We start from the raw sequence: 57,182 nt of genomic DNA on the forward strand, positions 1-57,182 counted from the left end.
CGCGGACTACAGCTCGATTCTCGTCGGCATTCAGGTGCCGGAAGCCGATAACGCGGAGTTCGACCGCTTTCTGACGACGCTCGGCTATCCGTATTGGGAAGAGACGCAGAATCCGGTTTATCGCTTATTCCTCGCCTGAATTTCTGACCCTACGCTGATGGCTCTTTCGCTTGTCGACAAACTGGTGGTGGCAATTTCGTCGCGCGCGCTCTTCGATTTCGAGGAAGAGAACCGCGTGTACGAGGAAGGCGACCTTCAGACCTACGAAGCATTGCAGCGCGAGCGGCTGAATGTGCCCGCCAAACCGGGCGTGGCGTTTCCGCTGATTCGCAAGCTGCTGGCGTTGAACGCGGGCGGCCATTGCGTGGAAGTGGTGATTCTGTCGCGCAGCGATCCGATCAGCGGCTTGCGCGCGTTTCATTCGTGCCGGGAACACGGACTCGCGATCGAGCGCGGCGTGTTCACGCGCGGGCGCGCGCCCTTTGGCTATCTGAAGCCGCTGAACGCGTCGCTGTTTCTGTCGGCGAATCAGGACGACGTGCGCGACGCGCTCGCCGCCGGCTTTCCGGCCGCGCGCGTTTTGCCCGAATCGGCGAAAATGGCGAGCAAATATCCGGATGAAATCCGCATTGCTTTCGACGGCGACGCCGTGCTGTTTTCGGACGAAGCCGAGCGCGTGTTTCAGAAAGACGGCTTGCGCGCGTTCGTCGGACACGAGACGCACAACAAGCATTTGCCGCTCGCCGACGGACCGCTGAAGCCATTGCTCGAAGCGCTTCATCGGCTGCAAAAACTCGCGGATCGAGCCGCACCCATGCATATTCGTACGGCATTGGTGACGGCGCGTTCGGCGCCCGCGCACGAGCGCGCCATCCGGACCCTGATGGCCTGGAACATTGAAATCGACGAAGCGATGTTCCTCGGCGGCCTCGACAAGAGCGCGTTTCTGCGCGAGTTCGAGCCGGACTTTTTCTTCGACGATCAAATTGGCCATTGCGAATCGGCCCGCGTCGTGACGGCGACCGGGCACGTGCTGAGTGGCATCGTGAATGCATCATGACACCCGAACAATCTCCGCTAGGTAAGGCCTCCACTTACACCGAACAGTACGACGCCTCGCTGCTGTTTCCGATTGCGCGCAGCAATGCGCGCGAGGCCATCGGAATCGCCGCGCAGTTGCCGTTTTTCGGCACGGACATCTGGAACGCGTATGAATTGTCGTGGCTGAATCAGCGCGGCAAGCCGCAGATCGCCGTGGCGACTTTCTTAGTGCCGGCCGATTCGCCGAATATCGTCGAGTCCAAGTCGTTCAAGCTTTATCTCGGCTCATTCGCGCAGACGGCGTTCGAGTCGATCGAAGCCGTGCGCGACACGATCAGGCGCGACGTGTCGGCCTCGTGTGGCGCGACGGTGTCGGTTTATCTGACCGCACCGCACGACTTCGGCAAATTGCAGATGGACGAATTCGAAGGCACGTCGCTCGACCGGCTGGATCTGGATACGGATGTCTATCAGCCCGACGCGTCGCTGCTGTCGGCGGCGCTGGATGAAGCGCCCGTCGAGGAAACTGTGTTCTCCAACCTGTTGAAGTCGAACTGTCCGGTGACCGGGCAGCCTGATTGGGGCAGCGTGCAGATTCACTATGTCGGGCCGCAGATCGATCACGCGGGCTTGCTGCGCTACATCATTTCCTATCGCAATCACACCGGGTTTCATGAACAGTGTGTCGAGAAGATTTTTATCGATGTGCTGAAGGCATGCCGCCCGGTGAAGCTCGCGGTTTACGCGCGTTATACGCGGCGCGGCGGGCTCGACATCAACCCGTTCCGCACCAACTACAATTTGCCGATGCCGGACAACATGCGCCTGGCGCGGCAGTAAGCAAGCAACGCAAATAGGCGCTTATCGCCGCGGCGCGTTCAGTCACGCCCGCGGCGAATGCTCAGGCGCTCAGGCCGTCGGCTTCTTATAAGCCACGCAATCCACCTCGACCTTGCAATCGATCACCATCGACGAAACGACACAGGCGCGCGCCGGCGGATTGTCGCCGAAATACTCGCGGAACACCTTGTTGAACGACGCGAAGTCGCGCGGATCGTCGAGCCACACGCCGCAACGCACCACGTGTTCCGCGCCGTAACCCGCTTCCTTCAGAATCGCGAACACGTTCTGAATCGCCTTGTGCGATTGCTCGACGATGCCGCCGTTGATCACTTCGCCGTTTTCCATCGGCGTCTGGCCCGATACGAAGAGCCAGCCGTCCGCTTCGACCGCGCGTGCGAACGGCATATGCTGACCGCCCGTTCCCTTTCCGCCTTCCACGCCATATCGCTTCATCATCGCACTCCTTAAAGGTTCGACGCGCGTGGCCGGAGCGCCACGCGCGGCTTGATGGATCGTTCGATCAGTTAATCAATCAGAATGCGCCCTGCGCGTCGCCTTTCGACGCCGCGCCGCGCGCCACGAAGTGCCCGGCGCGCTCGCCCGTCACCTCGCCGTTGCGGTATGTCAGCACGCCGTTCACCCACACTGCGTCGATGCCGTCGGCGGCCTGCTGCGGCTTGTCGAACGTGGCCGCGTCGCGCACTCTGGCGGGGTCGAACAGCACGAGGTCGGCGTGATAGCCGATGTGCACCTCGCCGCGCTGCGCGAGACCGAAGCGCCGCGCCGACAGGCTCGTCATCTTGCGCACCGCTTCTTCGAGCGGCAACAGACCGGCGTCGCGCGCGTAGTGGCCGAGCACGCGCGGAAACGCGCCCCACAGACGCGGATGCGGCAGCGGATCGTTCGGCAAGCCGTCCGAGCCGACCATGGTGGCGGGATGCGACAGGATGCGCCGTACGTCCTCTTCGGACATGTTGTGATACACCGCGCCCGCCGGCTGCAAGCGCTTGCCCGCTTCCTGCTGCGTGACGCCCCACTCGGCGGCAATCTCCTTCACGAGCTTGCCCGCCATTTCCGGATGCGGCTCCGACCACGTAATCGTAATGTCGATGTCGCCCGTCACCTGCTTCAGGTCGAGCGTCGACGAACTGCGGTTGTACGGATAACAATCGCAACCGACAGGCTGCAAACGCCGCGCGCCTTCGATCGACTTCAGCACTTCTTCGCTGCGGCCCCAGTTCGACGGACCCGCGCACTTCAGATGCGAAATCACCACCGGCACGCGTGCGTGGCGGCCGACGCGAAACGCCTCGTCCATCGCGTCGAGAATCGCGTCGAATTCCGTGCGCATGTGCGTGGTGTACAACGCGCCCGCGACGGCGAGCGGCTCGGCGAGCGCCATCACTTCTTCGGTCGGCGCGGCGAATGCGGAACCGTACGCAAGCCCCGAACTCAGGCCAAGCGCGCCGTTGGCGAGCGCCTCTTCGAGTTGCGCGCGCATGCCTTCGATTTCTCGCGGCGTCGCCGCGCGGTCGAGCCGGTCCATCTGATTGTTGCGCAACGCCGTGTGGCCGATCAGCGCGCCGACGTTCACGGCCGGACGCGCCGCGTTCACCGCTTTCACGTAGTCCGCGAAGCTCGGGTACTGGAATACGTCGCGCTCGCCGAGCAGATTCATCGGGTCCGGCGGATCGCCTTTGAGCGACACCGGCGACGCGCTAATCCCGCAATTGCCGACGATCACCGTCGTCACGCCTTGCGTGATTTTCGGCAGCATTTGCGGCGAGCGGATCACATGCGTGTCGTCGTGCGTGTGAACATCGATGAAACCGGGCGCGAGCGCGCGGCCTTCGGCCTCGATCACTTCTTCGGCGAGCCAGTTCGACAGATTGCCGATTGCGACGATGCGCCCGTCGCGGATCGCGACATCGCGCTCGACAGGCGGCGCGCCCGTGCCGTCATACAGTTGCGCGCCGACGATCAGCGTATCGGCGGCTTCGGGATGCGAGTGCATGGATCAGTCTCCTAACGGTTGTCGATCGCCGCCGCCGCGGTGCGTGTCCAACGCGTGCTTCATGCGGCGCAGCAATTCGCGGCTCTCGTCACCCTGGCTGACGGCGAGTTCGGTGACGAGCACATCGAGCGCCATCATCATCGCGTAACGCGACGACGACGGCTTGTAAATGAAGTCGGTCTCAAAAGCGACAATCGGGATCACCCAGTCGGCCAGTTTGGCGAGCGGCGACGCCGGCGCGGTCAGCGCGATCACGGTCGCGCCGTAGCTGCGCGCGATCTTGCAGTTTTCCACCATCTCCGGCACGCGCCCCGTGGTGGACAGCGCGATCACCACACTCTCGCGCGATACCGTGCTCGCGACCATGCGCTGCAACAGGGCGTCCTGATACGTGGCCACGGGCCGCCCGAGGCGCACGAGCCGGAAGCGCATTTCGTCGGCGAGCGCGGTCGAGCCGCCGCCCATGCCGAACACGTAAATCATGCGCGCAGCGCGCAGCGCGACGGCGGCATCGGCTAACGGCGCCTGGCGCAGCAGTTGATGGTTGTGCGCGAGCGCCGTCTGCAATTCGTCGAATATGCGGGTCGCGATGGGCTCGGGCGCATCGCTTGCGGCGCCCGTCTGCAAAAAGCGCTGACCGACCGCCGCGGCCTGCGCGAGGCGCAGCTTCAATTCGCGGACGTCGCGGCAACCCACGGCTTTCGCAAAGCGCGTGACGGTCGCGACGCTCACCTGTGCCTGCTGCGCGAGCGCGCCGATGCTCGCGCGCGACGCGCCCGTCAGATCGTCGAGGATCAGCGCGGCGACCTTGCGTTCGGCCGAGCGCAACTCCGGCGCGGATTCGGCGATGCGCGCGACGATGTCGAATGCCAGCGGTTCGGCGGTTGAGTTCATTGCAGCTCGTGGAATGCCGCGCCAGGACGCGAAGCGGCTGCTAACGGCTGACAGCGCGCCTCCGGCCCAAGCTTGGTACTAAATAACATTTCTGTGCCCATCGTACTTTCTGTAACATGATAAAGTCAACTTCGATTCAATTTAACCGGACGATGGAGCAGGCGACATGAAAGTTACAAACTATCAAGGCGCGACGATTGATCCTTATAGCAAGGGCTTGGGCATAGTTCCGGGCACGAGCATCCAGCTCACGGATGCGGGGCGTCTCGAGTGGAATCTGCTGAACGAAGACGTGAGCCTGCCCGCCGCGGTGCTCTATGCAGACCGCGTCGAGCACAATCTGAAATGGATGCAGGCGTTCGTCGCCGAATATGGCGTGAAGCTCGCGCCGCACGGCAAGACGACCATGGCGCCGCAACTGTTCCGCCGCCAGCTGGAAACCGGCGCGTGGGGCATTACGCTCGCCACCGCGCATCAGGTTCGCGCGGCTTATCACGGCGGCGTCTCGCGCGTGTTGATGGCGAATCAGCTGGTCGGCCGCCGCAACATGATGATGATCGCCGAGTTGCTGAGCGATCCGGACTTCGAGTTTTTCTGTCTCGTCGATTCAGTCGAAGGCGTCGAGCAATTGGGGCAGTTCTTTTCGTCGGTGAAGAAGTCGTTGCAGGTGCTGCTCGAACTCGGCGTGCCGGGCGGCCGCACTGGCGCGCGCGACGAAGCGCAGCGCAACGCGGTGCTCGCGGCGATCGCCCGCTATCCCGGCGTGCTGAAGCTCGCGGGCGTCGAGTTGTATGAAGGCGTGCTGAAGGAAGAGCACGAAGTGCGCGAGTTTCTGCAAAGCGCGGTCGCGGTCACGCGCGCGCTCGTCGACGAAGGGCGCTTTGAGCGCACGCCGGCGGTGCTGTCGGGCGCGGGTTCGGCATGGTACGACGTGGTCGCCGAGGAATTCGCGAAGGCGTCGCAAACCGGCAAGGTCGAGGTCGTGCTGCGCCCCGGCTGCTATTTGACGCATGACGTGGGCATTTATCGTAAGGCGCAGACGGATATTTTCGCGCGCAATCCGGTCGCGAAAAAAATGGGCGAAGGGCTGCTGCCCGCGTTGCAGTTGTGGGCGTACGTGCAGTCGATTCCCGAGCCGGATCGCGCGATCATCGGGCTCGGCAAACGCGACTCCGCATTCGACGCGGGCCTGCCCGAACCGGCGCGCCACTATCGGCCGGGCAATGAGGCGCCGCGCGATATCGCCGCGAGCGAAGGCTGGGAGATCTTCGGCTTGATGGATCAGCACGCGTATCTGCGGATTCCCGCAGGCGCCGATCTGAAGGTGGGCGACATGATCGCGTTCGACATTTCGCACCCGTGTCTCACGTTCGACAAATGGCGTCAGGTGCTGGTGCTCGATCCGGCTTATCGGATCACGGAAGTGATCGAAACGTTCTTCTGATTGTTTTGTTTGTGTAGACGGCACGCGGACCGCGCGCCGCCGTTCAGCGCTGCGCTGCGCCGGCCGCCGGCGCATCGGCGGCGGCGATGACCTCGGCGGTTGCATCGGCGGTTGCATCGGCGAGCGTGGCCGAGGCCGCCACTTCGCCGATTCTGGCTTCGAGCATTTTCAGCGCGCCCGACAATGCGTTCAGTGCGTCGTCCGGCAGCGCCGCCAGCGTGTCCTGCAAGAAGGCGGCGCGGCGCGGCATGCTGGCTTCGGTCGCGGACATGCCGGCTTCCGTCAGGCGCACGTTGGTCACGCGGTTATCGCGCGTGTCCATGCTGCGCGCGATCCAGCCCAATCCTTCCAGCGCCTTCAATTGACGCGTCAACGCGCCGGGGTCCACACGCAACTGCTCGACGAGCCGCTTCTGCGACAGTTCGCCCGCCTGTTCGCGCAGCGCCAGCATAATGCGCCAGCGCGGCAACGGGTGACCCACTTGCGCCTCGAAGGCCGACATGAACGCCCGATATGTGCGGCCGAATTGCTGCATGACGGCGACGCGGTCCTGTTCTTCCATGATGGTTCAGTAAAACGTGAGTCGAAAATCAGTCGGCGTGAATCACCGGTTCGAGCTTGCGCTGAAGCTTGATCGGCGGAACACGGCGGCTTTGCCATACCGACACCACGGCGATGACGGCGGCCATCGCCAGGCCGAAGTGAATCGCCGCCACGAGCGTTTGGCGTGCCGTTTCGAGCAGCATGGCGCCGTTGTGTCCCGCGTGCGCGAGCTGGCCGAGCAAGCTCGCCTGCGCTTCGTGGTTGATCAGAATCTGCGGGTCGCCGAGATCGGCGAACCATTGCGACGCGTGATCGCTTTCCAGCGCGCGGCGCACGCCGCTCGCGTACATGTGGCTGATCAGCGTTCCAGTGAGCGCCGTGCCGATCATGCCACCTATCATCCGCAGCGATTGCAGCAGCGCGGTGGCGATGCCGAGATGCTCGCGGCCGGCCGTCTGCTGCGCGAAGATCGTGAGGTTCGGCATGACGAAGCCAAGCCCGAGACCGCCGAGCACCATGAACGACATGAGCAGCCATTGCGGCATGGAACGCGTGGCGATAACCACGCCGAGGCACGCCAGCGCGAGAAGCGCGAAGCCGACGTACAGCATCAGATTCGGATTGCGCACGCGCGACACGACGCGGCCGTTCGCGATACTGCCGATCGTAATGAACACGACGAGCGGCGTGATCACCAGGCCGGCTTCTTTCGGTGACATCCCGAAACCGCCCTGGAACAGGAGCGGCGCATAGAAAAGCAGCGAAAACATTGAGAACCCGCCGAGCACCGCCAGCGTGAACAGCGCGGAAAGACTCTTGTTGCGGAACATGTCGACGGGAAGAATCGCCGCCGGACAGCGCTTTTCCCATTGCCACAGCGCATACGCCGACACGACGCTCAACACGAGCAAACCGCACGCGCTGAAGGTGAGCCCGTGCTTCGGCAGCAACTCGACGAACAATTGCAGCGAACCGAGCGCCACCGCGATCAGCACAGCGCCGGGCCAATCGAGCCGCATTTTGCCTTCGTGCTCGACATGCCGCAGATGCGGCAGAAACCGCCACACGAAAAACAGCGACAACAGACCGACCGGCAGATTCACATAGAACACCGAGCGCCAGCCGTAGTATTGCGTGAGGAAGCCGCCAAGCGACGGCCCGACCGCATTGGCGATGCCGAAGGCGGAACTCATCAGCACCTGCCAGCGCAGGCGCACGACGGAATCGGGAAAGAGATCGGGAATGCAGGCAAACGCGGTGCCGACCAGCATGCCGCCGCCGATGCCCTGGAGGCCGCGCGCGAGCACGAGAAACAACATGTTGTTCGCGACGCCGCACAGCACGGACGCGCCGGTGAACACGACAATCGACGCGATCACGAAAGGCTTGCGCCCGTAATAGTCGCCGAGCCTGCCGAAAATCGGCACGGTGATCACCGAGGTCAGCAGATACGAGGTCGCGACCCACGCGTACAGTTCGAAGCCCTTGAGTTCGGCGACGATGGTGGGCAGCGCGGTGCCGACCACCGTCTGGTCCAGAGCGACCAGCATGGTGACGAAGGAGATGCCGAGCATCGCGAGAAGCGATTCACGGAAGGGTAAGACTTGCCCACTCGAATGGTGGGCCGCGGTATGGACAGCCATTTTTGATAGAGCAACAGTTGACTCGTCAAATGATTACGAAATCATACCACGGCGTTATGCTCTAAGCAGGCGCTATGCTGGACGTCGCAGGCGCCCCGCCGCGCTTTGAATCGACTGAAGAATGTCCATCACCTGACGCCTGGGAGGCACATGGAGCCGAGTTCGCTCGCAGCACAATCGTTGTCGGAAGAAGATCTCAGCGCGCTGCGGCGCGCGAAACACGAACTGGAAAGGCCCGCGCTGGCAATGAAACTCGCGAGCATCGTCGGCGCACCGTTGGAAAAGCTGATCTCGCGCATGCCCGCATTTGCCAACGAAAAAGTCACGGAGGCAACCGAACTGGCGCTGCGCAAGTGTCTTTCTATTGCGCTGCGCACGCTGGGGCGGCGCGGCGGCGCGTCGCCGTTGCTGGCGCCCGAGAAGCCGAGCAATCTGCTGCACAAGTTCGCGGTCGCCACGACCGGCGCTGCCGGCGGCGCCTTCGGCCTGTTCGCATTGCCGGTCGAGTTGCCGGTCACGACCACACTTATGTTCCGCTCGATCTGCGACATTGCGCGCAGCGAAGGCGAAGACCTGACGTCGATCGACACGCAACTCCAATGTCTGACGGTGCTCGGCATGGGCGGCGTCTCCACCGCCGATGACGACGCCGACTTCGGCTACTTCATCATGCGCGGCGCGCTGGCGCAGGCGGTGTCGAAAGCGTCGTCGGAAATCGCGGCTAAGGGATTCAGCTCGCACGGATCGGCGGCCTTGTTGCGCCTGCTCAATACGATCGCGGCGCGCTTTTCCGTGCAGGTGAGCGAGCAGATCGCCGCGAAGTCGATTCCAGCGATCGGCGCGGTGCTCGGCGCAATGGTCAACACGGTGTTCATCGACCACTTCCAGCAGGCCGCGCACGGCCACTTCACCGTGCGGCGGCTCGAGCGGCAATACGGCGAGGAAACGGTGAAGGTCGCGTATCAGGCTATCGACGTCACGCTGGACGCCTGAGCCGCGTTGGCGGCGCGGCTCGTCACGCGCCGAACGAAGGTGGCCGCGCCGTCGAGCGCGCGGTTCGCCTCGGGAATGAACGGCGCGAAGATCGGCCAGACGTGCGGCATCTTCTCCCACACTTCCAGCTCGCAATCGACGCCGGCCGCGCGCGCGTTCGCGGCCACGCGTCGCGAATCGTCGAGCAGGACTTCGGTGCTGCCTGCCATCATGAAAAGCGGCGGCAAGCCGCGCAGATCGGCATACAACGGCGATGCGTACGGATGCGTCGCGGACGTCTCGCCAAGGTAAACCTTCGCAGCCCTTGCAATCGCGGGGCCACTGAACATGGGGTCGGCGCCGTCGTTATCGACGATGCTCGCGCCCGTCGCCGCCAGATCGGTCCACGGCGAAAACAGCAGGCCGCCGGCGGGCAGCGGGTCGCCCGCGTCGCGCAGCGCGACCAGCGTTGCGAGCGCGAGGCCGCCGCCGGCTGAATCGCCGGCAATCACAATCGACTCGGGCGCGGTGCCGCTGCTGAGCAACTGACGATAGGCGGCGATTGCATCGTCGAGCGCGGCTGGGAAACGATGTTCGGGAGCGAGGCGGTAGTCGAGTGAAAAGATCGACGCGTCCGCCCGCGTCGCGAGGCCGAACACAATCGAGCGATGCGAGCGCGGCGAGCAGAAGTAATAGCCGCCTCCGTGACAATACAGCACGGTGGATTGCGCGCCGGCGGCGGGCTCCAGCCATTCGCCACGCAGCGCCTCACCGTGGGCGCCGTCCAGTTCTCGCAGATGCCAGCCGCGCGGCACGTCCGGCGTCCAGGCGCGCTTCGCGGTCGTCGCCCGCGCCCTCGCGACATCGACATGCGGCTTCAGGGTGTGTGGGCGAAATTGCCGACGCAAGAACCAGCACGCGAGCGCGCTTTGCCAACTCATCGGGACATGCTCCTTCGAAGATGTCCTTGCATCGTACGCGCGTTTCTCACGGCGCCGGTGGATGGCGGCTTCTAATCTTGAAAAAGCGCCGCTGCGTTCGTGAGAGCGGTCAAGGCGGCGGTTTGTTATCGCTTAATTGGCGGGCAGGACTTGTCCGCGAATTTCGCCCATCGGATTTTGCGCGGTGTGAATGTTGAAGTACCACTGGCCGGCCATCAGATCGGTCACCTGCTGTTCGCTGAGCGCCGCCGAGCCTTTGATCGGACTCGCGAGCGCGCCCTTCTCGACCGGCACCTGCACCTTCGCGTTTTGTCCCACCGGCGCCGGGCCGTGGAAATGCGCGGCGGTGGCAGGACCGCTCAGACCTTCGTAAGTCACCGTCCATTGCAGCGATTTCGTCGAGGTATCGAACGTTGCGTTCAACGCGCCGTGTCCGTGACTCACGCGAGGCGGCACTTCGCTCGAAGGTTCGAGGTCCGCTTTCAATGCCACCGTGTCGGCGAACGCGACGCCCGCCGTCACCGCCCACAACGCCACAGCCAGATTCAGTTTTCTTAGCATAATCATGGTCCTCTTCGCACTGGATGCGCCGCCGCGACGACTCTCGGTCGCGCGGAGCCATCACATACTAGTGCAAATCGTTCGATGACGTTGGCGGCGGAAAAACGCTTCTGCTGACGTCCGGACTCGCGCTATATCGATTCTTCAAACAATTATTTGCAGATTCTGTAATGAATTATTTGCGCTATCCCCGGTATGCTTCGGCCTGCGAGAAGTGACTCCTTCATCGAGGGATGTCTCCAAATCTTTAACGCGGCTTCGGCCGCGTTTTTTTTCGCCTGGATTTCGCTTGGGTTCGCGGGGGCCTCGGCCTCGCCTTGCCCTGATGCCGCGCGGACAGGGCAACGTCTTTAGGCCAGCAACGCGGCTTGTTGCTCGATGCCGTCGAGCATCGCATTGCACTTGTCGATCAACGTGAGTCCGCCATGGCGCATGCGCTCGGGTGCATCGGCGATGATATTGCGGCGATATTCGTCGAGCACGTTGATGAGAGGCGGGTATTGCAGCACGCTCGCCGCGCCTGTCACCCGATGAAGCCACTCGCGCAGACGAGCCATGTCGGCGCTCTCCAGCAATGGCGACAATGACTGAACATCTTCGCGCACGGAAGACACGAACGAATCGAGCAACGCCTTGACCGTCGATTCGCTGCCCCACAGTTGCGTCATGTGACCCAGGTCCACGGGAACGAAAGGCTCGGCACCCGCTGCGACGGACCCTGCAAGCGCCGGCACGTCGACGGTGTCGGCGGGCGCGGCCTGCCATGCGCTGTCAATGCCGAACCAGCGCGTCAGATACTCGCGCAGCGTGGCGAGGCGCGTTGGCTTGACGAGACTGTCGTCCATGCCGGCCTCGCGACACATGCGCAGGTCTTCGGGCGCGGTGTTCGCGGTAATGCCCAGAATCGGCAGACGATACGACCCGCCCTGCTCCCGCTCGCGCGCCCGGATGCTCCGCGTCAGTTCATAGCCCGACAGGTTGGGCATATGACAGTCTGTGATCAGACATCCGTAACTGGTGTTTTCGAGCGCGGCTAGCGCTTCGGCGCCGTCGTTCGCGACGTCGCAAGCAAAACCGAGCAACGCGAGTTGATGGCGAATCAACTCCTGATTCACCGGATGATCTTCCGCCACGAGAATGAGGCGGCCGCTCGCGATGGCCCGCTCGCGATCCGGCGGCGCAGTGATGCCTTCGGCCGTGCGCGGCACGCCGACCGACGGCACCGGCGCCGACTGAAGCCCAGTCATTGCCGCGGCGCACACCGCGCTAAACCCGCGCCACGAAATCGGATTGATACTGAGGCGCACGTTGTCGTCGAGAATGCGGTAACCCGTTGGCTTCGGCTTTTCCGTCAGGGAAATCACGCGCAGCTTGCCTCTGACGTCAGCGGGCAGCGGCATATCCTCGCTCGCGAAAAGCAGATCGATGTCCTTCAGCACGGCGCTACAGCGCAATTCCGGCGCGTTAGCCGGCATGCGCCGCAACTCCAGTCCCAGCGCTTTCCCGAAGTGGACCAACGCCTGACCGACGCGCGCGTCGTTGGTCGCCACGAGGCAGCGCTTGCCGCGTAAGCCGTTCACCGAATAACTCGGCGTTTCGACCGGCATGCTGAGCCGCACCGTCATGCGGGTGCCCGAGCCGGGCTCGCTGACGAGCGTGAGCGAACCGTTCATCAGTTCGATCAGCTTGCGGCAAATGGTCAGGCCGAGGCCCGTGCCGCCGAAGCGGCGCGTGGTGGATGACTCCGCCTGCACGAACGGCTCGAACAGCTTCGCCTGGACGTCCGGCGCGATGCCGATGCCGGTATCCTCGACGATCATTTCGAGTGTCTGAAGCTCGTCCGATTGCGCGACGACCGCCACGCTCACATCCACGTGCCCCTCGGGCGTGAACTTGATTGCATTGCCGAGCAGGTTGAAAAGGACTTGCCGGAACCTCACGCTGTCGCCCTTGAGCGTGGCCGCGACATCCGACGCGATGTCCACCCGGACTTTCAGACCTTTCTCGTGCGCGCGGCCAGCAAGCAAACCCACGGCGTTATCGACCAGTTCGCGCAGATCGATCGGCTCGGCTTCGATCGTCAAACGTCCGGCTTCGATCTTCGAGTAGTCGAGCAGGTCGTCGAGTATTTGCAGCAGCGCGCCCGCCGACTCGTGGATCATGCCGAGCATTTCGCCCTGATCCGCGTTGAGCGGTGTGCGCTCCAGCACTTCGACGAGCCCGAGCACGCCATTCATCGGCGTGCGGATTTCGTGGCTCATCATCGCGAAAAAGTCGTCTTTGGCTCGCGACGCCGCCTCCGCGAGGTCGCGCGCGCGGGCGAGCTCCTCGGCGCGCGCATGTTCGATGCTCGCGTCGACCCAGTAACCGTTCCATGCGACGCTGTCATCCGCCTCCCGGCGCGGCACGAGTTCGGCGCGCGTCCATTTGAAATTGTGCTCGGGCCCCAACCGAAACTCGATGAGCACCGGCTCTTCCAGACGAGCCGACCGCTCGAGTTCGGCCATCACGGACGCCCGGTCTTGCTCGTAAATGCGCTCGAAGTCCGCACTGTCGCGGCGGCCCTGCCTTATTTCGCCGTGGCCCAGCAAAAGTTTCGGCGCGCCGCCAACGTATGGAAACGAATACACGCCGTCTGGCGTGCGGCGCATCTGGAACACGACCGCGGGCAATGTACGCGTGACATCGAAAAGGCGCCGCTCGGTATCGCGTGCGCGCATTTCCGCGCGCCGGATATCGGTGATATCGACCATGGTTCCGAGTACGCAGACTGGTTGACCGTCGTTGCCACGGCAAATGCTGGTCCAGAACAGGCCATGCCGCAGTTCTCCGGGGCCGCGCTCGAACTGCAGTTCGACCTGAGCCATGTCGCCGCCTTGCAGCAGATCGCGCCTCATTTCGTCGAGCACGCGGCTGTTTGCCTCACCCCATGTCTGAACCTCCATCGTGCTGCGCCCGATAACCGCCTCACGACTCAGTCCGCACGACTGCTCATAGGCTCCGTTGACCGCGATATAGCGGCCCTGCAAATCCTGCGCGACGAGCGGATAGGGCACCATCTTCATCATGGTTTCCTGGAAATTCAGTTGCAGCGCCAGTTCGCGCTCAGTCTCCTTGCGGCGCCTGACTTCGCGCTGCAGCAGCAGATAAGCGCGCAACGTGACGAGCAAGGCAACGCCGATGCCGATCAGCACAGGCAACAGGCGCACCGCCGAAACACTCCACGTGCCCGCCCCCGGCGCGTTGCCGGTGACCCACTTGCGCCGGATGCGCTGCTTTTCCGCGGGCGGCATGGCGAGCAGCGCGCGGTCGATCAAGCCGGCAAGCGGGCTCAGATCTGGGCGCACGGTGAAGTCGAGCGCGTCGGATTCGCCCACGGTGCCAAGAATCTTCAGGATGCCGGCATATTGCTGTTTCAACAGAATGTCGACGGCGGCCACGTTTTCCACCACGACGTCCGCTTCGCCCGACGCGACCATGCGCAACGCTTCCTCCAGGCTGGGTGCGACCTCGACCCGGTCCTTCGGAATGTGCTGGAAAACAAGCGGATCGACACCCGCGACATGCGACGACACCACAATGCGCCGCGAAGCGAAATCGTTGAGCGAACGTGCGGCCGGCTCGTCGTCGCGGCCTACCATGACCAGTGGATAACTTTCGTACGCGCGGGTGTGACGCGCCTTCTGCAGACGCGGATCGTTGCTCGTCCCGGTAGTGAGAATCGCCAGATCGCCGCGCTGGAATGCCTCGATCGTGCTGGGCCAATCGGGCTCCCGCGCCCGGTTGAACACGATGCCCAGCGTGCGGCTCAGGTACGCGAGATAGTCGGCGGTGACGCCGGCGGGCCGCCCGGAAACGTCGACATAACTGAAAGGCGCCCAGTTACTGTCGAAGCCCACCCGCAGCGGCGGCAACGAGCGCAGCCAGGCCTGTTCCTGCTGTGTCAGTTCCAGCCGCGACGGTGCGGGATCGGGCTTGGCGTCGAAATTGCCGGAGAGCCAGTGCACGCGAATTGCCGCGGCGTCCGCCTGGTTCATGGATAGCAACGCATGGTCGAGCCGGTCGCGCAATGCAACCTGGCTGCGCGGCAGACCAAAGCGCAACTCCGCGGTTTTGGAGGTTTCCTCGAATGCAATGCGCAGGTTGCGGAACTCGTCGGTCGCGAGCGTATATTGGACGGCCGGTGTGAAACCCATGTACACGTCCGCCTCACCGCGGGCAACGGCGGCGAGCGCCGCGTGCGTGGAGGTGAACGCGCTGATCCGGGCCCGCGGGAACCGCTCGCGCAACGACCGTTCGAGCGCAAAACCCTTTTCTATCGCGATGGCTGCGCCTACGAGCCGAGCCGGCCCTTCGTACATGTCGCCGCCCCGGCGCACCACGGCCGATGTCGAAGCCCGGAAATACGGCGCCGTGAAACTTACGCAACGTTCGCGCTCAGCGGTGCGGGCGAGGCTCATCAACAGATCGACGTTGCCCGCGCACGCGGCGGCCAGCAGTTGCGGCATGTCAGGAAACGCTTTTGCCTCGATCACGACGCGCGGCCCTACCAGCGCGCGCAAATAGTCGACGCTCATTCCAGTGAGCTGGCCGTCTTGCAGTGCGTCGAACGGGAGCCAGTCGTCCGCGAGCACGCCGACGGTCAGTTTCTGCGGAAAGGCACCCTCCGTCGTGGAGGAGGCCGGAACCCCGAACGGCTGCGCAGCAGTGGCCCACTGAGTTGCGACAAACAGCGAGATCACCAGCACGCACATCGACGCCCGTCGGAGCACGCGCGTGATTGCCGCCCTTTCCAGCATGGCCGTGAAGAAAACGAAAAGCACGGCGCGACTCACGCGACCTCGCTCTGCCCGTCGGCAAGCGTAGCCGCGGCCTGATCAGATTTGTCACCGAGGAACGAGAACAGAAAGCCGGCAACGACGCCGCCCGACATGGGCGCAGCCCAGAAAAGCCACAGTTGATCCAGCGCCCAATCGCCGACGAAAAGCGCCTGCGCGGTGGAGCGAGCCGGATTGACTGAGCCGTTGGTGACCGGCATCGACACGAGATAGGCGAGCGCCAGACAGCCGCCGACGACCACCGGCGCGGCCGCCGCCCTCTTGTACCGCGTGGCCACCACGAGGCTGGCCATCACGAACGCAAACGACAGCACGAACTCAATGACCAGCGCCGAGTGCAATTGATAGTCGGAAGGAGAATGGTCGCCAAAGCCGTTGGCCGCGAACTCGCTCGCGCTCATGTCGAACCCGGGACGGCCGCTCGCGACGTAAACGAGCAGCGCCGCAGCCGCCACGGCGCCGAGAATCTGCGCGGCGATGTAGGGCAACAGGTCTTTGACAGGAAACCGCTGTGCGGCCGTAAAGGCGACCGTGACGGCGGGATTGAAGTGGGCGCCCGACGTTTCGCCGAACCAGTAGCTCGCCGTGGCCTGCGCAAGACCGAACGCGAGCGAGACCTCGAGCACGCCGTAGCCCTGCTGCACGGCACCTGCATTCAATACGATGCTGCCGCAGCCGATGAACACCAGCCACGCCGTACCCACGCCCTCGACCAACAAACGCTTACCTAGCACCGCCATGCCGCCTCCTTGTCGCTATGCGAAGCAGACGGCACCGCGCAATCGCCGCAAGACATCTGCCCGAATTTTCCGGCTCCGAATCGCTCAGCCTCGAAAACAACTGCTCGATAAGGCGAACGTCTATAGAAGCCAAAGTCAATTCACAACTATGAAGCGGCAAGCCCTCTCAACCAATCAGAAGACTCCTAATTCCGGGACTGCAAACCAAGGGTATAGGGGAGTAGCGTGTCTCCTAGATCAGACCGATCTGACGTGCGTAGTCGATAAGATCGGATTCGGTCTCAAGACCCAGCTTGCGCATGGCGGTACGTTTCTGCGTGCTAATGGTTTTGCCGCTGCGCCGCAAACGCTTCGCGATTTGGTGCACGGCGAAGCCTTGCACATACAGCTGGAAAATCTCCCATTCGCGAGCACTCAGATCGCTCGCTCGCAACTGCGGCGGCGTGTCCGTCGTTTCCATCTCAATGCGCACGTGTTCTGACAGATAGACGTCTCCCGCCAAGGCTGTCTCGATCGCATCGAGCAACGCAGCGGTCGTGTCACGCTTATCGACAATCGCGCTGACGCCGAGATGCAGCAGCCCCGAAAGCATGTGTGCGCGACAAATCATGGTCAACACGACGACCGCTGGGTGCGTGCGCCCTCTCAATACGCGGCGCAAGAGCGACACCACGTTACTTCCGCCGTCGAGCCCGGGCATGCTGATGTCGGTGACGACTATGTCGCACTCGCGCGTGTCGAGTAGTTCGGCGAGAGTATGCGCGTCGCGGCCCTCGCCGACGATTTCAATGTGCGGCACGGCCTGCAGCAGCCGCTTGACGCCGGCACGCACGCACTCGTGGTCGTCGGCCACGATGATGCGAATCTTGTCTGTCATTTTTATCTTGTGTTATCGACTGACACGCCGAGTACAGGATGTACGTCCCCCGGACAATGCCAATACATTGTTGTGTAGTGTCACGCCAGCCCGGCGCGACGTTTCGTTGTCTGTCAGCGTATTTCCACGCGCGCCTCGGACACCACGCCATGCTCGACCGCGAAGCGGAATAATTCAGCGTCGCTATGCAGTGCGAGCTTGCGCATTGCCGTGCATTTCTGCGCGCTGATCGTCTTCACGCTGCGCCCGAGGCGCCCCGCGATTTCAGTGACACCGAGCCCCGACGCGTAGTGGGTAAAGACCTCGAGTTCGCGCCGCGACAACACTGAACGGACGAAATCGAGCCGCTGCAATGCTGTTGCCTCCGCGATGAGCGCGCGTACGGCGGGGCCGAGATAGGACTCGCCTGCCAGCGCCGTGATGATCGCCACGTGAATCAGATCGATGCGATCGCGCTTGCTGACGAGCGCACGCACGCCGAGCGAAATGACGCTTTGCAGCGCGCTCGCCTCGGTCTCCATGGTGAGGACGACCAGCGCCACGTGGGGAAAGCGGCTTCTGAACTGGCGCACGGCCTCGATTCCGCTGCCGTCCGCGCCGCCCGGCATATAAAGATCCATGAGCACCAGATCGCAGCCAGTGCGGTCGACTTCCGCGAACAGTTCGGTCGCATCCGCCGCGCGGCCGACGACCTCCACGTTCGGATAACTTCCCATCAGATTTTCGATCGCCAACAGGACGAGCGGATGATCGTCCGCGATGATCGCCCGGACCGGTGTGCCTATTTCAGCGGTGTCGCCCATCGTCTAACTCTCCCTCATCTCCTGACGCCCTTCACGGTATCTTGCGCATCCAGCTCTGCCACGATCTTGAGGCATTCCAAAAAGACAAAACATAAGATCGCTCCGAAACGGATTCATTTCGCGCGAATTTAATTGCTTAGATATCCGATTAAAACTTAAGAATTTCACCGGCCACGACACACGAGAATAAACCATGATCGTTAGTAACGCCAAGTTTTACCATTGCTTACGTTTTTGCCGAGTAACAGTGCGTCGATGACAACCAGGCGCAGCAGCAACTTCCGAAATCGACCGACCCTTCGACGAACATCCTGACGCCCATCGTCTGCATTCCTGACAGAGTAAACGCCAGCAGCCACGACCAACGGCGCGCTCCTGCGCGCTTGAGTCAGACGGCGCGGTGAGTCTGCTCGGCAAGACCGAGTCGATGCACGAGCTGCGGCGCGCGCATTCAGGCAGCGGCGCGGAAGGCGAGTCCAACCTTATCCGGCGAATCCGCGGCGAGTGACCGAGAATGTGCATCGTCGTTCACGTCGACCACGGAATCGAAAGATCCGTGATCAGCACGTCATGTCATACGACGCAGCAGTTTGACCAATGCGGCGGAACAAACGGCGTGGCCGACGACGGCGACGCCGGCATGCGCTTCGAGCATAGTCTTCGCACCAAGCAGAACAAACGGATGAACATCCATCGGACAGAATGACTCGAAGATTCACCAGGATTTCTCTCGCTTCCTGTAGGAATATTTATTAGATATGCGTAGCAAATTAAAAGCGCTTTACGCACATCTCGATAGACAGCGACTTTGAATACAACAGGCAAGGAGGCAACCATAAAATCATCGCCGCGAGCGAGGAGAAAATCGGAGCGCTCCGAATCCTTTGGTGAAACAAACTGTCAATTACTGCATGAAGGCAATAAAAGATTCAAATACTCAAAATGAATAATCAGCGCATTTCCGCGCTATGGGATTAGCGCGGCGCCTGCTTTGTCATTACGCAGCGCGCGCGGAAAAATCGGCAACGCGATTAGCGCACAAAGGCTCGCGATGGCCCACACCATCGGCCATGAGCCGAGCGACAGCAGCAGTGGAATCGCAAGCGGCGTCAGGAAGAGCGTGAGGAACACGCAGGTATTGCCGATCGCCAATGCGGTGCCCGCGCGGCTCGTGCCGGCGAGCGTCGCGAGTTCGGTGAACGCGACGCCGTGCCACGCCGAGGCGCTCACTCCGCCGAGCACGATCATCGGCGCGAAGATCGGGGCTGCGAACGCCGTGACCGCGTGATGCGTGCCGGTGATGCCCGTCGCGAACGCGAGCGCCGCGAACAACAGCGCGCTCAGCGCACTGCAACCGCGCATGTACGCGCGACGATTGCCACGCCGGTCCGTCCACCTGCCGCTCCAGACTCGCGCGACAGCGGCGCCCGCCTGCACCGCGGCCATCGCGAGGCTGATCGTCACTACGCCGGCGCGGCCGAAGTCATGCAGAAACACCGTTCCGAACGTAATAACCGCGAGCTGCGGCACGCACAGCGCGCCCGCGCCGAGCGCCACTCGCCAGATGCCGGGTTCAAAAAGCGGCGAACGGCGCTTTGTGGCCGTGGCGTCCGGCGCGACGCGATGCGGCGCATGCGCGGCGCGACAATCGAGATGCGGCGGTTCATGCAGCCAGCGCCACGCGAACGCCGACGTCGCCGCGCCAGCAAGTGCCAGCGCGCCATACACGCTCACGAAGCCGAACTTCGACGCGAGCGCCGGCAGCAACAGCGCGCCGAGGCCGCCGCCCACGGGCACCGCGGTTTGCCGGATGCTCATCGCGAGGCCGCGCTCGCCCTCGCGAAACCACGCCATGACCGCGCGGCCGCTCGATCCGTTGACGCTGCCGCCGAGCAAACCGACGAGCAGCAAGCCGAGCGCCAACGTCATCACGCCAGGCACATGCGAGCCGGAAGGCGACGCAAAGAGCGCGAGTCCAGCCAGCGCGGCGGCAGTCGAAAGCAGTCCGAGCAGCAGCACGCGACGGTCGCCCCATCGGTCGGTCAGGAGTCCCCACGGCAACTCGCTGACCGCGATGCCCAAGCCGAGCGTGCCGAGCACGAGACCCAGGCCGTCGTTGCCGAGGTGATAGGCAGAGCGCAAATAAACCGCCGTGGTCGGAATGCCAGAAAACGCCGCCGAAAAGCTCGCGTTCGCGGCGAACCCGACGCCGAGCACTTTCCATTTGTGACTCGCCGCGCGGCCCCGCGCTAGTGGGCCGTGGTCCGTCAATCCGTATGCCATGACTTCCTCCGTTGTGTCCGTGCCGAATCCGGAGGCATGCTACGGCGACGCCTTCCATCGGAAAATCCGGAATTTCAGATGCCATCCATCGGATTTAACGAATCATGAGCCAGCGCGGATTTGACCTCACGCAATTGCGGACTTTCGTGGCCGTCGCCGAATCGGGCAGCGTTTCGGCGGGCGCCGAACGCGTATTCCTGTCGCAATCGTCGGTGAGCGAGCAGTTGAAGAAACTCGAAGAGCGCGCTGGCCAGCCGCTCTTCGTGCGCAGCAAGCAAGGCGTGAGCGCGACGCCCGCCGGCAGCCGCCTGCTCGATCACGCGCGGCGCATCATCGCAATGAGCGAAGCGGCGTTCGAAGACCTGCAAGGCCGCTCGCTCGACGGCGAACTGCGCATCGCCATTACCGATTACTACCGTCCGCACGACATCGCGCGCATTCTCAAGACGTTCTCCGAACAGCATCCGCGTCTGAGGCTGCATGTGACCGTGTCGCCGAGCGCCGTGATCGACAGCGCCGCCGGCGACGACGCCTCGTTCGACATAGGCCTCTCGTTGCGGCTCGTGACCGGCAACCCGCGCGCGTCCAGCCGGCGCGGCGACGCGAGGAGCACCGTCGTGCGCCGCGAGAAACTGCTATGGGTCAGCGCCGCCGATGCCGCAGCGCGATCCGCCGCGCCCTACCGACTCGTGCTGCTGCCGTCGAACTGTCAGTTGCAGCGTTTCGTCGTGAAGCTGCTCGACGAAAACAAGGTGTCTTATGTGATATCGCATTCGGCATCCGGCGTCGCCGGGTTGCAACTCGCGTTGAAGGCCGGGCTCGGCATCTCGTGTCTGAATGAATCGTCGATTGGGGAAGGCGTGGTCGCTTGTCCGACAAGCATTGGCTTGCCCGCATTGCCGGCGGTCGAGTTTCACCTATTGCCCGGACGAATCGGCGAAAGTGAACGAGTGAGCAGTGCGCGTACCGCACTTATTCGACTTTTCACTTGATCCATATCAAACGATCACGTTGAAGCTTTAGCGCCCGCTTCGGAGAAGCGACAAGTATTGAAAGCGCATAGATCGCCACCTATGATGATGAGAAGCACTCCGTCTCATCTCATCAGTTTCACCTGCCATCGTGCTATTGACGCTTGCAACGAAATCCTGCACCCTGCTACGCACCGTCAGACAACTAACGCATCAATCGGGCAACCTGAAGCCATTGCCCTGCGGCCTGCTCAGGCCGGCCATAGTTTTAGGGAAGCAACTGCGCTGGAAGCAAACATGAATGTTTCGCTCTCCAGAATAAGCGCGCTTTTCATTTGCTGTTTGCCAACTGCTTATTAAAGAAGAGTAGTAGACCCGCTGTGCGTGGCTTATCGAAATGACAAGCGAGTCGTCATAAGCCGCGCGCGAAGTAAATCGACAAAATAACGTTCCCCAGCGAGGCCCGACGTGCACCGTAGAGCGATGGGATTTCTGTTTGTGCTTTACGTCTTATGGAGCGGCGCCGCGCTCGCCGCCGCCAGTGTGCCTGGCGCGATGCCCTCCGCCATGGACGAACGCGTGCGCGCCTGCACCTCGTGTCATGGCGTGCAAGGTCAAGGTCTGAACAACGATTACTTCCCGCGCATCGCCGGCAAACCGGCCGAGTATCTGTTCAATCAGCTCACCGCATTTCGCGACGGCGGCCGCACCTATCCGCCGATGGGTTATCTGCTCGCGTTTCTGCCTGACGACTATCTGCGCAAGATCAGTCAATACTTCGCCGACTTGCAGCCGCCCTATCCGAATGCCGACCAGTCCGAGGTCTCGCCCGCTGTGCTCGCCGCCGGTCAGCGGCTCGTCACACAAGGCGATCCGGCGCGCAAGATTCCGGCGTGCATCGCGTGTCATGGAGCACGCATGACGGGCAGGCAGCCGGGCATTCCTGGCCTGCTCGGTTTGCACGCGAGCTATATCGCCGGGCAAATGGGCACGTGGCGTTCGGGCACGCGGCACGCGCTCGCGCCGGACTGCATGCATTCCATCGCCGTGAAGCTGACCGACAAGGACATCACCGCGGTATCGAGCTGGCTCGCGCGCCAGCCGCGCCCCGCCGATCCGCGGCCCGCGCCGGCATCCGCGGAGCGCCTGCCTCTCGCATGCGGGAGCCAACCGCAATGAAAACGACATTTCGACCGCTTCGCGTGCTGTTCTCCGTACTCGCCGCCACAGTGCTCGTCGCACTATTCGCGGCCGGCAGCGCGACGTTCACGCGGGCGCCGCTGACCTCGCTGATCGGTGAAGCACGCGCCGCCGACTCCGCAACGGCATCGGCATCGGCATCGGCCACGAAAGCCAACACCGCCGCCGACACCCGCCCGGACATCGTGAAACGCGGCGAATACCTCGCACGCGCGGGCGATTGCGTGGCGTGCCACACCGCCCCGCGCGGCAAGCTGTTCGCGGGCGGCCTCGCCATGGAAACGCCGTTCGGCACGCTGTACTCGCCGAACATCACACCCGACGCGCAGTACGGCATCGGCACATGGAGCCAGGAAGCCTTCTTCCACATGATGCGCACGGGCATCACGCCGGAAGGCGCGCTCCTCTATCCCGCCATGCCGATCGCGCAATACACCAAAGTCACGCGCGAGGATTCGGACGCGATCTTCGCTTATCTGAAGTCGGTCACGCCGGTGCGCGAGCCGAATCACAAGCACACGCTGCGCTTCCCGTTCAATCAGCGCAAGTTGCTGTACGGCTGGCGCACGCTCTATTTCCGCGAAGGCGAGTTCCAGCCCGATCCGACTCGCTCCGTCGAATGGAATCGCGGCGCGTATCTGGTCGAAGGGCTCGGCCACTGCACGATGTGCCACACAAAGATCAACATGCTCGGCGGCTCGTCGCAAAGCGAGCAGTTCGCCGGCGGCCTGATTCCCGTGCAGAACTGGTATGCGCCCTCGCTGACGTCCGACAAGGACGGCGGCCTCGGCGACTGGAGCATCAAAGACATTGTCGATCTGTTGCAAGCGGGCATTTCGGACCGCGGCGCGGTGTACGGCCCGATGGCGGAAGTCACGTACCACAGCCTGCAATACATGACCGACGAAGACGTCAAGGCAATGGCCGTGTATCTGAAGACGCTGCCTGATAATCGCGGCCGCAAGTCCGGCCCGACGGCGCCCACCGGCACCAACGTATTCGCGCTCGGCGAAAAAATCTACGCGGACAAGTGCGCGCTGTGCCACGGCGCCAAAGGCGAAGGACAACTTCAGCACTATCCGCCGCTCGCCGGCAATCAGTCGATCGAAATGGACTCTGCGGTCAACCCGATCCGGATCGTGCTGAACGGCGGCTTCCCGCCCGGCACGATGCGCAATCTGGAGCCGTACGGCATGCCGCCTTTCGGGCAGGAACTGAATGACACCGAGGCCGCCGCCGTCGTCACGTATATCCGCACTGCCTGGGGCAATCATGGCAAGCCCGTGACCGCCCGCGAGATCAACGACTTGCGCAAGGCGCCGCTGCACTAGGCGTCCTGAACGCCGCACTCGCCGCCGCACCGAAACGCCGCACCGGAAACTGGAGGACCTCTAGATGGAACCGAACGATACCCGCAGCGCGCGCCCGCCCACTGACGAAGAAGTGGAACGCGTGGTCGTCGCCGGTCCGCATGGTGCGATCGCCGTGGCGGGCGTGGCCACGCTGATCGTGATGGCGATCTGGTTCGGCTTCTACTTCCTCGTGTTCCTGCCGCGCGGCGTCGTGCACTGATCATGTCCACCGATTCCCAACACCCACCTGGCGGCGGCCACGCAGTCGCGGTACGCGCCGAGCGTCGCTGGGCGATTTTCGCCGGCGCGCTGATCGTGCTGATGCTCGCCGTGATCGTGTATTCCGGACTGCATTGGGCAATGATGCCGCCCTCGCGCGTCGAAACGATCGACCCGTCGCGCCTGCAACTCTCGGGCGAATTCGTCGAAGACAACCTCGGCAGCGCGGTCGAGCCGGACGGCTCCGTGGTCGTGCGTTTCATTGCGCAGCAGTATTCGTTCACGCCGCAATGTCTGCTCGTGCCCGCCGACACACCGATCACGATTCGCGCGACCAGCGCCGACGTTGTGCACGGCCTGCTCATCACCGACACCAATGTCAACACGATGGTCGTGCCCGGCTACGTCGCCACACTGAATACGCGTTTTGACGCGCCCGCCGATCACAACATGCCGTGTCACGAGTTCTGCGGCTTCGGCCATCAGGCCATGTGGGCGCATGTGAAAGTGATCGACAAAGCCGCCTTTTTCGAACAGGCCCGACAATCACGGAGGCTGAGCTGTGTTTCACGCTAAGCGACTCGTTCTCGCGCATTTCTGGCTCGCCTTTATCGCGTTCATCATCGCGCTGTTGCTCGGCGCCTGGCAGATGCTGGTGCGCAGCCCCTTCGCGCCGTGGATCGGCGACCCGGAACTCTACTATCGCTCCGTGACCGCGCACGGCTCGGTGATGGCCTATGTGATGCCAACGCTGGTCGCAATGGGTTTCGGCTACGCGATCGTCGAGCTGGCGCTCGGGCAGCGCCTCGCCGGCCTCAAATGGGCATGGGCGGCGTTCATCATGCTGGCAATCGGCGCGGTGATGGCCATGGTGCCCGTCGCGCTCGGCAAGGCCTCGGTGCTCTACACCTTCTACCCGCCGATGGTCGGCAGTCCGTTCTATTACCTCGGCGTCGTGCTGGTCGTAGTCGGCTCGTGGATCTGGGTCGCGCTGATGCACGTGAATCTGCGTATCTGGAAGCGCGCCAACCCAGGCAAGGCCGTGCCGCTCGCCATGTTCGCCAATGTCGCCGGCGCGTACTTGTGGGCGTGGACCGCCGTCGGCGCGGCGCTCGAAATCCTGTTCCAGATTCTGCCGGTCGCGTTCGGCCTGAAGGACACGATCGACGCCGGCCTCTCGCGCGTCCTGTTTTCGTGGACGCTGCACGCCATCGTCTATTTCTGGCTGATTCCGTCCTACATCGCGTATTACACGCTGGTGCCGCGCGCGATCGGCGGGCGGCTCTACAGCGATTCCATGGCGCGCGTGTCGTTCATCCTGTTCCTCGTGTTCGCGATGCCGATCGGCATCCACCATCTGTTCGCCGATCCGCAGGTCGGCTCCGGCTTCAAGTTCCTGCACGCGGTATTCACGGGCATGGTGTCCGTGCCGACGCTGCTGACGGTGTTCACGATCTGCGCGTCGGTGGAAATCGCCGGCAGGCTGCGTGGCGGCAAGGGCGCATTCGGCTGGGTCGCGGCATTGCCGTGGCAAAACCCGATGATGCTCGTCCTCGCGTTCTCGTTCGTAATGCTCGGCTTCGGCGGTGCCGGCGGTCTGATCAACATGAGCTATCAGCTGAACACGACCGTGCACAACACGCAGTGGGTGACGGGTCACTTCCATCTGATCTTCGGCGGCGCGATCGTCATCATGTACTTCGCGATTGCCTACGAACTGTGGCCGCAGCTCACGGGCCGCGCGATCGGCTCGCTCAGGCTCGTGCGCGCGCAACTGTGGCTGTGGTTCATCGGCATGATGGTCGTGACGCTGCCGTGGCATTACGTGGGTCTGCTCGGTGCGCCGCGCCGCATGGCCTACTACGACTACTCCATGCCCGGCCTCCAGTCGCAGGCGTTCTGGGTCGGCATGTCGGCGGTGGGCGGGTTGATTCTCGTGGTGTCGGGCGTGCTCTTCATCTACATTCTCGCGAAGTCGCAATTCGGACCGGTGGTTCAGCAGCAAAGCTTCCGGTTCTCCAGCGCGGTGCATCCGGTCGAGCGCGTGCCCGCCGCGTTGAACAGCTTCGGCTTGTGGGTCGCGTTGATGATCGGCCTCACGGTCGTCAACTACAGCGTGCCGATCGTCCAATTGCTCAGACTGCCGCAGACTTCGGTGCCGGCGGTCGTCGTCGGAGCGCAGCGATGAACGAGGAACGCATCTTCAGTTTGCGCAACCCGTGGTTCACGATCAGCGTGGCGGGCACGCTGGCGATTGCCGTCGTGGCGGCGTTGATCGGCTTCATCTGGCTGCCTTCGGCGAACAGCGCGTTTGCGAACCGCAGCTTATGGGCGACGATTTGCGGCGCAGCCGGCGTGCCGTCGAGCTGGTATGGCGGCGCGAATATCGCCGGCCCGGCGCCGAGCGACGTGGTGGTTCTGCCGCCGTTGCGGCGCGTGCGAGCCGACGTCGATTCGATCGGCCGCGGCGCGACGCTTGCCACGCAGAAATGCTCGATGTGTCACGGCGTGCTCGGCACGGTGCAAGTCACGGCGCCGGGGCTGGCTGGCCAATACGCGGACGTCGTCTACAAGGAATTGCGCGATTACCAGCAAGGCGTGCGGCAAAACTCGATCATGCAGCCGATCGTCGCGGCGCGCAGCGATCAGGATCTGCACGATCTCGCGGCCTACTATGCGTCGCTGCCGCGCGGTCCCGCCGCCGAAGTGCCGCCCACCGGCAGCGAGCCGGATGCAAACGCCGTGCGTCTCGCGATGCAGGGCGATCCGCAGCGCAATATCGCGCCGTGCGCCGCGTGCCACGGGCAACTCGATCGCAAGGGCTCGGCGCCGTGGCTCGGCGGGCAGTCGTCTGTCTATCTCGCCGCGCAGATGCGCGCGTTCGCTTCGGGCGGGCGCCACAACGACATCAACGAGCAAATGCGCAATGTCTCGCGGCAGATGACGTCGGCGGAGATCGATAGCCTCGCGAAATACTACGCGGCCTTGCAGTAGACAAGATTCGCGCGCAACGCGGGGACGCGGCGCGCGGAGGTTTTGAGGCGCGCCAGACTCTTCGCCGACGCAGTCCTTCCCGTCTGAACACCGCCACCGCCTGCGTCAACCTTCTCCGCCGCGCCCAGCGGCAGCGCGACGGCAAAGAACGCGATCATGAGGGTCAGGCAACTGCGGATCGACAAATTTTTCCGCATCGGGCTAGTCTCCATGTGCGCTGCCTGACCGGATATTCAGTACAGCTTGCCTCGGCCACACGTGCTGCGCCCAAGCTGGTTCGGCCGGGTCCGCAACTTTTTTGTCTGAATTGAAGCGAGCGCCACGAATAGGAACTACGGCGGAACGGGTGGAACCCTGATGGCGGAAGGCGTACCCTTTGCGGCACATTGAATTGCAAGCGGAAGCACGCAGTTTCTGACGTCCGGCGAGGACCCGACCGCCGGGCCTTAGGCGTCCTGCCTGTTTCCGGTGAAATCGACGCGAGTGTCTCTGGAGCATTGCCATGTCGGAAATTGGCTCGGCCCTGCTGGTTTTTGTCCTGCTGCTCGTGTCGACCGGATTCGGCGTATGGGTTCGCCCGCTTCTGCCCGAGGAACACAAGGCGCACGAGACCGTGCAACTCGTGCAACTCGTGATTGGCATGCTGGTGACCTTCGCCGCGCTGGTGCTCGGCCTGATGACGGCGTCGGCCAAATCGAGCTTCGACACGGCCGAGAACGATCTGCGCGCCTATGCCGCCGACATCACGGAACTGGACATGACGCTGCGCGATTACGGCAGCGACACCGACGCCGCGCGCAAGCTGCTGCGCGTCTACATGGCGGCGGCCATTGCCTCGACGTGGCCGAGCGAACCGGCTCCGCCGGGCGAATATCCGAAGAACCTCGTCGCGCCCGGCGACTCGCAGACGCTGGAAAGCCCGCAACTCGGCGAAATGCTGACTTCGGTGGGGCGGCAATTGCGGCAGTTGCGCGCGCGCGACCCGCTGCAACAGCGCACGCTCGAAGACGGTTTGGCGCAGTTTCGCCGCGTGGTGGATGCGCGCTGGAAAATCATCGAGGAAGTGCATAGCTCGATTTCCCAGCCTTTCTTCAAGACGCTGACGTTCTGGCTGTGCGTGATTTTTCTGAGCTTCGGGCTGATCGCGCCTCGCAATGCGCTGGCGCTCGTGACCATTTCGCTCGGAGCGGTGTCGATTGCGTCAGCGATTTATGTGATCGTGGATCTGGATACGCCGCTCACCGGTCCGATCGTGATTTCCAGCGAGCCAATGCGGGATGCGCTGGCGCATTTGACACCGTAGTGGCCGCGGCGGCCCGTGAAAGATGAAAAAACCCCGCTGGATAAGCGGGGTTTTTCGAGGGTTCTGCAGGGAAAGGCGATTTAGAACGTTTATCCACACTAAAAAGTGTTGGTAGCTGGTTCGATGTGAGTGAGTAAAAGGCTTTCGCGCACTCCGGTCCGACCGGAGTGTTGGCAGCACAAATTTCGAAGCCTCATTGACGCCTTTAGAGCGCCCCCAAACCTCGTTTTGTGGGTAATGTTTTGAAGTTATGACTAGGCTTGCTGACGCGAGGATGGCATGGTCGGAAGCCCGATAATGCTGAGCTTCCAACCCCATCAGGGCGTGGTCTAATGCGACCTTGCGCGTATGTGCCTTGGGAGGCGCAAGCACAGCCCGGCGAGCGGCTTTCAGTTTACCCACCAGAAGTACCTGGGTCTGTGCGCGCGTGATTGCTGTGTACAGCAGGGTACGGTCCAACAGCCTTGAGTCCGTCACCGGCACGATGAGGCGGGGCCATTGAGAACCTTGTGCCTTGTGCACCGTGACCGCGCGACCGCGCGACCGAGTTCGATGCCCTCGAGCATGTCCTCGGTCAACGGGCGAAGCACGCCGTCGTCCCATTCAACCCAAGCGAGAACGGCGGGCGACGCTGCAGGAGCCTCTACAGGCAGGGCCTCCACCCTAACGATTTTGGCCACGCGATAGTTTGAGTCGTTTGTCGTTGTATCGACGTATATCTGCCCAAAGGAATCGACCTTTCGGTCTACAGTCACGAGGAATTCGACTCATCGCCGACAGCCGCTATAGTCGGTCTCGTGCAACTCACAGTTTCGGTTGACCATTTCGAGGTCATCGCTACGACCCATGCATCAGCAGGTCAATCTCAAGGTCCTAAACATAAATCCCACTGTTGCGCTCCACCCTTGATACCGCCAAGCAATTCACGCGTGATATCCAGTGCGAATTTTGGGGTTTTCTTGACCCATCTAATCGACGACGATCATCGTGACTTGTCATGGCAGACACAATGCGATTGCTTCAATCTTCTCACTAACCTGTTTGCATATGCCAAATAGCGACATGACGATGTTTCGTAAGAAATTCATTCTTGGCGGTAGCATGATTGCGATCGTAACGACATTGCCGCCTGCTTTCGCGCAAAATAGTAACGAGATGATCTGTAGTGTCAATGCAAAATTGTTGCGTAGCGTTGGGACGTTGCAGGACGTCAATACGATGATGGACATCAGGTCGGTTGACAATAGCCCGAGGAGGCACGAACCTTTTATGATGGCGACTAGCTATTTCCGTAATGCGAAAAGGCCACAGGATTTCGCGCGAGCACTGCGTCTTTTCGAAAGAGCGGCGATGCACGGTGATGTGGAAGCCTCTTTTATCCTAGGATTTATGTTTGCTGAGGGGTACGGGACACGCCGGAATTTTTGTAAATCCGGCTACTGGTATTGCACGGCGGGTGCGCGAGGAATCGAAGAAGCAAAGTACGCGCTGCGGGCGCAATGCGATCGTTTCGAACTGGGAACTGTTTCCAGGTAACCGCTCGCGACGGGATCGACGAATCGGAATGGGTCGGCTCGCACATGTCATTTTTGCGATCTCATTACCAAGAGTGTTGATCGATCCTGTCGCACAGCGACGCCGTTCACTGGACGCAGTGTAATCAGGTCGAGTAGTCGGCGTTAATGCTTACATATTCGGCAGACAGGTCGCATCCCCAGACGGTGGCGTCCCCTCCACCGCAACCAAGTTCGACAGCAATGCGCACGTGCTCAGCACGCATCACACCTGAAAGCCGCTCGAGATCACCTGCTGTTAATTGACCCGGAAAAACCTGAAGATCGCCGAATCCGATGCGCACGCGTTCGGGTTCGATATCAAGGTCCTTTTCGCACTTGCCGATTGCCATCGCCACACGCCCCCAGTTCGGGTCGGCACCGTGAATCGCTGTCTTGACCAAGGGAGAATTCACGATCGCCTTTGCAACGCGCTTGGCTTGTGCTTTGTCACGTCCACCTTTGACTCCAACCTCCAGTAACTTCGTCGCGCCCTCGCCGTCGCGTGCGATCTTTTTGACCAACGCGAGAGCCATCTCATGTAGAGCCTTTTCGAACTCATGTTCCGGCACCTCTCCAGCCAACCCGTTCGAGAAAATGGCGACCGTATCGCTCGTGGACGTGTCGCTATCGATGCTAAGGCAATTAAAGGTTGCATCAACAACTTTGCGGAAGATACGGTTGCGTCACTACTTGGCTCAATATCACGTCGACCAAGCTGTACGGCTCCTGAGGTCACCAGAATTGGATGAAAGCCAACTGAGCGAAGTGCATGCAGGTCATCGCATAACCGCGCGATTAACGCGTGATTTGGATTGTCTGCGCATGTCAACGTACTGCTGCCAAGTTTGATTACAATCTTTGAATGCTTGGTTGCCGTAAAATCTGCGTTCATTGTCAATTGATTTTATAAGCCTTTCCAATCGAGTAACATTGGGCAACGTCGAATAAATACACGCCTCACCGAAATTACGCGGGATTTATTTTGTTTTTACCAGAAGCACTGCCTGATTGAATCCCTCACTATGAAGGTCGAGCGATCCGTCAGTAAAATTCAGATAATAAAATGTCTCCGGTGAGATGGCCGTCGTCGATGTCCAGACATTCGCGCCTTCGCCAAAGTCGGACGAGGCTACATTCGGGAAGGCCCGCGTATCGATCTTCGGCCCCTTGCATGTATTGACGCGGAGTGACGCCAATTCCTTTACATTTGGTACTCGCCATCCCAGTCCCGCTCGTTTCACTGCCACAGATGCTTCCTTCTGCGTCAGGCCGAGTACCTCCCCGTCACATCGCTTCGTTTTTTTGTTCCAGCTTGTTCCAACGACACACCTTTGCCAGATCAATCCGGATTTTTTATCAATCGCGACATCCTCCTTCAGACCTATGGTAGGACGTGTCATCGCAAGGCATGCCGAGTAGCTATAAGTTGAAGTCACTATCAACTGAATGCAGAAGGCGACGCCTACCGAAGTTCTAGAAATAGATTTCACAAGATAATATTCTGTTAAATTAAATTTAAAAAAATAAAGCAGATTTTCCGATTCTCTATAAAAATCATATTTAACTAGATTCGGCGGGAAGCGGAATTTTAATAAAGCAGTCCTGATGTGACGTCACGGATAATTGAATATAACAACGGATCATTTGTCACGCGAATCCGTCCACTTGCGCCGACCCGTCCTCTGGATATGTCAGCCCATCTGACAAACTGACAGTTTTCGTAGCATTGGCGCGTAGCAATCGCAGGTCCGTCCTGATATCGGATCAGCGGTTCGTTCGCATGTTTTCCGATGTACCAGACAAAGACGTACTCGGGATTTGTCGAATCATCGCCCGGCACTTTTTGGTATACAAATGCGTCGCCCTTTTTCATGACGTATGAGGGTGACTGTCGAGGCATCGTGGTCGCTGGATTACTCCCTGACTGCGCGTTTGCAGTGGATGTGCAAATAGCGGACAGTATCATTGCCAGGCCACGTGCGAGAGGTCTGGCGCCCCTTTCGCGAAATCGTGTTTTTTTTGCCCCTGTGGCGCTTCCAACTTACCTAGGACAACTTTACGAGACATGACGGTTGCGCCTCGTCACTCTACTCTGCCTGACAAACTTATGCCCTGAAGGTCCGCGCCGGTAGCCTTGGCGAATTCATCAATTGACTTCCAACGCCGTGTGCCGTCTGGCGCGCCAAAGCAAAGGTCCGTCTCCTTTGGCTCGTCATCTGATGAGCCAGAAACGGTACCGGCGCTTGCCCTCCAGGCTAACGCTATCAAGGTCTTTTTCCCTGTCATGGATACTTTAAGCACGCGAATCCATGCAGCGTGCTCGCCAAATTCCGACACACTGCCCGACTCCGCGCCATCTTCGATCGAGTTGCGGCGTGCCCATCCGACAAGAACAATTTTCGTTACTCTTCCCGAAGAATCCAGTTGCTCCTGTCGCTGCACTTGTTTCCCGAGGAGTCTGAATCGTGCAACTGGAATGTGTGAGTTCGCGTGGAAAAATTCAGCAATAACCCAGTCACCCGAAGAAGAAACAATCGGAACATCCCGCCGACGGTCGTAACGATAAATGTCCTTTACGTTCGCCAGAACTGAGCGCCGCACGGTGGCATTGGGAAAATAGTATCGCGCGGGTTTGAACGAATTTGTCTCTGATCTTATAGAATTTTCCGGATTCATATCCAACACCAGTTGTCGCGGGTCGATGGTTAGGGATAAAAGTCTGCTTCCATCAACTTCCGCGAAGTAAGGCGGGTGAGATGATTCAAGGATATGTGGTGCCGCTATCGCGCTTATCGGCATTCCAGACACAATAGCGTTTAAAACGAAAAGCCAAACAGCAGCAGTTATGCGTACACGATAGGAAAGCTTTCCTGGAGACAAAGGATACCCAACCTTCTCGCGATCGTTGACGTACGCGACGACATTTCCGAATTTCGAGTATAGGTTAAGGAAATCTCGCTTTTCCAGGTCAAGCCCTCGAACAAGAGCAAAGCCCTTCTGCTTAAGGACATCCTTGACCATTTCTGGATCGGCGTCCAGGAACGCATCTTTGTTAAATTGTACCCCGAAGCCACTGGGCAAAATTGACTCATTCTCGTAAAGACAAAGAATCTCACTCATTTAGTACCTCGTCTTGAAAATAAAAATTTCGATATATAGAATCTATAAAAATACTCGCTCACCGTATTTGATTTATAAAATCGCCTTCATAAATCAGCCCATATTGGCGATACGGCATTTTTTCTGATTGCTGTTACCGAGAATTCGGTCGAAATGCAGATGAGGACTGCGCGAGGAAAAAGCGGCTCTGTGTACCTCTTTCGAGGACTGCACTGATTGCAGCAGAACATCTTCCATGCTGGTTACGATGGTGCTCTTTGTGGAACGATATGGAATTTGAGGATATTTTGCGAAGATGTTTGCTCGCGAAATCGCCTCTGCGAGCAGACCATCAGGCTCCGTGACTTGATTGACAATTCCATAACGAATAGACCTTTCTGCGGAAATACCTTCGCATGCGAATACGATTTCCTGCATGGCAGCGTATCCGATCGCATGCTGAAGAATCGCAACTCCAACGGAACACCCTATTCCGTGCCTCAGCTCTGGCATTCGGAACTCCGCTGATGAAGCAGCTACCCGCCAGTCGAACATCATCGAAAACTGGAATCCCATTCCGATGGCGTAGCCGTCGATTGCCGCGATCGTGGGTTTTTCAACCCGTAGTACGCTCAGATAGAGGTCCGTAACACGATCAATCCATTTATCAACGTCTTCGCCACCACACAATGCCGGACTTCATTGAAGTCGCCGCCGGCGCTAAACGAGCGATTGACGCCACCTGTCACCACAATCGACTCTACGCTCGTGTCTTTGTTAGCCGTGGCAAGAGCTCGCTTAATACTGTTCTCAAGCTCTTCGCTAAATGCGATTGTTACTGTTTTGGTGGTTTAGCGTGATTACACGGACCGATCCAATATCGTTTTCTAGTACGAGTGACATATCTCATTAAAAATCGCGGAATAAAGATATTCTGACCCGTTATTTTTTGGGAAAAACCTATCAAAGCAAATAGGTTGTATCGAGATAACTATGTAATGTGCGTGCGCTACGCATCGACTAGGTCGCTCACTGCCACGCCATCACCGCCAGAGTCGATTGTCGCCGGCAGCGGTCTTATGTTTCCGTAATCGCGTTGCCCGCGTCGCCTAGCCAATCAAACTAAAAATATTCATACCGCAATGGCGGTATGGCATAAGGGTGAAATCGCGCCTTGCACCGGTCAGCGCGGCAAGCACCGCCTCAGGTGCAGCGTCGACAAACGCCACAGCTTCTGGAGGACAGGAAGTCACTCACTCCGTGAGTCGCTTCGACAAGCGTTGTTCGTTTGCTCATGCTTTTTAAGTAAAGGCCAGCGGGTGAAATGATGTCTTGAATGCGGTCCCGCCTAACTAGACGGGACCGTGTGCCGATGCTTACCAGCGATAGCCGCCTTGAAGCTTTAACGCGGTTGAACCACCTGATGCCAAAGAGACGGCAGCTGCGAGATTTAGGTTTGCCGTTGCTTGGTAGGCCATAGCGACGCCCACGGCTGCACCATGCTGACTAGCCGGTCTTGTTCCTCTTGGCTCAGACCTTCGCGGACGTCAAGTTTCGCTCGTCTAGATACCGGGGGAATGTGTTCCCGAAACGCGGTCAGGGCTCGGTCACTTTCCGCCTTGAATTCCCGTTTTAATTCTTTTGGAAGGGTGGAACCGACGTAGTCGGATATGAAGGCGAGAAAGTCGGCGATGTATCGGAGGCGCGACGCCTGGGTCCCAGGGTCGACAGGCTTGCGATCGGTGACATTGCTCCGCCGACGCAGGCCCATTTTTGCAATGTGAATGACGTTGGACTTGCTTTTATCTTGCCGATCCTCATCGAGGTCTCGGGCTCGATACTGGGCCGCTGACGCTAGGCGGCGGTTAAGTTCCACAGCGCTCAGAAACCGCCCCTATGCCAGCCGGTCGAGCAAATTGACCTTCGCAATGCCCAGCTCCCGGTAAAGAAGAGCAAGACTGCAACAGACGAAGTGGATCGTGTTCGCAGCTCGGCCCCCGCTTTCAGAACGTGTCCAGAAAGACTTTCACTTCATGAACTGGAAGTCCATAAGGGGCCTGCAGAACCGAGCAGCGCCCTCCGTTCCGAAAGCGTATTCGCTTCGCGACGTATTGCGGCATCTACCCACCTTTTTGTCGAGTAGTGGTTCAGTTATTTATTCAGTAAAGCACAAAAAATGTGTGGGTAAAGAAAAAGCCCACGCTCCATGGGAGGGCGAGCTGCTACCAACAAAAACTGCGTTAGTCAGATTCAGAACGGAATATCGTCGTCCATCTCATCGAATCCGCCGCCGGCCGGCGCGCTCGGACGGCTGGAACCGCCGCCGCCGCCGCTGCTGCTGCCGCCACGCGAACCGCCGCCGCCCGACATTGCACGGCCGCCGCCACCGCTGCGCTCCGACGGCTCGCCACGGCTATAGCCGCCTTCGTCGCCGCCGCCCATCGAACCGCCGCGGCCGCCCAGCATTTGCATCTGCTCGGCGACGATTTCCGTCGAGTAACGGTCGGTGCCGTCCTGCGCCTGCCACTTGCGCGTGCGAATACGCCCTTCCAGATAGACGGACGAGCCCTTCTTCAGGTATTCGGACACGATTTCCGCGAGGCGGCCGAAGAACGACACGCGGTGCCACTCGGTGGCCTCTTTCATTTCACCGGACGCCTTGTCCTTGTACCGATCCGTCGTTGCAAGGCGGATGTTCGCCACTGCGTCGCCGCTCGGAAGATAACGGACTTCCGGATCGGCTCCGAGATTGCCGACGAGAATGACCTTGTTCACGGATGCCATGAGTTTCTCCTGTTGATTCGATATCGGGCGGCGCGCAATTCGCGGTTCGCGTCGCGGCGCCCGCGGGCCCGAGATCGGAACTGCGTCTCTGCCCGCCGCCGGGTGAGTTCTGTGTGATGCCGGAGCGCGCTGAATGCCCCGAGTGCGCCGCGAGCTTCCTGTTACGCCTTGCGCGGCGGCTGTTTCATCTTGGCGGCGATTATAAGCCAGCAAAAGACGAGCCCCGAGCAAGTGAAAAACACCGCACTCTGGCCATCCACCTTCAGCAGCCAGCCGCCGATCATGCCGCCGAGCGCAAGACCAATGGACTGCGTGGTGTTGTAGACGCCCGCCGCGGCGCCCTTGCGGGTGCCCGGCGCCAGCTTCGACACCAGGGAAGGTTGCGACGCCTCCAGAATATTGAAGCCGAGAAAATACACAAAAAGGATCGCCGCCACACTCAGAATCGTATGCGGCGCGACGCCCAATAACAATTGGCCAATAAGGATAAGCGCGATGGCCGAAAGCAGCACGATCTTCATTTTTCCGCGCTTTTCGGCAGCGATGATCGCGGGAACCATCATCACGAACGAAAGGCCCATGACCGGCAAATACACCTTCCAGTGCGACGCGACCGGCAGACCGCCGGCTTCGAGAATGCGCGGCACGACGAGGAACAGCGCGGTTTGAGTCGCGTGCAGCACGAGCACGCCGAAGTTCAGGCGCAACAGTTCCACGTTGTGCAGCACCTCGGCGAACGGCGCGCGCACGTGCACGGGCTTTGGCGCATCGGGCACGACCCACAGCACGACGCCCACGGCCAGAATGGAGAACACGCCCACCAGCGCGAACAGGCCGCTCATGCCGACCCAATGGAAGACGATCGGCGCGCCGACAATCGCCACCGCGAACGAGATGCCGATGCTGCCGCCGACCATCGCCATGGCCTTCGTGCGATGCTCCTCGGCGGTCAGGTCGGCGATAAACGCGATCACCGCCGACGACACCGCGCCCATGCCCTGAATCACCCGGCCGACGATGATCCACGTCATGTCGTGCGCGCCCGCCGCCACAAAGCTGCCGAGCGCGAAGATCAGCAGGCCCGTCGCGATAACCGGCTTGCGGCCCACCTTGTCGGAAATCCAGCCGTAAAAGATGTACAGCATGGACTGCGTGACGCCGTATGCGCCGAGCGCAATGCCGACCAGCAGCACGTTTTCGCCGCCGGGAATCGTCTTAGCGTAGATCGAGAACACCGGCATGATCATGAAGAGACCGAGCATGCGCAGCGCGAAGATGGCGGCAAGCGACACGGTCGCGCGCAGTTCAGGCGCGCTCATGCGTGAAGATGTGGCGGACGGATTGGACATCGGAAGCGTTCTTTGAATGAGCTGGGCGGCACACCGGGCAAACATGCGGCGCGGCATGACTTTGACGCACAAGCCAGGCGGCCTTGCAGCGTTCGCGCTCGTGCCTCGCAGTGCGCCGGCCCTTTCGGGGCCCGGGCTCTCGCGTTGCTACCGCATGTTTCACGGCGCCTTGTACTCGCGGAAAACGGCCCCAGTTAGCCTTTTTGCCGCTGCGCTGAACCACCGTCTTACAGCTTGCCTAAGGCCCGGTTCAGGCCGTCAGGAAGCCGTAACGGCGGCCTTGAAAAGTCGTTATAGTAGCAGGTTTAGCCTCTTCCTCTTTCCGCAGTTCATGGAATAAATCCGTGGAACAAATCCGTATTCGTGGGGCTCGCACCCACAATCTGAAGAACGTCAATCTCGACCTACCGCGTCACAAGCTCGTCGTTATTACCGGCCTTTCGGGCTCGGGTAAATCGTCGCTCGCATTCGACACGCTTTATGCGGAAGGGCAGCGGCGCTACGTCGAAAGCCTCTCCGCCTACGCGCGCCAGTTTCTGCAATTGATGGAAAAGCCCGACGTCGATCTGATCGAAGGTCTGTCGCCGGCCATCTCGATCGAGCAGAAGGCCACGTCGCACAATCCGCGTTCCACGGTCGGCACCGTCACGGAAATTCACGACTACCTGCGGCTATTGTTCGCACGCGTCGGTACGCCTTACTGCCCGAATCACGAGATCCCGCTCGAAGCGCAAAGCGTGTCGCAAATGGTCGACGCCGCGCTCGCGCTGCCCGAGGAGACGAAGCTCATGATCCTCGCGCCGGTCGTGGCGGATCGCAAGGGCGAGCACGTCGAGCTGTTCGAGGAAATGCAGGCGCAGGGCTTCATCCGTTTTCGCGTGCGCTCGGGCGGCGGCACGGCCAACGAAGGCGTCGCGAAGATCTATGAAGTCGACTCGCTGCCGAAGCTCAAGAAGAACGACAAGCACACCATCGACGTCGTGGTGGACCGCCTGAAAGTGCGGCCCGACATGAAGCAGCGCCTCGCGGAATCGTTCGAAACGGCGCTGCGTCTCGCCGACGGCCGCGCGATCGCGCTCGAAATGGACACGGACAAGGAGCATCTGTTCAGCTCCAAGTTCGCCTGCCCGATCTGCTCGTATTCGTTGCAGGAACTGGAGCCGCGCCTTTTCTCGTTCAACAACCCGATGGGCGCGTGCCCGGAATGCGACGGCCTCGGCCAGATCACGTTCTTCGATCCGAAGCGGGTGGTCGCGCATCCGTCGCTGTCACTCGCGGCGGGCGCCGTGAAGGGCTGGGACCGGCGCAACCAGTTCTACTTCCAGATGCTGCAAAGCCTCGCGGCCTTCTACGACTTCGACATCGACACCGCCGTCGAAGACCTGCCGGAAAAGGTCCGCAAGATCCTGTTGTTCGGCTCGGGCAAGCAGGAAATTCCGTTCTCATACATCAACGAGCGCGGCCGTGCATCGGTGCGCGAGCATGTGTTTGAGGGCATCATCCCGAATCTGGAGCGGCGCTATCGCGAGACCGATTCGACCGCGGTGCGCGAGGAACTGGCCAAGTATCAGAACAATCAGCCGTGCCCGGCCTGCGCCGGCACGCGGCTGCGCCAGGAAGCGCGCTTCGTGCGGGTCGGCGCGAACGGCGACGCGCGTGGCATCTTCGAAATCAGCGGCTGGCCGTTGCGCGACGCGCTCGGCTATTTCCAGACGCTGCGCCTCGAAGGCTCCAAACGCGAGATCGCCGACAAGGTGATCAAGGAAATCGTCGCGCGGCTCATGTTCCTGAACAACGTCGGGCTGGATTATCTGTCGCTCGAACGCAGCGCCGAGACGCTCTCGGGCGGCGAGGCGCAGCGCATTCGCCTCGCGTCGCAGATCGGCTCGGGTCTCACCGGCGTGATGTACGTCCTCGACGAGCCGTCCATCGGTCTGCATCAGCGGGACAACGACCGGCTGATCGCCACGCTCAAGCATTTGCGCGATCTCGGCAACTCGGTGATCGTCGTCGAACACGACGAAGACATGATCCGCATGGCCGACTACGTGGTCGACATGGGCCCGGGCGCCGGCGAACACGGCGGCATGGTGATCGCCGAGGGCACGCCGAAACAGGTGCAGGCGAACGCGGCCTCCATGACGGGGCAGTACATGTCCGGCGCGCGCACCATCGAGTACCCGGACGAGCGCAAAGATCCGGACGAGCGGCATTTGCGCATCGTCGAAGCGCACGGCAACAATCTGCGGCATGTCACGCTCGATCTGCCGGTCGGCCTGCTCACGTGCGTGACCGGCGTCTCGGGTTCGGGCAAGTCCACGCTGATCAACGACACGCTGTATCAGGCGGTCGCGCATCATCTGTACGGGTCGTCCACGGAGCCGTCGCCGTACGAATCGATCGAAGGTCTGGAGCACTTCGACAAAGTCATCAACGTCGACCAGTCGCCGATCGGCCGCACGCCGCGCTCGAACCCGGCCACCTACACCGGCCTCTTCACGCCGATTCGCGAGCTGTTCGCGGGCGTGCCGGCGGCCAAGGAGCGCGGCTACGATCCAGGCCGCTTCTCGTTCAACGTCAAGGGCGGGCGCTGCGAATCCTGTCAGGGCGACGGCGTGCTAAAGGTCGAGATGCACTTTCTACCCGACGTCTACGTGCCGTGCGACGTCTGCCACGGCAAGCGCTACAACCGCGAAACGCTAGACGTGCAGTACAAAGGCAAGAACATCAGCGAAGTGCTCGACATGACGGTCGAACACGCATACGAGTTCTTCAGGGCGGTGCCAGTCGTCGCGCGCAAGCTGAAGACCCTGCTGGACGTGGGTCTCGGCTATATCCGCCTCGGCCAGTCGGCCACCACGCTGTCGGGCGGCGAGGCGCAGCGCGTCAAGCTCTCTCTGGAACTGAGCAAGCGCGACACGGGTCGCACGCTATACATTCTCGACGAACCCACTACCGGGTTGCACTTTCATGACATCGCGCTGTTGCTCGAAGTGATTCACCGATTGCGCGATCAAGGTAATACCGTCGTGATCATCGAGCATAATCTCGATGTAATCAAAACCGCCGACTGGGTCATCGACATGGGTCCGGAAGGCGGCGCGGGCGGCGGCCAGATCATCGCGCAAGGCACGCCCGAGCAGATTGCGAAGTCCAAAGCAAGTTTTACCGGCAAATACCTGGCGCCTTTGCTGAAACGCGCGGCCAGTAAAAAGTAACGCTGCACAACACGGGTTGGAGACGGATAAGCCATGGCCAAGCGGAATCAGGCGCGCGACGACGGGCAAGTGCAGGACCTACGCCCACGCCCGGTCAGGCTGACCAGCGACATGAGCTTGCCGAAGCTCTCGGCGGTCGAGATCGGCAGTTATGTACTGATGTTGTTCGGGATGTGGGCGGTGATCGAACTGAGGCTGCTCGGCGCGCTGCTCGCCGGGCTGCTGGTGTATCAGCTCGTCCATACGATCGCGCCGCGCATCGAGCGCCATATGTCGAGCAAGCGGGCGCGCTGGCTCGCGGTGGTGTTCCTGTCCACGCTGATTGTCGGCGCGCTGACGGGGCTCACGCTCGGCGTCATCGAGCACTTCGAGAACGACGTGCCGAGCGTGCAGAAGCTGCTCGATCAAGCCATGCAACTCGTCGACGAGGCGCGCGGGCGGATTCCGCAATTCATCGCGAGCTATCTGCCGGTCGACGCCGAGCAGATGAAGAGCAAGGCGACCGAACTCATGCAGACGCACGCCAACATGCTTCAGCAAAGCGGCAAAACGGCGGCGCGCGCATTCACGCACATTCTGATCGGCATGATCATCGGCGCGATTATCGCGATCAGCGCGCAAAAGCATATGCACCGGCTGCCGCTCTCCACAGCGTTCGTCACGCGCGTGAGCCGTTTCGCCGACGCGTTTCGCCGCATCGTGTTCGCGCAGGTGAAAATTTCCGCGATCAACGCAACGTTCACCGGCATCTTCCTGCTGATCGTGCTGCCTGTTTTCCACGACCAATTGCCGCTCTCCAAAACGCTGGTGCTGGTCACGTTCATCGTCGGCTTGCTGCCGGTGATCGGCAATCTGATTTCGAACACGATCATCGTCGCGGTGGCGCTGTCGGTCAGCTTTCCTGCCGCGATCATGTCGCTCGCGTTCCTGATCCTGATTCACAAGCTCGAATACTTCCTGAACGCGCGCATTGTCGGCGGACAGATCGAGGCGCGCGCGTGGGAACTGCTCGTGGCGATGCTCGTCATGGAAGCCGCGTTCGGCCTGCCCGGCGTGATCGCCGCGCCGATTTTCTACGCGTATATCAAGCGCGAACTGATCTATCTGCGGCTCGTTTGAGCCGATTCAGAAGGCCCGCGACAAACGCTCGCAGGCAAAGAAAAGCGGCACCTCGGTGCCGCTTTTTTCATTCCCGGCAGTCGATGCGCGCCTTCGTGTTGCCCTCCAGCCAGGCGCCGGCGCCGCTGCGCCGCCCGCGCAAAGGAAACTTGCGGCTCCCAACACGCTTCGCTTAAGATGCGAACAATTCCTATTTACACATGGTTGTCGCCGTGACACGTCGTTTGCCTTCTTTTTTCGTTGTTCCGGCTCGTCCATGAGACGCCAGCTTGTTCGCCTGCATCGCTGGTTCGGCGTCGGCATCGCGTTGTTTCTGTTCGTCGCGGGTCTGACCGGCGCGATCATCGCGTGGGATCACGAACTCGATGCCGCGCTCAACCCGTCGTTTTTCAAAGCGCGCACGGCCGGGACGGCGCTGTCCGGGCTGGAGTTAGCGCGGCGCGTCGAAGCTGCCGATCCGCGCCTGCAGGTGACCTATTTGCCGCTCGCGGCCGAGCCCGGCCAAACGCTGCAAATGATGGTGCTGCCGCGCACCGATCCCGCCACACACAAGCCCTATCCGCTGAATTTCAACCAGATTGCCGTCGATCCCGCCACCGGCGACATTCAGGGACGCCGCGAATGGGGCGCCTTCTCGCTCGCGCGGATCAACCTGATCCCGTTCATCTACAAGCTTCATTACACGCTGCATTTGCCGTTCGCCGGCGGCGTCGACGTCGGCACCTGGCTGATGGGCAGCGTCGGAATCATCTGGCTGTTCGATAGCGTGATCGCGCTATGCCTGTCGTTTCCGAGCGTCAAGGCGTGGCGCAAGTCGTTCGCGTTTCGCTTCGGACGCGGCGGCTATGCACTCACGTTCGACCTGCACCGTTCGGGCGGCGTATGGATCTGGGGCCTGCTGATGATCGTCGCGGTGACGTCCGTGTCGATGAATCTGTCGGCGCCGGTTGTGCGGCCGGTCGTCGCGTTCTTTTCGACGCTCACGCCGAACCCGATCAACAACCCGGAGATTCTGCGTGCGCCGCAACCGCGCGACCGCGTGCTGAGCCGCGAGCGCATCGTGCAGCTCGCGCAACAGGCCGGCAACGCGCGCCGCCTCAAGGTGCCGCCGGGCGGCGTCTACTACGCGGAAGTCCTGCACGCATACGGCGTCGGCTTCTACGAGACGGGCAACGATCACGGCGACCTGGGCTTGGGCAACCCATGGATGTACTGGGACGCGGCCACCGGCAAACTGCTCGGCGCGCAGATTCCGGGCAAGGGCACGGCCGGCGACATCTTCATGCAGGTGCAGTTTCCGCTGCACTCGGGGCGCATCCTCGGCCTCGGCGGACGGATTCTGATTAGCGCGGTGGGCATCGCAGTCGCCGTGCTGAGCGCGACAGGACTGCTGATCTGGCTGAAGAAGCTGAATGCGCGCCGCCGCCCGGCGCAGAACACGAAGAAGCCGCAAAGCCCGGCGACGCGAACCGCCGCCAGGACGCCGGCGCGGTCCGAGGCCGAGATTGCGCCGGAATAACCGGCGCCTTCGGGTTGCTTAACGAAACACCACGGTCTTGCTGCCGTTCAACACGACGCGATGCTCGACGTGCCACTTGACCGCGCGCGCGAGCGTCACGCATTCGACGTCGCGGCCAATCGCCGTCAGTTGCTCCGGCGTCATGCTGTGGTCCACACGCTCGACTTCCTGCTCGATGATCGGGCCTTCGTCGAGATCGGTCGTCACGTAGTGCGCGGTGGCGCCGATCAGCTTCACGCCGCGATCGAACGCCTGGTAATACGGCTTCGCACCCTTGAAGCTCGGCAGGAACGAGTGATGAATATTGATCGCGCGACCGGCGAGCGCTTCGCACATCTTCGGCGAGAGAATCTGCATGTAGCGCGCGAGCACGACGAGATCGGCCTGATGCTCGTCGATCACTTCGAGCACGCGCGCTTCCTGCGCGGCCTTCGCTTCCGGCGTGCCGCCGAGCAGCGGGAAGTGATGGAACGGAATGTCGTAGCTCGCGGCGAGCTGATAAAACTCCTTATGGTTCGAGATGATCGCCGGAATCTCGATGTTCAACTGACCCGTGCGGTAGCGAAACAGCAGGTCGTTCAGGCAATGACCGATCTTCGACACCATGATCACGACGCGCGGCTTGACCGACGCGTCGTGCAATTCCCAGTTCATGCCAAATTGCTCGGCGAGCGCCGCGAACGACACGCGCAGCGCGTCGAGTCCGGGATCGCCGCCCACCTGCTGGAAATGCACCCGCATGAAGAACTCGCCGGTGCGGCTGTCGCCGAATTGCGCGGAGTCGAGAATGTTGCTGCCAAGCTCGAACAGGAAGCCCGACACGGCGTGGACAATGCCGGGCCGGTCGGCGCACGACAGTTTGAGGATAAAGCTGTGATCGGTCGACATGACCTGGGTGACTCCCTTCTTCAATGCGTGGTTTGTTCGGTATGGCTGTGTGCGGCGGCAGCGCTCATGCGAATGCCGGCGGCGCGAACAGGGCTTCGATACCCGCGCACGCCTCTTCGTCGATCCAGCGGCGGCGCAGCAGACAATCCAGCGTGGCAAGACTTGCATCGACGGTCAGCGCGCCTTCCTCGATCCAGCGCGCCACTTCGTCGATGCGCGCAAGCCGGTGCTCGCCGACTTCGCCGTCCTGATTGCGCGGCGCGAAATCGGCCGGCAGCGCCAGGTCGTAGATGAAAATCTGTTCGGCCTGTGTGCCTTCTGGCAACGATTGCAGCACATGCGCGGTGCGGCCCGCCACGGCGCGCGCGGCGATCTCTTCGGGAATGCCTGCTTCTTCCCAGCACTCCTTGACGATCGTCGCCGCGACACTGAAGCCCCAACCGATTCCGCCCGCCACCACATTGTCGAGCATGCCCGGATCTGTCGCCTTCGTGTCGCTGCGGCGCGCGATCCATAATTGCGGGGGCCCGCCCTCCGCGCCCTCCGCATATTCTACGACGCCGTTCAGATGCACCGCGTAGGTCATCGTGCCGAAGAAGCGCGACGCCGCACGTTCGATATACGCGAGCGGCGGCGCGTCGAACGCATTGCGGATGGCGTAGGTCTCGTTGCGCCAGCCCGGAATGCGCCCCTCGGCGGCGAGCGCGCCGATCACCGATCCGAGCGCCGCGCTGCGCAAATCCACGCTATGGAAAGCGGCGGCGAGCGTGACACGCGTCCTGTCGATGTCGAACACGTCGGGCCAGCGCGCGAGCGACGGCACATCGCTCGAACGAATCCAGCCGACCTGTTCGGTCCCGATCCAGAACGGCAGATGCGCGTGAACGTCGAAGCGGCGCGCGGCGGTGAGGCACGGCAAGCTCATTCAATACTCCAGACTGTCGGCGGCGGTTATCCATGCGCGCGGCATGCACGCGCCGACTCGTTTGCCCAATCAGTCGCGCAACGCGATCCGAATCCCAAGCGCGATAAACGTCGCGCCCGCAAGGCGGTCGAGCCACACGCCCACGCGCGGCCGGCGCTTCAGCCATCCACCGATTGTCCCCGCGCACACGCCGAACAGCGAAAACACCGCGAGCGTCTGCAACATGAAAAGCGCGCCGAGTTCGAGCATCTGCACGGTGACGCTTTGCGCGCCGCGCGGCTGCACGAATTGCGGCAGAAACACGACGAAAAACAGCGTTACCTTCGGATTCAGCAGATTGCCGAACACGCTCTGGCGAAACACGATCATGAGCGGCTGAGGCGCGCGTTCATGCGCGGCGGCGAGGCCGTGGCTGCGCAGCGCCTTGATGCCGATCCACACGAGATACGCGGCGCCGGCCAGCTTGATCGCCTGAAACGCGAGCGGCGACGAGCGCAGCAACGCGGCCACGCCGAGCGCGGCGAGCGTCGTGTGAAACGTGATGCCGGCCGCAAAGCCGAGCGCGGCAACGAGACCAGCGGCGCGCCCTTGCGAGATGCCGCGCGCGAGCACTTGCAGATTGTCGGGACCGGGCGCCATGGTGATCGCAATCGACGTGGCGAGGAACAGCACGAAATCGGGCATCGTTCTTACCTTCCTGATACGGACGGCGAAAAGAACGCCGCAATGAATTTGCGGCGCGCTCGGCTCAATGACCTTCGAAACTCGTCACCGTGTAGAGCGGCAAGCCGCCACTGGAGAGCAGCTTCGAGCCGCCCAGCTCGGGCAGATCGACAATCGCGGCGCCTTCCACGACGACCGCGCCGAGCCGCTCGAGCAGCATCTTGCCGGCCATCATCGTGCCGCCGGTCGCGATCAGATCGTCGACGATCACCACGCGCTCGCCCGGCTTGCAGGCGTCTTCATGAATCTCGACGGTCGCCGTGCCGTATTCCAGCTCATAGGATTGCGACGCGCGCTTGTAGGGCAATTTGCCCTCCTTACGGATCGGAATGAAGCCGACGTTCAGCTCATACGCGAGAATCGGCCCGATGATGAAACCGCGCGCGTCCAGCCCGGCAATGTAGTCGAGCTTCGCGTCGATGTAGCGCTGCACGAACAGGTCGATCAGCACGCGCAGCGACTTCGGCTCGCGCAGAAGCGGCGTGATGTCGCGAAACTGCACGCCGGCCTGCGGCCAGTCGGGCACGGTGCGAATGTGACTCTTGATGTAGTCGGCCGCATCGAGCGGCGCGCTCGCCAGCGCGTTGGACATGATGTCTCCGGATGGACCTCGCGAGGTCCGATGAAATGCTGAATCAATGATGGCCGCACGGATCGTGCCGCGCTTTTACCTGCCTGCGCTACGCCGCGGCGGCGCCCGCGCGACGGTGCTTCGACAGCCGCTCCTCGGCCTGCGCCAACTGCTCGGGCAAGCCGCGCAACACGACGATGTCGCTCGCGCGCAGTTTGGTGGACGGGTCCGGCTCGACGCCGCGAATGCCGTGCCGGCGAATCGCCGTGACTTCGACACCCAGCTCGAAAAGGCCCAGGTCCGCCAGCGTGCGGCCGACAGCGTCGGCGCTTTCGTCGACGGGCACCGATTGTAGCCGCACCTGTTCGTGGCCGTCGTCGTCGTCGAGGTCGTCGGCGCCGTGGAAGTAGCCGCGCAACAGCGCGTAGCGCTCGTCGCGCATTTCCTCGACCCGGCGCACCACGCGGCGCATCGGCACGCCCATCACGACGAGCGTGTGCGACGCGAGCATCAGGCTGCCCTCGACGATCTCCGGAATCACCTCGGTCGCGCCCGCGGCCAGCAGCTTTTCCAGATCGGCGTCGTCCACAGTACGAACGATCACCGGCAACGTCGGTTCCAGTTCGTGAATGTTGTGCAGCACGCGCAATGCCGAGGGCGTGTTGGCGTACGTGATCGCGATCGTCGCGGCGCGGTGAATGCCGGCCGCGAGCAGCGACTCGCGCCGCCCGGCATCGCCGAACACGACCGATTCGCCCGCCGCCGCGGCCGCCTGCACGCGATCGGGGTCCAGGTCCAGCGCGACGTAGGACAAGCCTTCGTGTTCGAGCATGCGCGCGAGATTCTGGCCGGAACGTCCGTAGCCGCAGATGATCACGTGGCCGCTCTGCTTCAGGCTTTGCGTGGCGATGCGCGTCATCTGCAAGGATTGCATCATCCATTCAGTCGAGGACAGCCGCAGCACGATGCGGTCCGCGTTCTGGATCATGAACGGCGCGGCGAGCATCGAGAGCAGCATGGCCGCGAGAATTGCCTGCAGCAACGTGGCGTCGACGAGATGCTTGTCGAGAATCAGATTCAGCAGCACGAAGCCGAATTCGCCCGCCTGCGCGAGGCCGATGCCGGTGCGCATGGCGACGCCCGGCGACGCGCCGAACAGACGCGAGAGCCCCGTGACCATCACCGCCTTCAGCAGGATCGGACCGATCAGGAAGCCGAGCACGATCAGCGGATGGTCCCAGATGACGCGCGGATTCAGCAGCATGCCTGTCGTGATGAAGAAAAGCCCGAGCAGCACGTCGCGAAACGGCTTGATGTCTTCTTCAACCTGATGGCGGTATGGCGTCTCCGCAATCAGCATGCCGGCGATAAACGCGCCGAGCGCGAGCGACAGGCCGAATTTATCCGTGATGAACGCCGCGCCGAGCGTGACAAGCAGCAGGTTCAGAATGAACAGCTCCTGCGAACGGCGCCGCGCGACCACGTTGAACCAGCGCGTCATGAAGCGCTGTCCCACGATCAGCAGCAGCGCCAGCGCGACGACGATCTTGATCGCCGCGACGCCGAGCGCGTTGACGAGGTCCTTCGAATCGCCGCCGAGCGCGGCGATGACGATCAGAAGCGGCACCACCGCCAGATCCTGAAACAGCAGCACACCGAAGATATTGCGGCCATGCTCAGTTTCGATTTCGAGCCGCTCCGCGAGCATCTTGCTCACGATCGCCGTCGACGACATGGCGAGCGCGCCGCCGAGCGCCACGCTTCCCTGCCACTTGATATGCACCCAGCGCTCGAACACGAAGCCGAACGTGACCGCGACCACGATCGTGCCCAGCACCTGCAGCAGTCCGAGACCGAACACGAGGCGGCGCATGGAGCGCAGCTTCGCCAGCGAAAATTCGAGGCCGATGGAAAACATCAGGAACACGACGCCGAATTCCGCGAGGTTTTGCGCGCCCACCGAATCGGGCACCAGACCCAGCGCATTCGGACCGACGACGATGCCGACCGTCAGATAGCCGAGCATCGGCGGCAGATTCAGAAAGCGAAACACGACCACGCCCGCCACCGAAGCCAGCAGCAGGAACAGCGTCATTTCGAGCGGGGAAATCATCGGCAAAAACGCATGGATGAAGCGTCCTCGTTCGTCAGCGGAACCGTGCACGAAAACGCCGTGCGACAAGGTTGAGGGGCCGTTAAATGGGGCGATGAAGGCAGCGGCTTTGCACAGCAGGCCCGGCGCGGCGAACAAGCGCCTTTGCTATACTTCGCGAATGATAGCGAAAATCAATGGCGACCGGGCGCTCGCGCTCGCTCGCGACGTGCTCGACATCGAAGCGGACGCCGTGCGCGCGCTTCGCGATCAACTCGACGGCGCCTTCGTCGGGGCGGTCGATTTCATCCTGGGTTGCCGTGGGCGCGTGGTCGTCTCCGGCATCGGCAAATCAGGGCACGTGGCGCGCAAGCTCGCGGCTACGCTCGCCAGCACCGGCACACCGGCGTTTTTCGTGCATCCCGCTGAAGCCAGTCACGGCGATCTCGGCATGGTAACGGCCGACGACGTCTTCCTCGCGCTTTCCAATTCCGGTGAAACCGAAGAACTCGTGGCGATCCTGCCGCTCATCAAGCGCATCGGCGCCAAGCTGATTGCCATGACGGGCCGTCCGTCGTCGAGTCTCGCGAAACTGGCCGACGTGCATCTGAATTCCGCCGTCGCCAAAGAAGCCTGCCCGATGAATCTTGCGCCCACCGCCAGCACGACCGCGGCGCTCGCGCTCGGCGACGCGCTCGCGGTCGCGGTGCTCGACGCGCGCGGCTTCGGGCGCGACGATTTCGCGCGCTCGCATCCGGGCGGCGCGCTCGGCCGGCGCCTGCTCACTTATGTACGCGACGTCATGCGCACCGGCGACCAGTTGCCGAAGGTCACGCCCGAGGCCACCGTGCGCGACGCGTTGTTCCAGTTGACGGCGAAGCGCATGGGCATGACGGCGATCGTCGACCACGAGGATCGCGTAAAAGGCATTTTCACCGACGGCGACTTGCGCCGCGTGCTGGAGCGCGACGGCGATTTCCGCGCGCTGCCGATCGCGTCGGTCATGACCGCCGATCCGCGCACCATCGGCCCGGATCATCTCGCGGTCGAAGCCGTGGAACTGATGGAGCGTCATCGCATCAACCAGATGCTGGTCGTCGACGAAGCAGGCAAGCTGATCGGCGCGCTCAACATGCACGACCTGTTCTCGAAGAAGGTGATCTGATGGCTGTCGCGCCCCCTACCGCCACCGAACGCGCGAGCCGCGTGAAACTGATGATTTTCGACGTCGACGGCGTGCTGACCGACGGCGGCCTGCTGTTCACGGCGGAAGGCGACACGATGAAAGCCTTCAATTCAATGGACGGCCACGGCATGAAGCTGTTGCTCCAGGCCGGCATTGAAACGGCGATCATCACGGGGCGGAAGTCGGGCATCGTCGCGGCGCGCGCGAAAGAGATGCATATCACGCACGTGTATCAGGGCATCGAAGACAAGCCGCAGGCGTTCGCGGATCTGCTCAAGGCAACCGGCGTGAGCGCGCAAGAATGCGGCTATATGGGCGACGACTGGGTCGATCTCGGCGTGATGCTGAAGGTCGGCTTCGCGGCGGCGCCCGCCAATTCGCATCCTGAAGTGATCGCGCGGGCGCACTGGGTCAGCGAGGCGCGCGGCGGCCACGGCGCCGCGCGCGAAGTCTGCGACACCTTGCTGCGCGCCCAGCACAAATATGAGGCGCTGCTCGCGGCCGCCTGTAGCGGCGAACAGCGAGGCCTCGTCGGATGAATAATCAGTTTCGCCTGACCTCGCTGATTCCTCTCATCGCGATGGCCGCCCTCGCCGGCATTACTTGGTGGCTTTTGCAAGCCACCTTGCCGCGGCAAAACGAAGGCGCGGTGCGTCCCAAGGAACACACGCCCGATTACTTCGCCGACAACTTTTCGGTTTCCGAACTCGATCAGTCGGGCTCCACGCAATATCGCCTGACCGCGCAGTCGCTGATTCATTACGAAGACGACGAACTGAGCGATCTGGTCAACCCCAAAATGCGTGCGTTCCAGCCTGGCAAGCCGATCGTCACCGCGACCGGCGACACGGGCAAGGTCAACGGCGACGCGTCCATCGTCGATCTGTATGGCAACGCGCGCATCCTGCGCGCGCCCGGCTACGGCGACCCGCAGATGCAAGGCGATTCCGAGCATTTCCGGGTGCTGGTCAACGACGATGTGATCGAGACTGAAAAGCCGGTTAAACTTCAGCGCGGCATGTCGGTGATGACTGCCAGCGGCATGAACTACAACAACGTCACCCGGGTGATGCAGCTCTTCGGCAATGTGAAAGGCGCGATCGCCGCGTCTGAAGCCGGCGGCAGCTCGCCCAAGCAACCCGGGTAATTCACTCCAGGCGTGACTGCATGAACGAATCGTTCCCCCGTTTTGATACCGGCCGCGCGCGCGCTTTGTCCGCGTGCCGCGCCGGACTCGCTGCGCTGATCGTCGCGCTGCCGCTTGCCGGCTTCGCGCCGCTCGCGCACGCCGACCGCGCCGACAAGGACAAGCCGCTGAACGTCGAAGCGGACAACATGACTTACGACGACCTCAAGCAGGTCAACATTTTCACCGGCCACGTGGTCGCCACCAAAGGCACGATCGTGATCAAGGCCGACCGCGTGGAAGTGACGCAAGACCCGCAGGGTTATCAGTACGCAACCGGCACGTCGAGCGGCGGCAATCTGTCGTATTTCCGCCAGAAGCGCGAGGGTCTGGACGAATACATCGAAGGCACGGCCATTCGGATCGACTACGACGGCAAGCAGGATCTGACCACGCTCACCACGAATGCGACCGTGAAGCGCCTGCAAGGGCTCTCGACGGTGATGGACCAGGTTCACGGCAGCGTCATCACCTATGACGGCCAGAAAGATTTCTACACCGCGAAGGCCGGCAAGGATGTCGCGGGCCCAGGCAATCCGACCGGCCGCGTGCGCGCGATGCTGGCGCCGCGCAACGGCGGCGCCGCGCCGCTGAACGGCGCGTCGGCCACGCTCGCGCCGTCCACCACGATTCAGGGAGCGCCGAATCAGTGAGCAACTCCGCGTCCCTTCCCCATCGCAAGCCCGCCGGCACCAGCAGTTCGCTCGTTGTACGTAATCTGAAGAAGCGCTACGGTTCGCGCACGGTCGTCAAAGACGTTTCGCTCGACGTGAAAAGCGGCGAAGTGGTCGGCCTGCTCGGCCCGAACGGCGCGGGCAAGACCACGTCGTTCTATATGATCGTCGGCCTCGTGCCGCTCGACGCGGGTGAAATCGATCTGGACGGCAAATCGATCAGCCTGTTGCCCATCCACAAGCGCGCTTCGCTCGGACTGTCGTATTTACCGCAGGAAGCTTCGGTGTTCCGCAAGCTTTCCGTCGAACAGAATATTCGCGCCGTGCTCGAATTGCAGCACGAGGAAAACGGCAAACGTCTTGGCAAGGACGCCATCACGAACCGCACGGAAGCGCTGCTCGACGAGTTGCAAATCGCGCATTTGCGCGACAATCCAGCGCTGTCCTTGTCGGGCGGCGAACGCCGTCGCGTGGAAATCGCGCGGGCGCTGGCCACCAACCCGAGCTTCATTCTGCTCGACGAACCGTTCGCGGGCGTCGATCCAATCGCCGTGCTGGAAATCCAGAAGATCGTCAAATTTCTGAAGCAGCGCAATATTGGCGTGCTAATCACCGATCACAACGTGCGTGAAACGCTCGGCATCTGCGATCACGCCTACATCATTAGCGACGGCAGCGTGCTGGCAGCCGGCGCACCAAGCGAAATCATCGAAAACGAAAGCGTGCGGCGCGTCTATCTGGGCGAGCATTTCCGCATGTAAGCACACGCGGAACCCGGCGGCGCTTTGCGTGTCCGTCGGCGTTCGTGGTCTCCGTGCCTGTGCATTTTGACCTGGGCGGCTCGCGCCCGGCGTCGTCGAAAGCGAACGCAGATGTAATTGCGAATTCGCAAGGTATCGCGGTCGTGGCAAACTCTCTACAATGAATCTGAACTTGCCATGAAAGCCAGCCTACAACTCCGCCTATCGCAGCATCTTGCGTTGACCCCGCAACTGCAGCAGTCCATCCGGCTGCTTCAGCTGTCCACGCTCGAACTGCAACAGGAAGTCGCAACGGCTATCTCGCAGAATCCGCTCCTCGAAAACGAGGACGACTGGATCGCGAGCCCGCTGCGCGTGGCGGCCGACGGTTCGCTGATCGCGCAGGCGCCTAATTCTTCCGCGCCGCCGGACCAGATGGGCGGCAACGCGTCGTCATCGTCCGGCAGCGCCAGCGAACGCGCCGAGAACGGCGAACCGCAAGGCGTGGACGAGTACAACGGCCTCTCGGGCGACGGCAACGGCGACGCGTCGCAATGGAACCTCGACGACTATGGCCGCTCCGGCAACGCGTCGGACGACGACGACCTGCCGCCGCTGCAAATTCACGAATCGAGTACTTCGCTGCGCGATCACCTGATGGCGCAATTGCGCGTGACCCAAGCCGGTCAGCGCGACCGCGCGCTCATCACGTTCCTGATTGAATCGCTCGACGACGACGGCTATCTCGCCGCCACGCTCGAAGAAGTGCTGGCCGATCTGCCGGAAGAACTTGAAGTCGACCTGGACGAGCTGAACGCCGCGCTCGCGCTGCTGCATAGCTTTGATCCGGCGGGCGTGGGCGCGCGCTCCGCGTCGGAGTGTCTGAAACTGCAATTATTGCGGCTCGAGTCGTCGCCAACGCGCACGCTCGCGCTGGACATCGTTGCCCATTATCTGGAACTGCTGGCCGCGCGCGATTTCACGCGTCTGCGCAAGCATTTGAAAACAGGCGACGACAACCTGCGCGATGCGCACACGCTGATCCGCTCGCTCGAGCCGTTCCCCGGCGCCGCGTACGGCAAGGCCGAAGCGGACTATGTCGTGCCGGACATCATGGTGCGCAAAACGGCCCAAGGGTGGCAGGCAGAACTGAACCCGGAAGTGGTGCCGAAACTGCGCATCAACCATCTGTACGCCAATATTCTGCGTAATAACCGGGGCGATCCGGGCAGCGGGTCGTTACGCCAGCAACTGCAGGAAGCACGTTGGCTGATCAAGAATATCCAGCAACGTTTCGAAACAATTCTGCGTGTCGCGCAAGCCATTGTGGAGCGGCAAAAGAGCTTTTTTGTGCACGGCGAAATTGCGATGCGCCCCTTGGTTTTGCGGGAAATTGCTGATACGCTGGGCCTACACGAGTCAACTGTCTCGCGTGTGACAACCGGCAAATACATGCTCACTCCGTTCGGTACGCTGGAGTTCAAGTATTTCTTCGGGTCGCATGTTTCGACAGATACGGGCGGCGCGGCCTCTTCCACGGCCATTCGCGCCCTCATCAAGCAACTGATAGGAGCGGAAAACGCAAAGACGCCTCTTTCAGACAGCCGCATAGCCGAACTGCTGGCGGAACAGGGCTTCGTAGTCGCACGGCGCACCGTGGCGAAATATCGCGAAGCGCTCAGAATTCCGGCAGTCAACCTGCGCAAGTCTCTGTAGCCCGTCGCCTTCCGTGGCGGGCATTTACCGGCCGCTCCGCAAGTTGGCGGACAGGCCGGCCGATGCGACCTGCCAGAAGTCAGTCACCGGGGGGCGACTCAGGCAAGCCGACAGATCGACCGGACCTACGTCATCGTGCGGAACAAGCGGCCACTAGCTTGGAGAAGCACTATGAATCTGCAGATCAGTGGACACCACCTCGAAGTAACGCCTGCGTTGCGCGAATACGTGATCACCAAACTGGATAGGGTGCTAAGACATTTCGATCAGGTCATCGACGGCAGTGTGGTCCTCTCGGTCGACAACCACAAGGAAAAGGAAAAGCGTCAAAAGGTTGAAATCAACCTGCATCTGAAGGGCAAGGACATTTTTGTCGAGAGCTGTGACAGCGACCTCTATGCTGCGATCGATCTGATGATCGACAAGCTCGACCGGCAAGTGCTACGCCACAAGGATCGCTTGCAAGGCCATCAGCACGAAGCGATCAAGTATCAACCGGCGCCGCAACTTGACGTGCCGCCGCAGTAAGGGAATCTGAAGGTTTACTTCAATTCGCTTATCAGCAAACCGCCCGGAATCGGGCGGTTTTTCGTTTCCGATACCGAAGAAAGAACCTATTACGCATTGATGGCGCGCCGCACCATACGCCGCTGCGCTGTTCTATAATGTTCCGGTTATCATTGGGGTCTAGCTCGCGCGAAGGTGGTCTGCCGGAGTCCTGTGCTTTCGGACTCCAACGTACATCGCGGTGCGCATCAAACGAATGGAACACCAATCAAACGCCCCAGCGAGGAGAACCCAGGCCACGCTTTCGCCTGTCAACATGAATCGTTTAGCCAAATTTCTTCCCCTCGAGAACGTCGTCGTCGGACTATCGGTCACCAGCAAAAAGCGCGTGTTCGAGCAAGCGGGCCTGATCTTCGAGAACCAGAACGGCATTGCCCGTAGTACGGTCACAGACAATCTGTTTGCGCGAGAGCGCCTCGGGTCCACGGGGCTCGGCGAAGGCGTCGCGATTCCGCACGGCCGGATCAAAGGACTCAAGCAGCCGCTCGCCGCGTTTGTCCGCCTGGCCGAACCCATTCCCTTCGAATCGCCCGACGGTCAGCCGGTCTCGCTGCTGATCTTCCTGCTCGTGCCCGAACAGGCCACGCAGCAGCACCTCGAAATTCTTTCGGAAATCGCGCAATTGCTGTCCGACCGCGACGCACGCGAACGCCTGCATACGGAAGAAGACCGCGAATCATTGCATCGCCTGCTCACTCAGTGGCAACCTTGATGCAGCGGCGGCCATCCGCACGCCGCCTACCCGCACGCCTATTCGCCCGCATGCGGGTACAGCCAGCCTTTGCTCACGGTCCGCGTTAATGCGGCCGGCGCTTGGTCCGGCAGCGGCCCACACTGGAGTCACTGACTCATGGATACGTCCAGCATCAACGCCCAGAGCATTTTCGACGACAACGCCGCCACGCTGAAACTGAGCTGGCTGACAGGGCATGAAGGCTGGGAACGCGGCTTTTCTTCGGAATCGGTCGCCAATGCCACGTCGAGCGCCGACCTCGTCGGCCACTTGAACCTGATCCACCCGAACCGGATTCAGGTGCTCGGCGACGCCGAAATCGACTACTACAAGCGCCAGACCGACGAAGACCGTTCGCGCCACATGGCCGAGCTGATCGCGCTGGAACCGCCGTTTCTGGTGGTCGCGGGCGGCGTCGCCGCACCGCCAGAACTGGTGCTGCGCTGCACGCGCTCGTCCACGCCGCTTTTCACGACGCCGATGTCCGCCGCCGCAGTCATCGACAGCCTGCGTCTTTACATGTCGCGCATTCTTGCGCCGCGGGCGACGCTGCACGGCGTGTTTCTCGACATCCTCGGCATGGGCGTTCTGCTTACCGGCGACTCGGGCCTCGGCAAGAGCGAGCTCGGCCTGGAGCTTATCAGCCGCGGCCACGGCCTTGTGGCTGACGACGCTGTTGATTTCGTGCGCCTCGGTCCCGATTTCGTCGAAGGCCGCTGCCCGCCGCTCCTGCAAAATTTGCTGGAAGTGCGCGGCTTGGGCCTTCTCGACATCAAGACGATTTTCGGTGAAACCGCCGTGCGCCGAAAAATGAAGCTCAAGCTGATCGTGCAACTGGTGCGCCGTCCTGACGGTGAATTCCAGCGGCTGCCGCTGGAAAGCCAGACCGTCGACGTCCTCGGCCTTCCAATCAGCAAAGTCACGATTCAGGTTGCGGCCGGCCGCAACCTTGCCGTGCTGGTCGAAGCCGCCGTGCGCAACACGATCCTGCAATTGCGCGGCATCGACACCTTGCGCGACTTCATGGATCGCCAGCGTCTCGCCATGCAAGACCCGGATAGCCAGTTTCCCGGCAAGCTGATCTGAGTCCGTTGTTCATGCCGCGCAGTCGCTGCCGCGTGTCGGCGGCCGGCTGCGGGTACGCATGCAAGGCCCAGATGCTATGATGAAACGGACCGATTTCACGACTCCATGCGCATAATCCTCATCACCGGCATATCCGGCTCCGGCAAGTCCGTCGCGCTCAACGCGCTCGAAGACGCAGGCTATTACTGCGTCGACAATCTGCCGCCGCGCTTTCTGCCCGAACTGGCCGCCTATCTCGCGGAAGACGGACACGAGCGGCTCGCCGTCGCGATCGACGCGCGTTCGAGCGCCTCGCTCGACGACATGCCTGCCATGATCCGCGGCCTGTCGGGTGCTCACGATGTACGCGTGCTGTTCCTCAATGCCAGCACACAGTCGCTGATTCAACGCTTTTCTGAAACGCGCCGCCGCCATCCGCTGTCGGGCTCGACCGCGCACGACGCGGACGTCGGGCTGCTCACGTCGCTCGCCGAAGCAATCGAGCGCGAACGCGAGCTTGTCGCGGGCCTTGCCGAGTTCGGCCATCAGATCGACACCAGCAATCTGCGCGCGAACGTGTTGCGCGCATGGGTGAAACGCTTTATCGAGCAGGAACATGCGGGGCTCGTGCTGATGTTCGAGTCGTTCGGCTTCAAACGCGGTGTGCCGCTCGACGCCGATTTCGTCTTCGACGTGCGCACGCTGCCTAACCCGTACTACGATCATGAATTGCGGCCCCTCACGGGTCTCGACAAACAGGTGGTCGATTTCCTCGACGCCCTGCCGGTCGTGCATGAAATGATCGACGACATTCAGAAGTTTCTCGCCAAATGGCTACCGCATTTCCGCGACGACAATCGTAGTTATCTGACGGTCGCGATTGGTTGCACGGGCGGCCAGCATCGCTCGGTGTTCATTGCGGAGACGCTCGCCGCGCGTCTCGCAAATTCGGCGAATGTCATCGTGCGGCACCGCGACGCACCGGTCGAGGCCGGC

At 61.7% G+C, this 57,182-nt stretch carries 53 protein-coding genes and 1 pseudogene (1 of these 54 running past the window's edge); 27 read left to right on the top strand and 27 right to left on the bottom strand.

Annotated elements, in window-relative coordinates:
- From VOM14_RS22195 to queF, 3 genes are all read left to right on the top strand, one after another.
- A partial coding sequence (locus VOM14_RS22195) for a hypothetical protein (RefSeq protein WP_327631072.1) occupies positions 1–139 on the top strand: 139 nt, incomplete at its 5' end.
- Between the two features lie 18 nt (positions 140–157).
- A complete protein-coding gene (locus tag VOM14_RS22200; protein WP_327630901.1) occupies positions 158–1,060 on the top strand; it encodes a 5'-nucleotidase in 903 nt (300 codons plus the stop codon).
- A complete protein-coding gene (gene queF, locus VOM14_RS22205) occupies positions 1,057–1,881 on the top strand; it encodes an NADPH-dependent 7-cyano-7-deazaguanine reductase QueF (protein ID WP_327630902.1) in 825 nt (274 codons plus the stop codon). Before VOM14_RS22200 ends, queF begins: the two co-directional genes overlap by 4 nt.
- Positions 1,882–1,950: 69 nt before the next feature.
- On the opposite strand, the gene VOM14_RS22210 is transcribed toward queF, so the two are convergent.
- From VOM14_RS22210 to VOM14_RS22220, 3 genes are all read right to left on the bottom strand, one after another.
- Complete coding sequence (locus VOM14_RS22210) at positions 1,951–2,337, bottom strand: RidA family protein (protein ID WP_020066927.1); 387 nt, start codon at positions 2,335–2,337, stop codon at positions 1,951–1,953.
- A gap of 79 nt (positions 2,338–2,416) precedes the next feature.
- Positions 2,417–3,898, bottom strand: a complete 1,482-nt coding sequence (locus VOM14_RS22215) for an N-acyl-D-amino-acid deacylase family protein (protein ID WP_327630903.1) — start codon at positions 3,896–3,898, stop codon at positions 2,417–2,419.
- A 3-nt stretch (positions 3,899–3,901) separates the two neighbouring features.
- Positions 3,902–4,792, bottom strand: a complete 891-nt coding sequence (locus tag VOM14_RS22220; protein ID WP_327630904.1) for a MurR/RpiR family transcriptional regulator — start codon at positions 4,790–4,792, stop codon at positions 3,902–3,904.
- 166 nt (positions 4,793–4,958) lie between these two features.
- Here VOM14_RS22220 and VOM14_RS22225 point away from each other — a divergent pair, with 166 nt between their 5' ends.
- Positions 4,959–6,236, top strand: coding sequence for an amino acid deaminase (locus VOM14_RS22225; protein WP_327630905.1), 1,278 nt, complete (start codon positions 4,959–4,961; stop codon positions 6,234–6,236).
- Positions 6,237–6,279: 43 nt separating this feature from the next.
- Here the strand turns inward: VOM14_RS22225 and VOM14_RS22230 are convergent, their stop codons facing one another.
- Together VOM14_RS22230 and VOM14_RS22235 are read right to left on the bottom strand one after the other, a co-directional pair.
- Entirely contained in the window at positions 6,280–6,798 is a 519-nt protein-coding gene (locus VOM14_RS22230) for a MarR family winged helix-turn-helix transcriptional regulator (RefSeq protein ID WP_327630906.1), read from the bottom strand.
- 28 nt (positions 6,799–6,826) lie between these two features.
- Positions 6,827–8,422 (bottom strand): MDR family MFS transporter, encoded by a 1,596-nt coding sequence (locus VOM14_RS22235; protein WP_327630908.1) that lies wholly within the window; start codon positions 8,420–8,422, stop codon positions 6,827–6,829.
- Positions 8,423–8,572: 150 nt separating this feature from the next.
- On the opposite strand from VOM14_RS22235, the gene VOM14_RS22240 reads away from it, so the two are divergent.
- Positions 8,573–9,415, top strand: coding sequence for an EcsC family protein (locus VOM14_RS22240; RefSeq protein WP_327630909.1), 843 nt, complete (start codon positions 8,573–8,575; stop codon positions 9,413–9,415).
- Here the strand turns inward: VOM14_RS22240 and VOM14_RS22245 are convergent.
- The 7 genes from VOM14_RS22245 to VOM14_RS22275 all read right to left on the bottom strand — a co-directional run bounded on the left by VOM14_RS22245 (position 9,385) and on the right by VOM14_RS22275 (position 20,437).
- Positions 9,385–10,335, bottom strand: a complete 951-nt coding sequence (locus VOM14_RS22245) for an alpha/beta hydrolase (RefSeq protein ID WP_327630911.1) — start codon at positions 10,333–10,335, stop codon at positions 9,385–9,387. The two genes, VOM14_RS22240 and VOM14_RS22245, sit on opposite strands and share 31 nt — an antisense overlap.
- Before the next feature lie 132 nt (positions 10,336–10,467).
- A complete protein-coding gene (locus tag VOM14_RS22250; RefSeq protein WP_327630913.1) occupies positions 10,468–10,902 on the bottom strand; it encodes a CHRD domain-containing protein in 435 nt (144 codons plus the stop codon).
- A gap of 344 nt (positions 10,903–11,246) precedes the next feature.
- The gene (locus VOM14_RS22255) at positions 11,247–15,695 is read right to left on the bottom strand and encodes an ATP-binding protein (protein WP_327631073.1); all 4,449 of its coding nucleotides are present in this window, start codon (positions 15,693–15,695) and stop codon (positions 11,247–11,249) included.
- 32 nt (positions 15,696–15,727) lie between these two features.
- A complete protein-coding gene (gene aqpZ, locus VOM14_RS22260; RefSeq protein ID WP_327630914.1) occupies positions 15,728–16,474 on the bottom strand; it encodes an aquaporin Z in 747 nt (248 codons plus the stop codon).
- Between the two features lie 232 nt (positions 16,475–16,706).
- Complete coding sequence (locus tag VOM14_RS22265) at positions 16,707–17,351, bottom strand: response regulator transcription factor (protein ID WP_327630915.1); 645 nt, start codon at positions 17,349–17,351, stop codon at positions 16,707–16,709.
- A gap of 113 nt (positions 17,352–17,464) precedes the next feature.
- Complete coding sequence (locus VOM14_RS22270) at positions 17,465–18,154, bottom strand: response regulator transcription factor (protein ID WP_327630916.1); 690 nt, start codon at positions 18,152–18,154, stop codon at positions 17,465–17,467.
- 966 nt (positions 18,155–19,120) lie between these two features.
- Positions 19,121–20,437 carry an MFS transporter gene (locus tag VOM14_RS22275; RefSeq protein ID WP_327630917.1) on the bottom strand — a complete coding sequence of 439 codons (1,317 nt, stop codon included), beginning with the start codon at positions 20,435–20,437 and terminating at the stop codon, positions 19,121–19,123.
- A gap of 104 nt (positions 20,438–20,541) precedes the next feature.
- Between VOM14_RS22275 and VOM14_RS22280 the strand changes: the two genes are divergently transcribed.
- From VOM14_RS22280 to VOM14_RS22310, 7 genes are all read left to right on the top strand, one after another.
- Positions 20,542–21,429 (top strand): LysR family transcriptional regulator, encoded by an 888-nt coding sequence (locus VOM14_RS22280; protein ID WP_327630918.1) that lies wholly within the window; start codon positions 20,542–20,544, stop codon positions 21,427–21,429.
- Between the two features lie 462 nt (positions 21,430–21,891).
- Positions 21,892–22,587, top strand: coding sequence for a c-type cytochrome (locus tag VOM14_RS22285; RefSeq protein ID WP_442955574.1), 696 nt, complete (start codon positions 21,892–21,894; stop codon positions 22,585–22,587).
- Positions 22,584–23,939: a c-type cytochrome gene (locus VOM14_RS22290; protein ID WP_327630922.1), complete on the top strand. Its 1,356-nt coding sequence runs from the start codon at positions 22,584–22,586 to the stop codon at positions 23,937–23,939. The genes VOM14_RS22285 and VOM14_RS22290 overlap by 4 nt, the downstream gene beginning before the upstream one ends.
- A 64-nt stretch (positions 23,940–24,003) precedes the next feature.
- A complete protein-coding gene (locus VOM14_RS22295) occupies positions 24,004–24,180 on the top strand; it encodes a hypothetical protein (protein ID WP_327630923.1) in 177 nt (58 codons plus the stop codon).
- 2 nt (positions 24,181–24,182) lie between these two features.
- Entirely contained in the window at positions 24,183–24,755 is a 573-nt protein-coding gene (locus VOM14_RS22300; RefSeq protein ID WP_327630924.1) for a cytochrome C oxidase subunit II, read from the top strand.
- On the top strand, positions 24,742–26,367 hold the full coding sequence (locus VOM14_RS22305; RefSeq protein ID WP_327630925.1) for a b(o/a)3-type cytochrome-c oxidase subunit 1: 1,626 nt from the start codon (positions 24,742–24,744) through the stop codon (positions 26,365–26,367). Before VOM14_RS22300 ends, VOM14_RS22305 begins: the two co-directional genes overlap by 14 nt.
- Positions 26,364–27,173: a c-type cytochrome gene (locus tag VOM14_RS22310; protein WP_327630926.1), complete on the top strand. Its 810-nt coding sequence runs from the start codon at positions 26,364–26,366 to the stop codon at positions 27,171–27,173. The genes VOM14_RS22305 and VOM14_RS22310 overlap by 4 nt, the downstream gene beginning before the upstream one ends.
- On the opposite strand, the gene VOM14_RS22315 is transcribed toward VOM14_RS22310, so the two are convergent.
- Entirely contained in the window at positions 27,155–27,370 is a 216-nt protein-coding gene (locus VOM14_RS22315) for a hypothetical protein (protein ID WP_327630927.1), read from the bottom strand. The genes VOM14_RS22310 and VOM14_RS22315 overlap by 19 nt on opposite strands.
- A gap of 305 nt (positions 27,371–27,675) precedes the next feature.
- Between VOM14_RS22315 and VOM14_RS22320 the strand changes: the two genes are divergently transcribed.
- Positions 27,676–28,476 (top strand): bestrophin-like domain, encoded by an 801-nt coding sequence (locus tag VOM14_RS22320; RefSeq protein WP_327630928.1) that lies wholly within the window; start codon positions 27,676–27,678, stop codon positions 28,474–28,476.
- On the opposite strand, the gene VOM14_RS22325 is transcribed toward VOM14_RS22320, so the two are convergent.
- Complete coding sequence (locus VOM14_RS22325; RefSeq protein WP_327630929.1) at positions 28,375–29,079, bottom strand: helicase C-terminal domain-containing protein; 705 nt, start codon at positions 29,077–29,079, stop codon at positions 28,375–28,377. The two genes, VOM14_RS22320 and VOM14_RS22325, sit on opposite strands and share 102 nt — an antisense overlap.
- A 459-nt stretch (positions 29,080–29,538) precedes the next feature.
- On the opposite strand from VOM14_RS22325, the gene VOM14_RS22330 reads away from it, so the two are divergent.
- Positions 29,539–30,012, top strand: coding sequence for a tetratricopeptide repeat protein (locus VOM14_RS22330; protein WP_327630930.1), 474 nt, complete (start codon positions 29,539–29,541; stop codon positions 30,010–30,012).
- 124 nt (positions 30,013–30,136) lie between these two features.
- Here the strand turns inward: VOM14_RS22330 and VOM14_RS22335 are convergent, their stop codons facing one another.
- From VOM14_RS22335 to VOM14_RS22360, 8 genes and pseudogenes are all read right to left on the bottom strand, one after another.
- On the bottom strand, positions 30,137–30,706 hold the full coding sequence (locus tag VOM14_RS22335; protein WP_327631074.1) for a bifunctional ornithine acetyltransferase/N-acetylglutamate synthase: 570 nt from the start codon (positions 30,704–30,706) through the stop codon (positions 30,137–30,139).
- Between the two features lie 59 nt (positions 30,707–30,765).
- A pseudogene (locus VOM14_RS31465) lies at positions 30,766–30,924 on the bottom strand (hypothetical protein); the annotation flags it as partial.
- Positions 30,925–31,009: 85 nt separating this feature from the next.
- Positions 31,010–31,432, bottom strand: coding sequence for an Lcl C-terminal domain-containing protein (locus tag VOM14_RS22340; RefSeq protein WP_327630931.1), 423 nt, complete (start codon positions 31,430–31,432; stop codon positions 31,010–31,012).
- Positions 31,433–32,114: 682 nt separating this feature from the next.
- Positions 32,115–33,152, bottom strand: coding sequence for a hypothetical protein (locus VOM14_RS22345; protein WP_327630932.1), 1,038 nt, complete (start codon positions 33,150–33,152; stop codon positions 32,115–32,117).
- Between the two features lie 93 nt (positions 33,153–33,245).
- Entirely contained in the window at positions 33,246–33,821 is a 576-nt protein-coding gene (locus tag VOM14_RS22350; protein ID WP_327630933.1) for an enoyl-CoA hydratase/isomerase family protein, read from the bottom strand.
- Positions 33,764–33,964 carry an enoyl-CoA hydratase-related protein gene (locus VOM14_RS31470; protein WP_442955575.1) on the bottom strand — a complete coding sequence of 67 codons (201 nt, stop codon included), beginning with the start codon at positions 33,962–33,964 and terminating at the stop codon, positions 33,764–33,766. Before VOM14_RS31470 ends, VOM14_RS22350 begins: the two co-directional genes overlap by 58 nt.
- A gap of 1,417 nt (positions 33,965–35,381) precedes the next feature.
- Positions 35,382–35,915, bottom strand: coding sequence for a single-stranded DNA-binding protein (locus VOM14_RS22355; protein ID WP_327630934.1), 534 nt, complete (start codon positions 35,913–35,915; stop codon positions 35,382–35,384).
- A gap of 161 nt (positions 35,916–36,076) precedes the next feature.
- Entirely contained in the window at positions 36,077–37,264 is a 1,188-nt protein-coding gene (locus VOM14_RS22360; RefSeq protein WP_327630935.1) for an MFS transporter, read from the bottom strand.
- 344 nt (positions 37,265–37,608) lie between these two features.
- Here VOM14_RS22360 and uvrA point away from each other — a divergent pair, with 344 nt between their 5' ends.
- From uvrA to VOM14_RS22375, 3 genes are all read left to right on the top strand, one after another.
- Positions 37,609–40,482 carry an excinuclease ABC subunit UvrA gene (uvrA, locus tag VOM14_RS22365; protein WP_327630936.1) on the top strand — a complete coding sequence of 958 codons (2,874 nt, stop codon included), beginning with the start codon at positions 37,609–37,611 and terminating at the stop codon, positions 40,480–40,482.
- A gap of 33 nt (positions 40,483–40,515) precedes the next feature.
- The gene (locus VOM14_RS22370; protein WP_327630937.1) at positions 40,516–41,601 is read left to right on the top strand and encodes an AI-2E family transporter; all 1,086 of its coding nucleotides are present in this window, start codon (positions 40,516–40,518) and stop codon (positions 41,599–41,601) included.
- Between the two features lie 256 nt (positions 41,602–41,857).
- On the top strand, positions 41,858–43,120 hold the full coding sequence (locus VOM14_RS22375) for a PepSY-associated TM helix domain-containing protein (RefSeq protein ID WP_327630938.1): 1,263 nt from the start codon (positions 41,858–41,860) through the stop codon (positions 43,118–43,120).
- 18 nt (positions 43,121–43,138) lie between these two features.
- Here VOM14_RS22375 and purU read toward each other — a convergent pair whose 3' ends face one another.
- From purU to VOM14_RS22400, 5 genes are all read right to left on the bottom strand, one after another.
- Positions 43,139–44,008 carry a formyltetrahydrofolate deformylase gene (gene purU, locus VOM14_RS22380; protein WP_327630939.1) on the bottom strand — a complete coding sequence of 290 codons (870 nt, stop codon included), beginning with the start codon at positions 44,006–44,008 and terminating at the stop codon, positions 43,139–43,141.
- Between the two features lie 64 nt (positions 44,009–44,072).
- Positions 44,073–44,933, bottom strand: coding sequence for an NUDIX hydrolase (locus tag VOM14_RS22385; RefSeq protein WP_327630940.1), 861 nt, complete (start codon positions 44,931–44,933; stop codon positions 44,073–44,075).
- 69 nt (positions 44,934–45,002) lie between these two features.
- On the bottom strand, positions 45,003–45,617 hold the full coding sequence (locus VOM14_RS22390; protein ID WP_327630941.1) for a LysE family translocator: 615 nt from the start codon (positions 45,615–45,617) through the stop codon (positions 45,003–45,005).
- A gap of 64 nt (positions 45,618–45,681) precedes the next feature.
- The gene (locus VOM14_RS22395; RefSeq protein ID WP_327630942.1) at positions 45,682–46,248 is read right to left on the bottom strand and encodes an adenine phosphoribosyltransferase; all 567 of its coding nucleotides are present in this window, start codon (positions 46,246–46,248) and stop codon (positions 45,682–45,684) included.
- Between the two features lie 88 nt (positions 46,249–46,336).
- On the bottom strand, positions 46,337–48,340 hold the full coding sequence (locus VOM14_RS22400; RefSeq protein ID WP_327631075.1) for a cation:proton antiporter domain-containing protein: 2,004 nt from the start codon (positions 48,338–48,340) through the stop codon (positions 46,337–46,339).
- A 160-nt stretch (positions 48,341–48,500) separates the two neighbouring features.
- Here VOM14_RS22400 and kdsD point away from each other — a divergent pair, with 160 nt between their 5' ends.
- The 10 genes from kdsD to rapZ all read left to right on the top strand — a co-directional run.
- A complete protein-coding gene (gene kdsD / locus VOM14_RS22405) occupies positions 48,501–49,484 on the top strand; it encodes an arabinose 5-phosphate isomerase KdsD (RefSeq protein ID WP_327630943.1) in 984 nt (327 codons plus the stop codon).
- A complete protein-coding gene (locus VOM14_RS22410; protein ID WP_327630944.1) occupies positions 49,484–50,044 on the top strand; it encodes a KdsC family phosphatase in 561 nt (186 codons plus the stop codon). Before kdsD ends, VOM14_RS22410 begins: the two co-directional genes overlap by 1 nt.
- Positions 50,041–50,652, top strand: coding sequence for an LPS export ABC transporter periplasmic protein LptC (gene lptC / locus VOM14_RS22415; RefSeq protein WP_327630945.1), 612 nt, complete (start codon positions 50,041–50,043; stop codon positions 50,650–50,652). Before VOM14_RS22410 ends, lptC begins: the two co-directional genes overlap by 4 nt.
- A gap of 20 nt (positions 50,653–50,672) precedes the next feature.
- Entirely contained in the window at positions 50,673–51,344 is a 672-nt protein-coding gene (gene lptA, locus VOM14_RS22420; protein ID WP_327630946.1) for a lipopolysaccharide transport periplasmic protein LptA, read from the top strand.
- Positions 51,341–52,126: an LPS export ABC transporter ATP-binding protein gene (gene lptB, locus VOM14_RS22425; RefSeq protein ID WP_327630947.1), complete on the top strand. Its 786-nt coding sequence runs from the start codon at positions 51,341–51,343 to the stop codon at positions 52,124–52,126. The genes lptA and lptB overlap by 4 nt, the downstream gene beginning before the upstream one ends.
- Positions 52,127–52,303: 177 nt before the next feature.
- Entirely contained in the window at positions 52,304–53,821 is a 1,518-nt protein-coding gene (locus VOM14_RS22430; protein WP_327630948.1) for an RNA polymerase factor sigma-54, read from the top strand.
- A gap of 171 nt (positions 53,822–53,992) precedes the next feature.
- The gene (gene hpf, locus VOM14_RS22435; RefSeq protein WP_327630949.1) at positions 53,993–54,349 is read left to right on the top strand and encodes a ribosome hibernation-promoting factor, HPF/YfiA family; all 357 of its coding nucleotides are present in this window, start codon (positions 53,993–53,995) and stop codon (positions 54,347–54,349) included.
- Positions 54,350–54,584: 235 nt separating this feature from the next.
- Positions 54,585–55,100: a PTS sugar transporter subunit IIA gene (locus VOM14_RS22440; protein ID WP_327631076.1), complete on the top strand. Its 516-nt coding sequence runs from the start codon at positions 54,585–54,587 to the stop codon at positions 55,098–55,100.
- A gap of 138 nt (positions 55,101–55,238) precedes the next feature.
- Positions 55,239–56,207 (top strand): HPr(Ser) kinase/phosphatase, encoded by a 969-nt coding sequence (hprK, locus tag VOM14_RS22445; protein ID WP_007179412.1) that lies wholly within the window; start codon positions 55,239–55,241, stop codon positions 56,205–56,207.
- 105 nt (positions 56,208–56,312) lie between these two features.
- A protein-coding gene (gene rapZ, locus VOM14_RS22450) for an RNase adapter RapZ (protein WP_327630950.1) crosses the window boundary here: on the top strand, positions 56,313–57,182 show its 5' portion. 24 nt of this gene lie beyond the right edge of the window; the window shows 870 of its 894 coding nt (coding positions 1–870); the start codon lies at positions 56,313–56,315; its stop codon lies off the right edge, out of view.

It is taken from the genome of Paraburkholderia sp. MPAMCS5, assembly GCF_036016995.1.
In the GTDB taxonomy this organism is placed as follows: Bacteria; Pseudomonadota; Gammaproteobacteria; order Burkholderiales; family Burkholderiaceae; genus Paraburkholderia.

Bases quoted from the DNA above. Each gene is read 5' to 3' on its own strand.
- VOM14_RS22360 (WP_327630935.1), bottom strand. From the start codon at position 37,264: ATGTCCAATCCGTCCGCCACATCTTCACGCATGAGCGCGCCTGAACTG.
- VOM14_RS22270 (WP_327630916.1), bottom strand. From the start codon at position 18,154: ATGGGCGACACCGCTGAAATAGGCACACCGGTCCGGGCGATCATCGCG.
- VOM14_RS22410 (WP_327630944.1), top strand. From the start codon at position 49,484: ATGGCTGTCGCGCCCCCTACCGCCACCGAACGCGCGAGCCGCGTGAAA.
- VOM14_RS22245 (WP_327630911.1), bottom strand. From the start codon at position 10,335: ATGAGTTGGCAAAGCGCGCTCGCGTGCTGGTTCTTGCGTCGGCAATTT.
- aqpZ (WP_327630914.1), bottom strand. From the start codon at position 16,474: ATGGCGGTGCTAGGTAAGCGTTTGTTGGTCGAGGGCGTGGGTACGGCG.
- VOM14_RS22315 (WP_327630927.1), bottom strand. From the start codon at position 27,370: ATGCGGAAAAATTTGTCGATCCGCAGTTGCCTGACCCTCATGATCGCG.
- VOM14_RS22395 (WP_327630942.1), bottom strand. From the start codon at position 46,248: ATGTCCAACGCGCTGGCGAGCGCGCCGCTCGATGCGGCCGACTACATC.
- VOM14_RS22345 (WP_327630932.1), bottom strand. From the start codon at position 33,152: ATGAGTGAGATTCTTTGTCTTTACGAGAATGAGTCAATTTTGCCCAGT.
- VOM14_RS22295 (WP_327630923.1), top strand. From the start codon at position 24,004: ATGGAACCGAACGATACCCGCAGCGCGCGCCCGCCCACTGACGAAGAA.
- queF (WP_327630902.1), top strand. From the start codon at position 1,057: ATGACACCCGAACAATCTCCGCTAGGTAAGGCCTCCACTTACACCGAA.
- VOM14_RS22370 (WP_327630937.1), top strand. From the start codon at position 40,516: ATGGCCAAGCGGAATCAGGCGCGCGACGACGGGCAAGTGCAGGACCTA.
- VOM14_RS22255 (WP_327631073.1), bottom strand. From the start codon at position 15,695: ATGCTGGAAAGGGCGGCAATCACGCGCGTGCTCCGACGGGCGTCGATG.
- kdsD (WP_327630943.1), top strand. From the start codon at position 48,501: ATGATAGCGAAAATCAATGGCGACCGGGCGCTCGCGCTCGCTCGCGAC.
- VOM14_RS22250 (WP_327630913.1), bottom strand. From the start codon at position 10,902: ATGATTATGCTAAGAAAACTGAATCTGGCTGTGGCGTTGTGGGCGGTG.
- hpf (WP_327630949.1), top strand. From the start codon at position 53,993: ATGAATCTGCAGATCAGTGGACACCACCTCGAAGTAACGCCTGCGTTG.
- VOM14_RS22265 (WP_327630915.1), bottom strand. From the start codon at position 17,351: ATGACAGACAAGATTCGCATCATCGTGGCCGACGACCACGAGTGCGTG.
- VOM14_RS22285 (WP_442955574.1), top strand. From the start codon at position 21,892: ATGGGATTTCTGTTTGTGCTTTACGTCTTATGGAGCGGCGCCGCGCTC.
- VOM14_RS22300 (WP_327630924.1), top strand. From the start codon at position 24,183: ATGTCCACCGATTCCCAACACCCACCTGGCGGCGGCCACGCAGTCGCG.
- VOM14_RS22310 (WP_327630926.1), top strand. From the start codon at position 26,364: ATGAACGAGGAACGCATCTTCAGTTTGCGCAACCCGTGGTTCACGATC.
- hprK (WP_007179412.1), top strand. From the start codon at position 55,239: ATGGATACGTCCAGCATCAACGCCCAGAGCATTTTCGACGACAACGCC.
- VOM14_RS22340 (WP_327630931.1), bottom strand. From the start codon at position 31,432: ATGACACGTCCTACCATAGGTCTGAAGGAGGATGTCGCGATTGATAAA.
- VOM14_RS22200 (WP_327630901.1), top strand. From the start codon at position 158: ATGGCTCTTTCGCTTGTCGACAAACTGGTGGTGGCAATTTCGTCGCGC.
- purU (WP_327630939.1), bottom strand. From the start codon at position 44,008: ATGTCGACCGATCACAGCTTTATCCTCAAACTGTCGTGCGCCGACCGG.
- VOM14_RS22440 (WP_327631076.1), top strand. From the start codon at position 54,585: ATGGAACACCAATCAAACGCCCCAGCGAGGAGAACCCAGGCCACGCTT.
- VOM14_RS22240 (WP_327630909.1), top strand. From the start codon at position 8,573: ATGGAGCCGAGTTCGCTCGCAGCACAATCGTTGTCGGAAGAAGATCTC.
- lptC (WP_327630945.1), top strand. From the start codon at position 50,041: ATGAATAATCAGTTTCGCCTGACCTCGCTGATTCCTCTCATCGCGATG.
- VOM14_RS22280 (WP_327630918.1), top strand. From the start codon at position 20,542: ATGAGCCAGCGCGGATTTGACCTCACGCAATTGCGGACTTTCGTGGCC.
- VOM14_RS22235 (WP_327630908.1), bottom strand. From the start codon at position 8,422: ATGGCTGTCCATACCGCGGCCCACCATTCGAGTGGGCAAGTCTTACCC.
- lptA (WP_327630946.1), top strand. From the start codon at position 50,673: ATGAACGAATCGTTCCCCCGTTTTGATACCGGCCGCGCGCGCGCTTTG.
- VOM14_RS22290 (WP_327630922.1), top strand. From the start codon at position 22,584: ATGAAAACGACATTTCGACCGCTTCGCGTGCTGTTCTCCGTACTCGCC.
- VOM14_RS22215 (WP_327630903.1), bottom strand. From the start codon at position 3,898: ATGCACTCGCATCCCGAAGCCGCCGATACGCTGATCGTCGGCGCGCAA.
- VOM14_RS22400 (WP_327631075.1), bottom strand. From the start codon at position 48,340: ATGATTTCCCCGCTCGAAATGACGCTGTTCCTGCTGCTGGCTTCGGTG.
- VOM14_RS22220 (WP_327630904.1), bottom strand. From the start codon at position 4,792: ATGAACTCAACCGCCGAACCGCTGGCATTCGACATCGTCGCGCGCATC.
- VOM14_RS22430 (WP_327630948.1), top strand. From the start codon at position 52,304: ATGAAAGCCAGCCTACAACTCCGCCTATCGCAGCATCTTGCGTTGACC.
- VOM14_RS22275 (WP_327630917.1), bottom strand. From the start codon at position 20,437: ATGGCATACGGATTGACGGACCACGGCCCACTAGCGCGGGGCCGCGCG.
- VOM14_RS22385 (WP_327630940.1), bottom strand. From the start codon at position 44,933: ATGAGCTTGCCGTGCCTCACCGCCGCGCGCCGCTTCGACGTTCACGCG.
- VOM14_RS22330 (WP_327630930.1), top strand. From the start codon at position 29,539: ATGACGATGTTTCGTAAGAAATTCATTCTTGGCGGTAGCATGATTGCG.
- VOM14_RS22320 (WP_327630928.1), top strand. From the start codon at position 27,676: ATGTCGGAAATTGGCTCGGCCCTGCTGGTTTTTGTCCTGCTGCTCGTG.
- VOM14_RS22210 (WP_020066927.1), bottom strand. From the start codon at position 2,337: ATGAAGCGATATGGCGTGGAAGGCGGAAAGGGAACGGGCGGTCAGCAT.
- VOM14_RS22325 (WP_327630929.1), bottom strand. From the start codon at position 29,079: ATGGGACGACGGCGTGCTTCGCCCGTTGACCGAGGACATGCTCGAGGG.
- VOM14_RS22230 (WP_327630906.1), bottom strand. From the start codon at position 6,798: ATGGAAGAACAGGACCGCGTCGCCGTCATGCAGCAATTCGGCCGCACA.
- VOM14_RS22375 (WP_327630938.1), top strand. From the start codon at position 41,858: ATGAGACGCCAGCTTGTTCGCCTGCATCGCTGGTTCGGCGTCGGCATC.
- VOM14_RS22390 (WP_327630941.1), bottom strand. From the start codon at position 45,617: ATGCCCGATTTCGTGCTGTTCCTCGCCACGTCGATTGCGATCACCATG.
- VOM14_RS22225 (WP_327630905.1), top strand. From the start codon at position 4,959: ATGAAAGTTACAAACTATCAAGGCGCGACGATTGATCCTTATAGCAAG.
- VOM14_RS22355 (WP_327630934.1), bottom strand. From the start codon at position 35,915: ATGGCATCCGTGAACAAGGTCATTCTCGTCGGCAATCTCGGAGCCGAT.